A 42,606-nucleotide genomic window follows, 5' to 3' on the forward strand; every position below is an offset into this window, starting at 1 on the left:
CGTTGCCCGAATCCCCCGAGTCCCCCGAGTCGTCCGAGGAGCCGCAGGCCGTGACTCCGCCGGTCAGGGCCGCCGCGGCCGCGACCGCCAGCGCCACGCGTCGCACAGTCGTGCTGTTCATGTCGTCCCACCCCTTGCGTCCATGGAGAGCCAGCACGCTAGCGCAGCCCGCTCGTCCGCGTGTCTCCCGAATCCATCTTCCGTACGCAGCCCATGCGCGTCGCACCGCGCGCACCGGCGCCGCCCGTCCCCCGGGCACGTACCCGAAAAACGGGACGGGCCCCGCACCGGAAATGGTTGCGGGGCCCGTCACATTCGCGCCAGGCGCGGCTGCCGTCAGTTTCAGACGGCGGCCGGGTCCTCCTCGACGAGGAGGTTGCGGGTGCGGTTGGAGTCCAGCGGGATGCCGGGGCCCATCGTCGTGGTGACGGCGGCCTTCTTGATGTAGCGACCCTTGGCGGCCGACGGCTTCAGACGGAGGATCTCCTCCAGGGCCGCGGCGTAGTTCTCCACCAGCTTGGTGTCGTCGAAGGACACCTTGCCGATGATGAAGTGCAGGTTCGAGTGCTTGTCGACGCGGAACTCGATCTTGCCGCCCTTGATGTCGTTGACAGCCTTCACGACGTCGGGGGTGACGGTGCCGGTCTTCGGGTTCGGCATCAGACCACGCGGACCGAGCACGCGGCCGAGGCGGCCGACCTTGCCCATGAGGTCCGGGGTGGCGACGACGGCGTCGAAGTCCAGGCGGCCCTTCGCGACCTCGTCGATCAGCTCGTCGGCGCCGACGATGTCGGCCCCAGCGGCTTCCGCGGCCGCAGCACGGTCACCGGTCGCGAAGACCAGGACCCGGGCGGTCTTGCCGGTGCCGTGCGGGAGGTTCACGGTGCCACGGACCATCTGGTCGGCCTTGCGCGGGTCGACGCCCAGACGCATGGCGACCTCGACGGTGCCGTCGAACTTGGTCGCGGAGGTCTCCTTGGCGAGACGGACGGCCTCGAGCGGGGCGTACAGCTTCTCCCGGTCGATCTTGGCGTCCGCAGCGCGGAGAGTCTTGCTGCGCTTCACTTCTACTCCTGAGGTTCAGGTTTGGAGTTCGTGGTCCGGGCCAGCGCCTGGCCCTGCCACTTGAGGTCACGGGGTCGACTGGGCGACTCCGCCACGTAGGGCTGGGATCAGCCCTCGACCGTGATGCCCATGGAACGGGCGGTGCCGGCGATGATCTTCGACGCGGCGTCCAGGTCGTTCGCGTTGAGGTCGGGCATCTTGGTGGTGGCGATCTCGCGGACCTGCGCCTGGGTGATCTTGGCGACCTTGGTCTTGTGCGGCTCGCCGGAGCCCTTCTCCACGCCCGCGGCCTTGAGGATCATCTTGGCGGCCGGCGGCGTCTTGGTGATGAAGGTGAAGGAACGGTCCTCGTAGACCGTGATCTCCACCGGGATCACCCAGCCACGCTGCGACTCGGTCGCGGCGTTGTACGCCTTGCAGAACTCCATGATGTTCACGCCGTGCTGGCCCAGCGCGGGGCCGACCGGCGGCGCCGGGTTGGCGGCACCGGCCTGGATCTGGAGCTTGATGAGCCCCGTGACCTTCTTCTTCTTGGGAGGCATTGCTCTCTCCGGGTCCTAGTGAGAGTGTTGAGCCGCATCCGTGGCGATGATCATCGATAGTCGCGATCATCCGGATGGAGGCATACCGCACTACGATAACGGGTATCTCTGCGGGGCCCAAACCAGTACTTGCGCAGACCGTGGGCCCCACCCCTCCCGGAGTGGGGCCCACGGCCCTCCGCACCCGGCTGCGACCACCGGGCAGCGGGTGCGCTCAGCAGCGCTTGGACGTCATGGCGTGGCCCGCGAGCGGGTCGCCGGGGGCGCGCAGCTCACCGATCGCGGCGGTGCACTCCGCGGCGGTGTCGGCGGGCAGCGACCAGAACTCCTGGACGTTGGTGTCGTTCCACCAGTCCTGACCGACGACCTCGTCCCGGGCGTAGCTGTACACACCGGTGCTGACGTCGTAGTCCTTGACCTTGTCGCGGAAGCTCTTCCACACCCAGACGTAGCCGTAGTTCTTCTTGCAGCTGGGCGAGTAGAACTGCTTCACCGACGCGGCGTGCGCTCCCTTCCGGTCGATGTACGCGGTGGTGCCGATCTGGTAGGCGTCGGAACAGACCCCGGCCGCCTGGGCCTTGAGGCTCCGCGGGTTGCCGTCCGCCGAGGGCGCGGTCGACTGGGGCGCCGCCTTTCTGGCGTCGGGCGCGGGCGCGGGGCCGGTTCCGGCCAGCGCCGAGCCGGCGCCGAGCAGGACGAAGGCGCAGGCGGAAGCAGCAATCGCAGTCTTGCGGGCACGCATCAGGTGGTCCCCCTTGCTCGTCGGTGCTTGTCGATGAGTGAGCCCGGGGTGCCGTACCGCCGCAGAGCACCACAAATCGCCGCTCATGGTGACAGAGATCCCCATAAGTGTGCTGAGGTGTCGTGGAGGAAGGGACCGGGCGTTTCCGTCTACAAGTGAGACAGCCTTGGGCACCCGATGGTTGTGGCGTGGAACACATTTGTTCGCCGGTGCCCACGACAAAGCCCCTGACCAGCGGTTTCCCGCCGGTCAGGGGCTCTGCGCGAAGATCTTCGAGCTAGTTCTTCTGGATCTGGTCGAAGCTCAGCTCGACCGGGGTCTCGCGGCCGAAGATCTCGACGAGGCCCTTGACCTTCTTCGAGTCGGCGTTGATCTCGTTGATCGTGGCCTGCAGCGTCGCGAACGGGCCGTCGGTGACGGTGACCGAGTCGCCCACCTCGAAGTCCAGGACCTGGACCTCGACCTTGCGGGCCGGAGCCGGCTTGCCCTCGGCCTCGGCGGCCTCGCGGGCGGCCTTCTCCTCGGCCTCCGGGGCGAGCATCTTGACGATCTCGTCCAGCGTCAGCGGGTACGGGTCGTAGGCGTTGCCGACGAAGCCGGTGACACCGGGGGTGTTGCGGACGACGCCCCAGGACTCGTTCGTCAGGTCCATGCGCACCAGGACGTAGCCGGGGAGCTTGTTCTGACGGATGGTCTTGCGCTCGCCGTTCTTGATCTGGGCGACCTCTTCCTGCGGCACCTCGGCCTGGAAGATGAAGTCCTCGACGTTGAGCGAGACGGCGCGCTGCTCGAGGTTGGTCTTCACGCGGTTCTCGTAACCGGCGTAGGTGTGGATGACGTACCACTCGCCGGGCAGGCCGCGGAGCTCCTCGCGCAGGGCCGCGATCGGGTCGACCGGCTCGGCGTCCTCGGCGGGGGCCTCGTCCTCGTCGGAGGCGGCGTCCTCGGCGGACTCCTCGTCGGCGACGGCCTCGGCCGCTTCGGCGTCCTCGTCGGTCTCGGCGACGTCGATGCCACCGGCGGCGGCTTCCTCGTCGGACTCCACGTGCAGGGCCGCCTCCTCGGCGGGCTCGCCCGCGGCGACGTCGGCAGCCTCGGCCTGGTCCGGGTCCTCGGCGTCCGCCGCCTCGACGATGTCGAGCTGGTCCTCCACGGACTCCGCGTGCTCTGCGCGAGGCTCGACGGCGTCGTTCAGGTTCGGGTCAGACACGGTGGCTGCTTCTTCCTGGATACATGGGGGTGGAACACGCGAAAGGGGCGCCTGGTGCGGCGCCCTTCGCTCTCGGCTCAGCCGAAGATGTACTTGATGAGGTTGCTGAACCCATAGTCAATCACGGTCACAAGGCCGATCATGATGACGACGAAGACGATCACGACCGTGGTGTACGTCGTGAGCTGGCTGCGCGTCGGCCAGACGACCTTGCGGAGTTCCGCGACGATCTGGCGGTAGAAGAGCGCCAGCCTGGCCAGCGGACCCTTCTTGCCTCGCTTGCCGCCCTTGCGCGCCTTCTTCTTGGAGTCCGGCGCCTCGTCCTGGGCATCAGGCATGTCGATGGAGCCCACGGCGTCCGTCACTCGTCTCACCTGATTCCGGGTCGTGGCCGTGCCGCGCCCGGTTGAGCCGCACGGCGGTGCATTGCAGTACGTACATGCGCACACATCCTGGCGAAGGTGTGTGTAGCAGGGCCGGAGGGACTTGAACCCCCAACCGCTGGTTTTGGAGACCAGTGCTCTACCAATTGAGCTACGACCCTTTGATTTCCCCCAACCTACAGCATCCGACCATGTGCACCGAGTGCTCTTGGAAGGTGCGGCCGGTGAGGGCCAACGACCAGTGAGTGTACGTGGTCCGGGGCGCCCCGTCGAACACGATGGGATCCGGCTCCGGATCGGACGGTCCTGGAAACCCGTGTGTCGGGGCCGTTTCGGGTCTGGAACGATGGGCGCATGAGCGCTGTCACTCCTCCCACCGAGCGCCGGGTCTCCGCCCGAGTCGGCGCGATCTCCGAGTCCGCGACCCTCGCCGTCGACGCCAAGGCCAAGGCCCTCAAGGCCGCCGGGCGCCCGGTGATCGGTTTCGGCGCGGGCGAGCCGGACTTCCCGACCCCGGACTACATCGTCGAAGCGGCCGTCGAGGCCTGCAAGAACCCGAAGTACCACCGCTACACGCCCGCGGGCGGCCTGCCCGAGCTGAAGGCCGCGATCGCCGCGAAGACGCTGCGCGACTCCGGGTACGAGCCCGAGGTCTCCGAGATCCTGGTGACCAACGGCGGCAAGCAGGCCATCTACGAGGCGTTCGCCGCGATCCTCGACCCGGGCGACGAGGTCATCGTCCCGGCGCCGTACTGGACCACGTACCCGGAGTCGATCCGCCTCGCGGGCGGCGTCCCGGTCGACGTCGTCGCCGACGAGACCACCGGCTACCGCGTCTCCGTGGAGCAGCTGGAGGCCGCGCGCACCGAGAACACGAAGGTCGTGCTCTTCGTGTCCCCGTCGAACCCGACCGGCGCCGTCTACAGCCGTGAGGACGCGGAGGCCATCGGCCGCTGGGCCCTGGAGCACGGCCTGTGGGTCATGACGGACGAGATCTACGAACACCTCGTCTACGGAGACGCGGAGTTCACGTCCCTGCCCTCCCTGCTGCCCGAGCTGCGCGACAAGTGCGTGGTCGTCAACGGCGTCGCCAAGACGTACGCCATGACCGGCTGGCGCGTGGGGTGGATCATCGGCCCGAAGGACGTGGTGAAGGCCGCGACGAACCTCCAGTCGCACGCCACGTCCAACGTCTCCAACGTCGCGCAGGCCGCCGCCATCGCCGCCGTCTCGGGCGATCTGACGGCCGTCGACAAGATGCGCGAGGCCTTCGACCGGCGCCGCAAGACGATCGTGCGGATGCTCAACGAGATCGACGGCGTCATCTGCCCCGAGCCCGAGGGCGCGTTCTACGCCTACCCCTCGGTGAAGGGCCTCATCGGCAAGGAGATCCGGGGCAAGCGCCCGCAGGACAGCGTCGAGCTTGCCGCCCTGATCCTGGACGAGGTCGAGGTCGCGGTGGTCCCGGGCGAGGCCTTCGGGACGCCGGGCTATCTGCGGCTCTCGTACGCCCTGGGTGACGAGGACCTGGTCGAGGGCGTCTCGCGGATCCAGAAGCTCCTCGCGGAAGCCCGCGACTGAGGCACCCGCAGCGCGCGACGGACGGCAGTGCACCACGTGGTGCACTGCCGTCCGTTTCTTTGTTCAGACGCGTACCCCATGGGAAAAAGCGGCTACCGGGACGTGGGGTGCGTACGGCAAGATCCTGGAATGGAGCGCGTACGAGACGTAAGAGAGCTGCCGAAGGCCCATCTGCACCTGCACTTCACCGGGTCGATGCGGCCGTCGACGCTGCTTGAGCTCGCCGACAAGTACGGGGTCCATCTGCCGGAGGCCCTGACCGGGGGGACGCCGCCGAAGCTGCGGGCGACCGACGAGCGGGGCTGGTTCCGCTTCCAGCGGCTCTACGACATGGCGCGGTCCTGTCTGCGCGAGCCCGAGGACATCCAGCGTCTGGTGCGGGAAGCGGCCGAGGAGGACATCAGGGACGGGTCGGGGTGGCTGGAGATCCAGGTCGACCCGACGTCGTACGCGCCCCGGCTCGGCGGGCTCATTCCGGCTCTGGAGATCATCCTGGACGCCGTCGACACGGCCGCGCGCGAGACCGGGCTCGGGATGCGCGTCCTGGTCGCCGCGAACCGCATGAAGCACCCCCTGGACGCGCGCACGCTGGCCCGCCTTGCGGTGCGGTTCGCCGACCGCGGTGTCGTCGGCTTCGGGCTCTCCAACGACGAACGGCGCGGTATGGCACGGGACTTCGACCGCGCCTTCGCCATCGCCCGCGACGGCGGCCTGCTCGCGGCCCCGCACGGCGGCGAGCTGAACGGACCCGCGTCGGTGCGGGACTGCCTCGACGACCTGCACGCGCGGCGCATCGGGCACGGCGTGCGCGCGGCCGAGGACCCGCGGCTCCTGAAGCGGCTCGCGGAGCGCGGCGTGACCTGCGAGGTGTGCCCGGCGTCCAACGTGGCTCTCGGGGTCTACGAGAAGCCCGAGGACGTGCCCCTGCGGACGCTGTACGACGCCGGGGTGCCGATGGCGCTCGGCGCCGACGACCCGCTGCTCTTCGGCTCGCGCCTGGCCGCGCAGTACGAGATCGCGCGCCGGCACCACGGCTTCAGCGACGCCGAACTGGCCGAGCTGGCGCGGCAGTCGGTGCGGGGGTCGGCGGCGCCGGCGGACGTGCAGGAGAAGCTGCTGGCGGGGATCGAGGAGTGGCTGGCGTCCTGACGCGGCGGTCCTGGGAGCCCTGGAGGTACCTCCAGGGAGGGGCCCCTGGAGCGCGCCCTACAGGCTGACGCCCACCGTCACCGGCTCGTTGACCAGCGTGATGCCGAAGGCGTCCCGGACGCCCGCGACGACCTCGCGGGCCAGGGCGAGCAGGTCCTCAGTGGTGGCGTCGCCGCGGTTGGTGAGGGCCAGGGTGTGCTTGGTGGAGATGCGGGCGGGGCCCTGGCCGTAGCCCTTGGTGAAGCCGGCCTTGTCGATGAGCCAGGCCGCGGAGGTCTTCACGTGGCCGTCGCCCGCCGGGTACGCGGGCGGTGCGGTGTCCGGGCCGAGCCGCTCCGCCACGCGCGCGTGGAAGGCGGCGAACTGCTCGTCCGTGAGGATCGGGTTGGTGAAGAACGACCCGGCCGACCAGCTGTCGTGGTCCTCGGGGTCGAGCACCATGCCTTTGCCCGCGCGCAGCTTCAGGACGGTCTCGCGGGCCACGGCGGCGGGCACCCGGTCCCCCGCCTCGACGCCGAGCGTGCGGGCCGTCTCCGGGTAGGCGATCGGGGCGCTCATCCCGCCCGCGTCCTCCAGCTGGAAGCGCACGCGCAGGACCACGAAGCGGTCGGGGTCGGCCTTGAAACGGCTGTGGCGGTACGAGAACTCGCAGTCCGCGTTCGCGATGGTGACCGTCTCGCGAGCCGTCCGGTCGTACGCGATCACTTCGGTGATCGTCGAGGAGACCTCCTGGCCGTACGCGCCCACGTTCTGGATCGGCGTCGCGCCCGCGGAGCCGGGGATGCCGGCCAGGCACTCGATGCCCGCGAGGCCCGCTTCGACGGTGCGCGCGACGGCGTCCGTCCAGACCTCACCGGCCGCGAGCTCCAGGCGGGTGCCGTCCAGGGCGAAGCCGGTGGTGGCGATGCGCAGGGCGGTGCCGTCGAAGCCCTTGTCGCCGATGACCAGGTTCGACCCGCCGCCGACGATCAGCAGCGGGGTCCCGGAGTCGTCGGCTTCGCGGACGGCGGCGATCACCTCGGCGTCGGTCGTCGCGGTGATCAGGCGGGCGGCGGGGCCACCGAGCCGGAAGGTGGTGAGCGGGGCGAGGGGGGCGTCGTGGAGTACCTGCACGCCCCCCAGGGTACGGCCGACACAGCGGTGCCCCGCGGCGCGCCCCCGGCACACCCAAGCGCCGGACGGGGCTGCTGAAGCCCGTCCGGCGCTTGAGGACGAGGCCCGAAGGGCCAACAGGGGGGAGAGGGGCGCAGCCCCATAAGACCCCCGTCACACGGACACGGGCACCCGCTCCTCGGCCGAGTGCGCCTCGGCGACCACACCGGCGCTCCCCCGCCGGGGAAGCAGGCCCGCGGCCACGGCGGCCAGGGCGACCACGGCGGAGCCCACCCACAGCGCGGGCTCGAGCCCGTCCACGAACGCCACCGGCGACTCGTACCCGCCCTGCGAGGAGAAGACGGAGGCCATCAGGGCGACGCCGAGCGCCCCGCCCACCTCGCGCAGCGCGTTGTTCGCGCCGGAGGCGATGCCCTGCTCGGACGGCCGGACGCTGGCCATGACCAGGCTGGCGGCCGGGGCGAAGTACAGGGCCATGCCGACGCCGCTGATGATCAGGGCGGGCAGCTGGGCGGCGTACGAGACGTCGGGCGACAGGACGACCGCGAACCAGCCGAGACCGATGGCCTGGAGGGCGAGCCCGGCGGTGACGATCGGGCGGCCGCCGACGCGGTCGGAGAGGTAGCCCGCGATCGGCGCGACGATCATCGGCATGCCGGTCCAGGGCAGCAGCCGCAGGCCCGCCTCGGTCGGCGAGTACCCGAGCACTCCCTGGAGGAACTGGCTGAGCAGGAAGATCGAGCCGAACATGCCGACGAACATGAACAGGCTGGCCGCGTTGATCGCGGAGAACGCCCGGCTGCGGAAGAGCCGCATCGGCAGCATCGGGTTCTTGGCACGGATGCCGTGGTGCACGAAGCCGGCGAGCAGCACGGCACCGGCGATCAGGCCGGTCAGGACGGGGGCACTGGTCCAGCCGTCGATGTTGCCGCGGATCAGGGCGTAGACGATGCCGAAGAGGCCGCCGCTGGCGAGCAGGGTGCCGGCGAAGTCGAGCGGGGCGCCGGTGCCGTACGACTCCGAGAGGCGCATCCGGGCGAGCGGCAGCAGGGCGAGGCCCAGAGGGACGTTCAGCCAGAAGATCCACTGCCAGGAGACGTGCTCGGTGAGCGCGCCCCCGATGAGCGGCCCGCTGGCGACCGCGAGGCCGTTGACGGCGCCCCAGATCCCGAACGCCATGCCGCGCTTGGCGGCCGGTACGGCGGCCGTGAGCAGCGTCAGGGTGAGCGGCATCATGATCGCGGAGCCGACTCCCTGTATCGCGCGGGCGGCGATCAGCTCGTTGATGCCGGGCGCGAGGGCCGCCGCGGCGGAGGCGGCGGTGAAGGTCGAGAGGCCGACGCCGAAGAGCTTGCGGCGCCCGAACCTGTCCCCCAGGGCCGCGCCGAACATCAGCAGCACGGCGAAGGTGAGGGTGTAGGCGCTCACCGTCCATTCGAGGTCTTCCAGGTGGCCGCCCAGGTCCTCGCGGATGGAGGGCAGCGCGGTGGTGACGACGAGGTTGTCGAGAGCCGCCATGAATCCGGCGACGCTGGTGATGACGAGGGCCCAGACGGTTCCCCCGCGGGACCCTGCTTGCTGTGACATGTCTCCCCCGGACGGTGAGTGTCGAAGTAAGGTTAGTTATTGATGACTAACTTTCGTGGGCGCAGCGAGGCACGAGCCTCGGACCGCGTCCACGTGACTACTGGGGCCGCTACGGCCACTACGGCTGCGTGGACTTCTCCTGGGGCTGGGCCGACAGGTAGAAGCCTTCCCAGACCCGGTGGTCGGCGGGGAACTTCAGGGCGGACAGGACGTTGACGAGCATTCCGTAGGCCATGAACGTCGTCGTCTCGTTCACGTCGGCCCCGAGCGGCAGATGCGCCGCGTGCCAGATCTCCATCCAGCCGGCGCGCACCATCTCGCCGAACTCGTGGTCCCCTGCGGCCTCGGCGGCCGCCACGGCGACATACGTCTGGAGCTGCATCTGGAGCTTGTCGGGGTCGTCCGCGATGAGCTGCGAATACGCGACGGCCATGGCGTGCAGGGCCTCCTCGCCGTGCAGCCCCTCGCTCGCCTTCTCGAAGACCTTGCGGGTGTCCTCCAGGCAGCGCGACGACGCCGCCAGGAAGATCGCCTTCTTGCTGGGGAAGAGCCGGAAGAGATAGGGCTGCGAGACCCCGACACGCTTGGCGATCGCCTCGGTCGACGTCCCGTAATACCCGCCGCGGGCGAACTCGCTCATCGCCGCGCGGATGACGCTCTCGCGCCTCTCCTCCGCACTCATCCTGACCATGCGACTAAGTTAGTGGCCAATCACTAACCATGTCAAGAGGTGTCTCTCTGGAGGTACGAGTAAGGGGCGTCCGCAATGGCGGGCGCCCCTTACTCAATGACTGGTGACCTCGATGGCTGATGGCCTCACTGGCTGGTGACCGCATGGTCGGCCGAACCGTCAGGCCTCAGACTTCAGGCCTCAGGCCAGCCGCACGACCGCCCGGGACATGCCGAGCACCTTCTGGTCGCCGCTCTTGGCCAGGAGGTCGACCCGCACCTGCTGGTCGTCGAGGATCGCGGCGACCTTCGCGCTGACCTCGATCGTGGCGCCCTTGTCGTCGTTCGGGACCACGACGGGCTTGGTGAAGCGCACGCCGTACTCGACGACGGCGGCCGGGTCGCCGACCCAGTCCGTCACGACGCGGATCGCCTCGGCCATCGTGAACATGCCGTGCGCGATGACGTCGGGCAGCCCGACCTCGACCGCGAACTTCTCGTTCCAGTGGATCGGGTTGAAGTCACCGGAGGCGCCCGCGTACCGCACGAGCGTGGCGCGGGTCACCGGGAAGGTCTGGGCCGGGAGTTCGGTGCCGACCTCGACGTCGTCGTATGCGATCTTCGCGGTCATGGTCACGCCCCCTCCGCGGCGGGCTCGGCCGCGCGCGCGACGAGCTTGGTCCAGGCGGTCACGACGTGCTCCCCGGCCGCGTCGTGGACCTCGCCGCGGATGTCCAGGATGTCGTTGCCGGCGAGCGACTTGATGTTCTCGATGGTCGAGGTCACCGTGAGCCGGTCGCCCGCGTACACGGGACGCGTGTACGCGAACTTCTGGTCGCCGTGCACGACTCGGCTGTAGTCGAGGCCCAGCTGCGGGTCCTCGATGACGTTGCCCGCGGCCTTGAACGTGATCGCGAACACAAAGGTCGGCGGGGCGAGCACATCGGGGTGGCCGAGCGCCTTGGCGGCTTCCGGGTCGGCGTACGCGGGGTTGGCGTCACCCACCGCGACCGCGAATTCGCGGATCTTCTCGCGGCCGACCTCATAGGGGTCGGTGGGCGGGTAGGACCGCCCCACGAAGGACTGGTCGAGCGCCATGGCTCGGCACCTCCTGGCAGCTGGGTTCTCGGTAGGGGCCCGGACGGGCCGCCGCCGGTGCGGCGGGCGGGGTGTGTCCGGAAACGACTCGAGGCCGCCCCCGAGTGATCGGGGGCGGCCTCGAGTACTAGCCTGTTTTTATCGCGTTTCGCGGTGCGCGGTGTGCGAGTTGCAACGCGGGCAGTGCTTCTTCATCTCCAGTCGGTCCGGGTTGTTACGCCGGTTCTTCTTGGTGATGTAGTTCCGCTCCTTGCACTCCACGCAGGCCAGCGTGATCTTCGGGCGGACGTCGGTGGCAGCCACGTGAGTGCTCCTTGACGGACGGATGGACGGATGAACGCATAAAAGAGTAGCCGATCGAAGGACCGACCCCACAATCGGCTACTGAGGGTAGCGGTGACCGGACTTGAACCGGTGACACAGCGATTATGAGCCGCTTGCTCTACCGACTGAGCTACACCGCTGCGATGCGCTTCGGATCCCCGCCCGGAAGCGAGGAACCTTCACACATCAGAGCCCCAATGCGGAATCGAACCGCAGACCTTCTCCTTACCATGGAGACGCTCTACCGACTGAGCTATTGGGGCGAGCGATGAAGACATTACACGCTCGCCCGCCGATCGCCCAAATCCGTTTCGCCAGGGCCGTCCGGGGGCATGGCACCGGCCCGGAAAAGGCCTTCCCACCCGCCTCACCAGGGATCACCAAGCCCTCGCACCACAGCAGTACGACTATTGCGCTCCTCCGCGAAGCGGGCTCCCCGCCGCCCTAGGCTCGACCCGCGCTGCGTGATCTTGCGTGCCTCGCCGCCGCCGTCCACGCGCGCCCTCGGGTCGCGTCCCGGCACGTCTCGAGCCGCCCGCAGCCGCCCCCGAGCACCAGGAGCGCGATGCCCGACAGCCAGCCGCAGCAGCCCTCTTCGCCCGACTCCCCCGGCCCCCGGGAGTCCCCCGCCGCCCTGCCCTCGGCCCAGTCCTCCGCGCTGCTGCTCTGCGGGGCGCGGCTGACGGACGGCAGGACCGTGGACGTACGGCTCGGTGAGGGGCGCATCGAGGCCGTCGGCACGGCGGGCAGTCTGGCCGCGCACGCGGGGCGTGTGGACCTGAGCGGCTATCTCCTGCTGCCCGCGGCGGCCGAGCCGCACGCGCACAGCGACACGGCCCTGAGCGCGCTCACGGAGGGCCCGGTCCCCGGAGACGTCCAGGACGTGCAGCGACGCGCCACCGAGGCGGCTCTGCTGCAGCTGGGGCACGGGGCGACGGCGCTGCGCTCGCACGCGCGGATCGGCGACGTCCAGGGCCTGGACTCGCTCCAGGCGGTGCTCCAGGCGCGGCGCTCGCTGCGTGGCCTCGTCGACCTCTCCGTAGTCGCCGTGCCGCGGCTGCTCACCGGGGCGGCGGGCGCCGACGGGATGGCGATGCTGCGGGACGCGCTGAAAATGGGCGCCTCCGTAGTGGGCGGTTGCCCGGATCTGGACCCCGATCCGACGGGGTACGCGGAGGCGGTCCTCGACCTCGCGGCGGAGCACGGCTGCGCGGTCGACCTGCATACGGACGGCGGGGATCCGGCCCGTCTGGCGCGGCTCGCGGTGGCGGCCGGGGGGCTGCGGTCGGGGGTGGCGATCGGGCCGTGCGGGGGCCTGGGGCGGCTGCCGTCCGACGTGACGGCGCGGACCGCGGAGCAGTTGGCTGCGGCCGGGGTGACGGTGGTGTGCCTGCCTCAGGGCGACTGCGGGGGCGCGGGATACGGGGCGCGGGCGGCGCACACGGGGGCCGCGGACGCAGGGGCCTCGCACGCGGGGGCTCCGCACCTGGGGGTGGCGGACGGCGGGACGGTCCCGGTGCGGCTGCTGCGGGCCGCCGGGGTGCGGGTCGCGGCGGGCAGCGGGGCGCTGCGGGACGTGGCGAACCCGGTGGGCCGCGGGGATCCGCTGGAGGCGGCGTACCTCCTCGCGTCCCGGCGGGGGCTGCGCCCAGAGGAGGCCTACGACGCGGTGAGTTCGGCGGCGCGGGCGGCGATGGGGCTGCCCGAGGTCCGGGTGGAGGCGGGGTTCCCGGCGGAACTCCTCGCGGTACGCGGCGACACGCTCGCCGGGGCGCTGTCGCTGGCGTACAGCCGCATCGTGGTGCACCGGGGGCGCGTGGTGGCGCGGACCAGCGCGGTGCGGGAGTACTGCGACTCGGCGGTGGCGGTGGCGCTCGATCTGCCGCGGCAAGGGCGAGGGAAGGGGGGCGGGGCGGTTTCGTGACCCTCCGGGGGTGTGGGCCGTGCGGCATGTGGCCTGGTGCGGGACGTTCCGGCCGCGATCACGTGCGGGCTGCCGTACGGTCGGGAGCATGCGCATTGTCATCGCTGGAGGTCATGGTCAGATCGCGCTGCGGCTGGAGCGACTGCTCGCCGCGCGCGGTGACGAAGCCGCAGGGCTCATCCGCAACCCCGCGCACGAGGCCGATCTCCGGGACGCCGGCGCCGAACCGGTGCTGTGCGACCTGGAGTCGGCGTCCGTGGAGGAGGTCGCCCGGCATCTGGAGGGCGCGGACGCGGCGGTGTTCGCGGCGGGCGCGGGGCCCGGCAGCGGGGTGGACCGCAAGAACACGGTGGACCGGGACGCCGCCGTCCTGTTCGCAGACGCCGCGGAGCGGGCCGGGGCCCGCCGGTACATCGTGGTGTCGTCGATGGGCGCCGACCCCGACCACCCCGGCGACGAGATCTTCGACGCCTATCTGCGGGCCAAGGGCGAGGCCGACGCGTACGTACGCGGCCGTGCCGCCCTGGACTGGACGGTCCTGCGCCCCGGCATGCTGACGGACGACGCCGGCACGGGTCTCGTACGCCTGGAGGCGTCGACCGGGCGGGGCCCGATCCCGCGCGACGACGTGGCGGCGGTGCTCGCGGAGCTCCTGGAGACCCCGGCGACGGCGGGGCTCACCCTGGAACTCATCAGCGGCTCGACGCCGGTCTCGGTGGCGGCGAAGTCGGTCGCGGGCAACTGACGCGTCCGCTGCCTGAAGCGCCGCTGACCTGAGCGGCGAAGCGCCGCTGTCCTGAGCCTCAGAACAGCGGCAGCTGCCCCGGGAACTCCGGCACCACGTACCCGTCGAGCGCGGGCTGCGCGGCGCCGAGCTGGGCGTACTGCCGGGACCCGGGGCACGAGACGAGATCCCCGGCGCCCCGCGGCCCCGGCGGATCGTGGCGGGCGAACCTCCCGCCCACGACCGCGATTTCGCGACGGCACACGGGACAGTGTCTGCGACGGGACGAGCTGGACGACGACATACGTCCCAGTGTGCCCACGCCGGACCCGGACCTGCGGCAACCGGCCCCGGAACCTGAGGACGAGGGACCCGGAACCCGAAAACGAGAAGACCCCCTCCGCTTGCGTTTCGCAAGACGGAGAGGGTCTCCTTCATGTGGCGGCGCCAGGATTCGAACCTGGGAAGGCGAAGCCGGCAGATTTACAGTCTGCTCCCTTTGGCCGCTCGGGCACACCGCCAGGGTTTGCTGCCCGGGTCCGCTCTGCGCGGCGTTCCGTGGCAACGACGTAAACGATACCTGATGACCGGGGGTGCTTCGCCACCCGATTGATCGGCACCCGGCGGGGAGGCAGTGGCTAGGCTTTACGGATGCGGTCGGCGACTAGAAGGCCGTGTACCCGCTGAGTACGCAGACCCCGATACAAGGAGCCACAGGACATGGCCGACTCCAGTTTCGACATCGTCTCGAAGGTCGAGCGGCAGGAGGTCGACAACGCCCTCAACCAGACGGGCAAGGAGATCTCGCAGCGCTACGACTTCAAGAACGTCGGTGCTTCGATCTCCTGGTCCGGCGAGAAGATCTTGATGGAGGCCAACTCGGAGGACCGGGTCAACGCGATCCTCGACGTCTTCCAGTCCAAGCTGATCAAGCGTGGCATCTCCCTCAAGGCGCTGGACGCGGGCGAGCCGCAGCTGTCCGGCAAGGAGTACAAGATCTTCGCGACGATCCAGGAGGGCATCTCCCAGGAGAACGCGAAGAAGGTGGCGAAGATCATTCGCGATGAGGGCCCCAAGGGCGTCAAGGCACAGGTCCAGGGCGAGGAGCTGCGCGTCAGCTCCAAGAGCCGCGACGACCTGCAGGCCGTGCAGGCGCTCCTGAAGGGCCAGGACTTCGACTTCGCGCTGCAGTTTGTGAACTATCGGTAGTTCGTGGGCCGTTCGGCTCGCCGACGGACGACGGAGGGCGGGCACCCGGATCGGGTGCCCGCCCTTGCTGCTGGCTGCAGTCTGCGGTGGCCGTGTGCGTCGTCAGCGGCGGGAGTGGCCGAAGAGGATGCGGTAGGCGATCAGGAGGACGAGGGAGCCTCCGATGGCCGCGGCCCAGGTCGCGCCGTCGAAGAAGTGGTCGGCTATCGGGCGGTCGAGGAAGCGCGCGGAGATCCAGCCGCCCACGAAGGCTCCCGCGACGCCGATCAGCGTCGTACCGATGAAGCCGCCCGGATCGCGGCCCGGGAGCAGGAGCTTGGCGGTGGCACCGGCGAGCAGCCCCAGAACGATCCAGCTGATGATGCCCATGGGTGACCTGCCTTTTCGTGCGTGTGATTCTTCGTGCCTTTTCGTACGGTGTTGTCCTGGAGGACGCCGTGCGGAGAGCGCGCGGTTCCCGAACGTCCGTCGGGTGCGGCGCAGGACACAACGGTGGCGCAGGGGCGTGCGGGAGAGCGGGATGCGGCGAGTGGGGCGCGGTTACGCGGGGCCGCCCGGAGTGCCGTACGGGGACGGTCCTCCGGAGGCGGGAGACCCCATCGGGCCGGCCGTGAACGGCTCGTCCGTGGGCACGATTTCGCGGCCGAGCGGCAGCAACGAGATGGGGATCATCTTGAAGTTGGCGAGGCCCAGCGGGATGCCGATGATCGTGACGCAGAGCAGCAGGCCGGTGAAGATGTGGCCGAGGGCGAGCCACCAGCCCGCGAGGACCAGCCACAGGATGTTCCCGATCAGCGAGGGCGCGCCCGCGTCCGCGCGCTCGACCGCCTTGCGCCCGAAGGGCCACAGCGCGAACAGGCCGATACGGAACGACGCGAGGCCGAACGGGATGCCGATGATCGTGATGCACAGCAGTACACCCGCGAACAGGTAGAACAGGCACATCCACAGGCCGCACAGGATGAGCCAGATGACGTTCAGAACTGTCTTCACTGCTGACGACCTGCCATCTGCTCGAGCCGGGCGATGCGCTCCGCCATCGGCGGGTGGGTGGAGAACAGCTTCGACATGCCCTGGCCGGGCCGGAACGGATTGGCAATCATCATATGGCTCGCCGTTTCGAGCCGGGGCTCCGGCGGAAGCGGCAACTGCTTCGTACCGGCGTCGAGTTTGCGCAGGGCGCTGGCCAGAGCCAGTGGGTCGCCGGTGAGTTGCGCACCGGACGCGTCGGCCTCGTACTCCCTGGAACGGCTGATGGCGAGCTGGATGATGGACGCGGCGAGCGGGCCGAGGAGCATGATCAGCAACATGCCGAAGATGCCGGGGCCGTCGTTGTCGTTGGAGCGCCCGATCGGAATCAGCCAGGCGAAGTTGACGAGAAACATGATGACGGAGGCGAGTGCCCCGGCGACCGAGGAGATCAGGATGTCGCGGTTGTAGACATGGCTCAGTTCGTGGCCGATGACGCCGCGCAGCTCGCGCGGGGTGAGGATGCGCAGGATGCCGTCCGTGCAGCAGACGGCGGCGTTGCGCGGGTTGCGGCCGGTCGCGAAGGCGTTCGGCGCCTCGGTCGGTGAGATGTAGAGACGGGGCATGGGCTGGCGGGCCTGCGTGGAGAGCTCGCGCACCATGCGGTACAGCTCGGGGGCCTCGAACTCGCTCACCGGGCGTGCCCGCATCGCGCGCAGGGCCAGCTTGTCGCTGTTCCAGTACGCGTACGCGTTCGTGCCGACCGCCACGAAGAGCGCGACGATCAGGCCCGTACGCCCGAAGAAACTGCCGATGGCGATGATGAGCGCGGACAGTCCCCCGAGGAGTACGGCGGTCTTGAGCCCGTTGGTCCGGCGGTGCACGGTACGCCCTCCTGGTGGTGCGCGGGGGAACCCTCTGTTTGCTGGTGCTTCCACTGTTCAGTGGACCCTCCCTTACTGGTCAACGCCAGGCGGAGGGTGCTAGTTCCCTTGTGCGCTCAGGAGCGGTGTGGGCCGCGCGGGTGACGGGGCCTTCCGGCTCAGCGCACGCCGTGTTCCGCGAACTGGAGGACGAGCTGGGGTGCCCCGGAGAGGGCGACGCCGAGGACGGCGGTGACGGCGATGGCCGCGGTGAGGGGGGCCGGGACGTGGTGCTTGGCGGGCTCGCCCTCGGGGGCGCGGAACAGCAGCGCCGTCCACTGGAGGTAGTAGTAGAGCGCGATCACCACGTTGGCCGCCATGACGACGGCCAGCCAGCCCAGGCCCGCGTCGACCGCCGTGGAGAACACGGTGACCTTGGCGAAGAGGCCGATGATGCCCGGCGGCAGACCGGCGAGGCAGAGCAGGAAGAAGGCGAGGACCAGGGCCGACAGGGGGCTCTTGGCGTACAGGCCCCGGTAGTCGCTGACGCGGTTCAGCTTCTGGGCGCGGCCGACCAGGGCGGCGACGGCGAACGCTCCCAGGTTCACGGCGGCGTACATCAGGGCGTACGCGACGGTGGCGCCGGTGGTCTCCAGGACGTCGGTGTGGCGGTCGGCGTACCCGGCTGCCGCGATCGGCACCAGGAGGTAGCCCGCCTGGCCGACCGAGGACCAGGCGAGCAGCCGGACCGCGCTGTACGCGCGCGTGGACTGCTGGCGCAGGGCGGCGACGTTGCCGATGGTCATGGTGAGGGCCGCGAGCGCGGCGAGCGCGGGGCCCCAGACGTCGGCGTACTCCGGGAAGGCGACGACCGTGACGAGGATCAGGCCGGTGAAGCCGACGGCCTTGCCGACGACCGAGAGGTACGCGGCGACGGGCAACGGCGCGCCTACGTAGGTGTCGGGTACCCAGAAGTGGAAGGGCACCGCGGCCACCTTGAAGGCGAAGCCGACGAGGGTCAGGACTACGCCGGTCTGCGCGAGCGTGTCCAGCTGTCCGTCGACGTTGCCGAGCTTCTCGCCGACCTCGGTGAGGTGCATGGTGCCCGTCGCGGCGTACACGAAGCTGACGCCCAGGAGGGTCACGGCGGTCGCGGTCACCGAGGAGAGGAAGAACTTCAGGGCCGCCTCGGAGGACCGCTTGTCGCCGCGCTTGAGGCCCACCAGCGCGAAGGCGGGCAGGGAGGCGACCTCCAGGGCGACGACGAGCGTCGCGAGGTCGCGGGAGGCGGGCAGCAGCGCGGCGCCCGCGGCCGAGGACAGCAGCAGGAACCAGTACTCCCCTTCGGGGAGTTCCTTGTCGGCGTTCCGCGCGTCCTTGAGGGCGGTCATCGAGAGCAGGGCGGTGAGCAGCGCGCCGCCGATGACGAGAAGTTGGATGACGAGGGTGAACTCGTCGACCGTGTAGCTGCACGCGGTGGCCCGGGGGCCGCTGAGGCAGAACGTCGAGCGGGCGGCGCGGTGCGAGTCGGTGAGGGGCAGCAGGAACAGGCCCGCGGCGACCAGGCCCGCGAGGGAGACCCAGCCGAGCAGATGCTTGTTGCGCTCGCTCAGGAACAGGTCGGCGACGAGGACCGCGAGGCCGACGACCGCCACGATCGTGGGCGGCGCGACGGCCACCCAGTCGACGGACTGGATGAGGCTCGCGGTGGATTCGGCGGCGATCACGACTTGCCTCCTGCGAGGAGCTGCTGGACGGCCGGGTCGGTGAGGCCGAGGAGGGCCGCGGGCCAGAGGCCGGCGAGGACGGTGAGGGCGACGAGCGGGGTCCAGGCGGCGAACTCGTAGCCCTGGACGTCGGCGAGCCGCGGTGTCTCCTGGGTTTCGGCCGTCGGGCCCATGCAGACGCGGCGTACGACGATGAGCATGTACGCGGCCGTGAGCAGGGTGCCGAACGCGGCGATCGCCATGAACGTGAGGAACGCGGGGCGGCTGAGGTCGTCGGCGGGGTCGAACGCGCCGAACAGGGCGAGCATCTCGCCCCAGAACCCGGCGAGTCCCGGAAGGCCGAGCGAGGCGACGGCGCCGAAGGCGAGCAGGCCGCCGAGGCGCGGCGCCTTGCCGTACAGGGCGGCGCCGGACTCCTTGGCCAGGGTGTCGAGGTCGCTGGTGCCCGTGCGGTCCTTGAGGGCGCCGACCAGGAAGAACAGCAGGCCGGTGATGAGGCCATGGGCGATGTTGGCGAAGAGCGCGCCGTTCACGCCGGTCGGCGTCATGGTCGAGATGCCGAGGAGCACGAAGCCCATGTGGCCGACGGAGGAGTACGCGATGAGGCGCTTGAGGTCGCCCTTCGCGCCGGGCCGCGCCAGGGCCAGGCAGGCCAGCGATCCGTAGATGATCCCGACGACGGCGAACGCGGCGAGATAGGGCGCGAACGTCTCCATCCCGTCGGGCGCGATCGGCAGCAGGATCCGGACGAACCCGTACGTACCCATCTTCAGCAGGACGCCGGCCAGCAGGACCGAGCCGACGGTGGGCGCGGCGGTGTGGGCGTCGGGGAGCCAGCTGTGCAGCGGCCACATCGGCGTCTTGACCGCGAGCCCGATCCCGATCGCCAGAACGGCGATGACCTGCACGGACGTACTCAGCTGCCGGTCGTTGTCAGTGGCGAGTGCCACCATGTCGAATGTGCCCGCCCTAAGCCCGATGAGGAGCAGGCCGAGCAGCATGACGACGGAGCCGAGCAGCGTGTAGAGGATGAACTTCCAGGCGGCCTGCGTCCGTTGGGCGCCGCCCCAGCGCGCGATGAGGAAGTACATCGGGATGAGGACCATCTCGAACGCCAGGAAGAACAGCAGCAGATCGAGGACGGCGAAGGTCGCGAGGGTGCCGGACTCCAGGACGAGGATCAGTGCCACGAATGCCTTGGGGGACGGCCCAGCAGGCATTTTGAAGTAGCTGTACAGCGCGCAGAGGAAGGTCAGGAGCGCGGTCAGGACCAGAAGGGGGAGGGAGATGCCGTCGATGCCGAGATGGATGCGCACGTCGAGTGCGGGGATCCAGCTGATGTCCGTCGTGGCCTGCATCTTCGACGGATGGTCGTGGTCGAAGCCGAGCGCGAGGACGATCGCGGCGAGCAGGATCACGCCGGTCACGGTCACGCCGTGGCGCAGCACGGCCTGGTCCGGGGACTTCCCCTTCAGCCCGGGCGGGGCCGGGAGGAGAGCGGCCACGGCACCGACGAGCGGGCCGACGACGATCAACGCGAGAAGGAACTGCATCACTGACTCACTGATACCGATCACGGCTGCTCACGCTCCGGCGGTGGCGACGAGGACGGCGGCGACCGCCAGGACGACGGTGCCCGCGAGCAGCGCGCTCAGATAGGTCTGCACGTTGCCGGTCTGCGCGCGGCGGACGGCCGCGCCGAGCCAGCGGGGTGCGGTGCCCGCGCCGCGTACGTACGTGTCGACGACCTCGCGGTCGAGGAAGCGGACGAGACGGGCGCCGGCCTGGACGGGGCGGACGAACAGGGCCGCGTAGAGGGCGTCGAGGTGGAAACCCGCGGCGGCGTGGCGGTGCAGCGGGCCGAGCAGGAGACGGCCGGGGTCCGCCGGGTCGGGGGCGCTCGCGACATCGCCGTACGCCGGGGTGTGCGTGGCGATGGCTTCGGCCTCGACCTGGCCCGCGTCGGCGTCGGGGTGGGCGGCGACCGCGCCGATCGGGACGCGGGCGGCGATCGCGGTGGTGTGCCGCCACGCACCGTACGTGACCAGGGCGCCGACGAGGGCGACGCCCGTGCCGAGGACGGAGGTGGTGAGCGTCGGGGCGAGCTTGTGGCCGTCGAACCAGTCCGGGAGGACGCCGACGGTCACGCCGAAGGCGAGCGAGGGGACGGCGAGGACCCACAGTACGGCGGTCATGGCCACGGGCTGCCGACCGTGGTCGGGGGCCTCGGCTCCCCTGCCGTGGAAGGCGAGCAGCCACAGGCGGGTCGCGTACGCGGCGGTCAGGAGGGCGGCGACCAGTCCTGCGACGAGGACGATCCAGCCCGCCGCGGCGGGGGCGGACTCGGCGTGGCCGGTGGCCGTGTGCTCGGCGGCGCCGAGGACGGCCTCCTTGGAGAAGAAGCCGCTGAAGGGCGGGATCGCGGCGAGCGCGAGGAGCGCCACGGTCATCGTCCAGTAGGCGTCGGGGACGCGGTCGCGCAGGTCCTTCATGCGGGACATCGCGGCGAGCGAGTTGGTGCCCGCGGCGTGGATGATCACGCCCGCGGCGAGGAACAGGAGCGCCTTGAAGGCGCCGTGCGACAGGAGGTGGAAGACGGCGGCACCGCGGTCGCCGACGGCGAGGGCGCCGGTCATGTAGCCGAGCTGGCCGATCGTCGAGTACGCGAGGACGCGCTTGATGTCGTCCTGGGCGAGCGCGGCGAGGCCCGAGCCCGCCATGGTCACGGCGGCCATGACGGCGAGGACGACCAGGGCCGCGGCCGAGGCGGCGAAGACCGGGAGGAGCCGGGCGATGAAGTAGACACCGGCGGCGACCATCGTCGCGGCGTGGATGAGCGCGGAGACGGGGGTCGGGCCCGCCATCGCGTCGGGCAGCCAGGTGTGCAGCGGGAACTGCGCGGACTTGCCCGCGACGCCCGCGAGGAGGAGCAGGGCGATCAGCGTCGGGTGGTCGAGCCCGCCGTTCGCGACGGTGGTGAGGATCGTCGTGATGCGGAAGGACCCGGCTTCCACGGCGAGGGCGAACAGGCCGATCAGGAAGGGGACGTCGCCGAGCTTGGTGACCAGGAAGGCCTTCAGGGAGGCGGAGCGCGCCTCGGGCGTCTCCCAGTAGTGGCCGACGAGGAAGTACGAGCAGATGCCCATGATCTCCCAGCCGACCAGGAGGACCATCAGGTCGCCGGAGTAGACGACGAGCAGCATCGCGGAGGTGAAGAGGGAGACGAGGGCGGCGTACGAGGGGTAGCGGGGGTCGTCGCGCAGGTAGGCCGTCGAGTAGATCTGCACGCAGGAGGCGACGACGCCGACGAGGACGGCGACCAGGGCCGCGAAGCCGTCGACGTGCAGGGCGAGGTCGATGGGGACCGAGCCGGTGGGGGTGAGCTGGGTGGCCGCGTCCACGGCCGAGTCGCCGCCCTGGCGCACGGCCACGACGGCGGCGAGCCCGAGCGATGTCAGGGCGGGCAGCACCGCGAGCGGGCGGACGAGGCCGGGGACCGTGCGGCCGAGCAGCAGACCGGCGACGGCGCCGAGGAACGGCAGGAGGGGGACGAGGACGGCGAGGGTGGTCGTGGTCACGCGGTGGCCTCAGCCTTCTGCGACGCCCCGGGGGCGGGCTCGTCGGGTTCCTCGGCGGCGGCGCCCTCCGGGTCGGCACCGTCGTCGCCGTCGTCGCCGGGGCGTTCGGCGGTGTCGCGGAGGTCGTCGACGGCTGAGGTGCCGCGGTTGCGGTAGACGGCGAGGACGATCGCGAGGCCGATGCCGATCTCGGCGGCGGCGATGGCGATGGTGAACAGGGTCAGGGCCTGGCCGGAGTGCAGGGTGTCGCGGAGCCAGACGTCGAAGGCGACCAGGTTGAGGTTGACGGCGTTGAGCATCAGCTCGACGGACATCAGGACGAGGATCGCGTTGCGGCGGGCGAGGACGCCGTACAGGCCGACGCAGAAGAGGAGGACGGCGAGGACGGCGGGGTAGGCGAGGTGCATCAGCGGGTCCTCTCCTTCTGGTCCTTCTGGTCCTTCGGGTTCTTCTGGCCCCTCGGGTCCTTCTGGCCCTTCGGGTCCTTGGGGCCGTTTCGGGTCCGGCGGCCGTTGTCGTCCGGCTCGTCCTTGGACTTGCGGGACAGCACGATCGCGCCGACGAGGGCGGCGAGGAGCAGGACCGAGAGCGCCTCGAAGGGCAGGACCCAGTGCCGGAACAGGATCGAGCCGGTCACGTCGGTGGTGCCCTGGGGCGTGTCGAGCTCGATCCACTGGGTGCGGAAGGCGTCCACGACGACCCAGACCAGGGCGCCGGCGGCGGCGAGGGCCACGGCGAGCGCGACGGGCCGGTTGCCCGAGTCGGCGTCCGGGGAGCGGCCGATGGGCGCCTTGGTGAGCATCAGGCCGAAGAGGAGGAGGACGACGACGGAGCCGACGTAGATGAGGACCTGGACCCAGGCGATGAACTCGGCGGTCAGGAGCAGGTACTCGACGGCGAGGCCGCCGAGCGCGACGACCAGCCAGAGCGCGGCGTGCACGAGCTGGCGGGTGGTGACGGTGATGACCGCGGCGCCCAGGGTGACGAGACCGACGAGCACGAAGGCGATCTCGACGCCGGTCGGGGAGAGGAAGCCCTGGGGGGCGTCGGCGGCGATGTGGAGGTTCACGCGTCCCCCTCCGGCTCGGTCTCGGCGGCCGCCTTCTCGGTCTCGGCGGCCAGCTTCTCGGCGGCCTTGCGGGCGGCGGCGAGTTCCTTCGGCTCCTCGGCGGCCGGGTCGAGCGCGGGCGGGGCGGGGACGGTCCACATCCACTCGCGGAGCTTGTCGCGCTCGTGGGTGAGTTCGTGGATGTCGGTCTCGGCGTACTCGAACTCCGGGGACCAGAACAGCGCGTCGAAGGGGCAGACCTCGATGCAGATGCCGCAGTACATGCACAGGGAGAAGTCGATGGCGAAGCGGTCGAGGACGTTGCGGCTGCGCTCGCGGCCGCCGGGGGCCGCCGCCGGGACCGTCTCCTTGTGCGAGTCGATGTAGATGCACCAGTCCGGGCACTCGCGGGCGCACAGCATGCAGACCGTGCAGTTCTCCTCGAACAGGCCGATGACGCCCCGGGTGCGGGGCGGCAGTTCGGGCTGCACTTCGGGGTACTGCTCGGTGACGGTCTTCTTCGTCATCGTGCGGAGGGTGACGGCGAGGCCCTTGGCCAGGCCGCTTCCTGGGATCGGGGGCACTAGTTGATCGCCACCTTCACGATTCCGGTGAGCGCGATCTGCGCGAGGGCGAGCGGGACGAGGAGGACCCAGGCGAGCTTCTGGAGCTGGTCCTCACGGAGCCGGGGGTAGGTGACGCGCAGCCAGATCACGACGAACGCGAGGACTGCCGTCTTCAGGAGCGTCCACACCCAGCCGAGCCCGTCGGCGCCCCACGGGCCGTGCCAGCCGCCCAGGAACAGGACGGTGGTCAGGCCGCACAGGACGACGATCCCGGCGTACTCGGCGAGCAGGAAGAGGGCGAAGCGCAGGCCCGTGTACTCGGTGTACGCGCCGAAGATGATCTCGGAGTCGGCCACCGGCATGTCGAAGGGCGGGCGCTGGAGTTCGGCGAGCCCGGCGACGAAGAAGACGATCGCGCCGACGATCTGCCAGGGCAGCCACCACCACTCGAAGGCGTCCACGATGCCGGGCAGCGAGACCGTGCCCGCGGCCATCGCCACGGACGCGGCGGCGAGCAGCATCGGCAGCTCGTACGCGAGGAGCTGGGCCGCGGTGCGCAGGCCGCCGAGGAGGGAGAACTTGTTGGCCGACGCCCAGCCCGCCATCAGGGAGCCGAGGACGCCGACGCCCATGACGGCGAGCACGAAGAAGACGCCCGCGTCGATGACCTGCCCGACGGCGCCCTCGCCGGGGCCGATCGGGATGGCGAGCAGCACGAGCAGATACGGCAGCAGGGCCACGGCCGGGGCGAGCTGGAAGACCCGGCGGTCGGCGTCGGCCGGGACGACGTCTTCCTTCTGGGCGAACTTGACGCCGTCGGCGACGAGTTGCGCCCAGCCGTGGAAGCCGCCCGCGTACATGGGGCCGAGGCGGCCCTGCATGTGGGCCATGACCTTGTGTTCGGTCTGGCCGATGATCAGAGGGAACGTCAGGAAGACGACGAAGACGACGAGGAGCCGCAGCGTGACGTCGAGGGCGTCGTTCACTGCGGGCCTCCTGGGCGGTTGTCAGGGTCGTCGGGCTCGGTGGGGGCGGGGGGCTCGGCCGGGGCGGTGGCCTCAGCCGGGGCGTCGGGCTCGGCGGGGGCCTCGGCGGTCTCCGGAGCCTTCGGGGCCTCCGGTGCTTCCGCGGCCTTCGGCGCTTCCGGGGCTTCCGGTTTCGCCTTCGCGGCCTCCGGCGCTTCCGGTGCTTCGGCGGCCTCCGGCGCTTCCGGAGCCTCCGGTTTCGCCTTCGCGGCCTCCGGTTTGGTCTCGTCGAAGGCCGGGCGGGCGTTGTGCCAGGGGGCCTCGTCCTTCGCCTTCGGGGGCTCCGCGGCTTCCGTGGCCGGGACCGCCGGACCAGCCGGACCAGCCGGAGCCGCCGATTCGGCGGGAGTGGCCGAGTCGGCCGGAGTCGCCGGGCCAGCCGGGGTCACCGGAGCCGCCGGAGCCGCAGCCTCCGCTGCCGGAGCCGCCCCCTCCGCCCCCTCTCCCCGCTGCGAAGCCGACCCCTGCGACACACTGCGTGCCCGCCGTGCCGGAGCCGGAGCCGCCTCCGCCTGGCTGGCGGACCCCTCGCCCGCGGTCCGCGTGCGCCGGGCCGGGCGTTCGCCCGCGGCTCGCCCCGCCGCACCCGCGGCCCGCCCCGCCCCGCGCGCGGGCCGTGCGGGAGCGGCCGGAAGCTGCCCCTTCAGCGGACCCCACTCGTTGGGGTCGGGCACGCCCGGCGGCAGCATCTGCCGACGCTTGGGACCGCCGTGCTCGGATTCCCCCGGCTCCTTCGCCCCGGGCCAGGCCTTCGCGACCCGCGCCGCGAGCACGAAGTCCTTGCGCAGCGGATGGCCCTCGAAGCCCTCGGGCAGCAGCAGCGGTACGAGGTGGGGGTGGCCGTCGAAGCCGACGCCGAACATCTCGTGGGTCTCGCGCTCGTGCCAGGCCGCACCCGCGTAGACGTCGACGGCGGTCGGCAGGACGGGCGCCTCGTGCGGCACGGTCGTGCGGACGAGCAACCGCCGCACCGGGGCGAGGGCCACGACGTGGGCGGACACGCGGAACCCTGTGCCCGGTTCGTCGACGGCGCTGAGCCAGTCGAAGTAGGTGCAGCCGAGCTCGTCGCGGGCGGTGCGCAGGGCGTCGAGCCAGGAGGCCACGGGCACGTCCACCGTCAGGACCTCGTACGACTCCTCGGCGCTCGCCTCCGCGCCGAACAGCTCCTCGACGGGAGCGGGCAGCCAGCCGGTCATCCGGCGTCCTCCCCCGTCACCGGCGCGGCGCCCGGCACGGGCGGTGCGACCAGGCCGCTCTGGAGTGCCGCCGTGGACGGCCGCGCCCCGTTCGCGCCGTAGCGCTCGCCGAGCGACTCGCGGGCGATCTTCTCCTGGAGCTTGAGGATGCCCTGGAGCAGCGCCTCCGGGCGCGGCGGGCACCCGGGGACGTACACGTCGACGGGGATGATCTGGTCGACGCCCTTGGTGACGGAGTACGAGTCCCAGTACGGGCCGCCGCAGTTGGAGCAGGCGCCGAAGGAGATGACGTACTTGGGCTCGGGCATCTGCTCGTACAGACGCTTCACCGCGGGCGCCATCTTGTCGGTGACCGTGCCGGAGACGACCATCAGGTCGGCCTGGCGCGGGCCCGGCGCGAACGGGATCACGCCGAGGCGGATGAAGTCGTGCCGGGCCATGGACGCCGCGATGAACTCGATGGCGCAGCAGGCGAGGCCGAAGTTGAAGACCCACAGGCTGTAGCGGCGGCCCCAGTTGAGGACCACCTTCATCGGCTCGGGGGCGAGGCGGGACAGGACGCCAAGCCGCTTCGGCTCCGGGAGGAGCACGGGCTCCGCCGCGGGCTCCTGGTTCACGTCCATGTGAGGACGCCCTTCTTGTATGCGTACAGCAGGCCCACGGCCAGGAAGCCGAGGAAGATGAACATCTCGACGAGGGTCGCGGCGCCGTATCCGGGCGCGGCGAAGACCGTCGCCCACGGGAAGAGGAAGATCGAGTCGACGGCGAAGATGACGTAGAGGAACGCGTAGACGTAGTAGCGGACCTGGGTGTGGGCCCAGCCGTCGCCGACCGGGTCGACGCCGCATTCGTAGGTGAGCAGTTTCTCCGGGGTCGGTACGACCGGCCGCAGGAGCCGGCCCGCGCCGAAGGCCACGGCGACGAACAGCACGCCCACGACGGCGAGCAGCCCGACGACGGAGTACGACTCGAAGTAGCTCGCCGCGACGTCCGTGCGGTGCGTCGTCACTGGCACCTCAGCCCCTCACTCCCGAAACTCACGCGTGTACCGCTCACGTCTCACCCGTGTCTCGCCGAATTCGCCGTCACACCGGGTCCACGAAGCAGCTTGCCGTCACGTCTGTTCGACGATCTGTACGCACGGGAGTCTAGGGCCTGCTAAAGGGGAGGTAAGCAGACCGTCACGGCCAAGCATGGACGGGGTGGGGTTAACCACAGTGCGATCCGGCGGTCCCCCTCATGGCGCGAGCGCGGCGAGCCGGGCACCCTTTGCGGTATGACCGCAAGCACCACGCCCTCGGAAGCGCCACCACAGGGCCCGCCGCCTGCCCGTTTCGCCTATGACGTGCACACCTGGAAGGAGATCGCGCATCTCCTGGCGAACCTCCCGATCGGGATCGCCGGTTTTGTGTACGTGGTCACGGCGCTGGGCGTCGGCGGCGTGCTTTCGGTGACGGTGATCGGCCTGCCGCTGCTCGCGTTCGCGCTGTTCGGCGCGCGGCTCCTCGGCAAGGCGGAGCGCTGGCGGGCGCGGCTGCTGCTCGGCGTGCGGATCGAGGAGCCGAGCCCGATGCCGTCGCCGTCACGGCGCGGCGGCAGCTTCCTCAACTGGCTCTGGTCCACGCTCAAGGACCCGGTGGGCTGGCGGACGATGCTGTACTGCTTCATCCGGCTGCCGTGGGCCGTGGTGACGTTCACCGCGATGTCCGTCGGGGTGTTCGTGCTGTGGCCGATCCTCCCGTTCATCGCGCGGCTGCTCGCCAACGCCGACCGGGCGATGGTGCGGGGCCTGCTCTCGCGCTCCGACGAACTGGAGCGGCGCATCGCCGAACTGGAGTCGGACCGGGGGGTCGTCGTGGACACCGCCGCGGCCGACCTGCGGCGCATCGAGCGCGATCTGCACGACGGCGCGCAGGCGCGGCTCGTGGCGCTCGCGATGGGGCTCGGCCTCGCCAAGGAGAAGCTCCTCGAGGACCCGGAAGCGGCGGCGGCGATGGTCGGCGAGGCGCACGGCGAGGTGAAGCTGGCCCTCCAGGAGCTGCGGGACCTGGCCCGCGGCATCCACCCGGCCGTCCTCACCGACCGCGGTCTCGACGCGGCCCTCTCGTCGGTCGCCTCCCGGTGCACGGTGCCGGTGAAGGTGACGGCCGACCTGCCGACACGTCCGGCGGCCGCGATCGAGGGCATCGCGTACTTCACCGTCTCCGAACTCCTGCAGAACGTGAGCAAGCACAGCGGGGCGCGGACGGCGAGCGTGGAGGTGTGGCGCTCCGACCAGCGCCTGCTGATACAGGTGTGGGACGACGGCCGCGGCGGCGCGAACCTGGACGGCGGCACGGGCATGGCGGGCCTCGCGGACCGGCTCGGCGCGGTGGACGGCCTGTTCATCATCAACTCGCCCACGGGCGGACCGACGACCATCACGGCGGAGCTGCCGTGGCGCGACCGGAACGACGGCTGAGGGCCCTCCGGGTCCTGCGCACCCCCGCGGGGTAGGGAAAACCCCCCGTTCAAGACGCCGACCGACTCCATGGTCGCCACCGGGCGCCGGGGCGCACTCTGGGGGTACGACAAGGGGAAGCCCACGCGGGAGCTCGCAAGAACCCGCGCGGGGCCGAGCAGAAACGGATGACACCGATGGCCACGGATTACGGACAGGGGTACGGATACGTCATGGAAGCCGACGTCGAGGACCACCGCGGCCACGGCAGCCACGGGGGCGGCGGGCGCGGTGAGGGCCGACTGCACCGCCTGCCGGTCGCCCTGCGCGCGCCGTTGGAGGGGCGCACCTGGCGTGAGCTCCTGTACGTGCTCCTCTCGTTCCCGATCAGCATCATCGGCTTCGTCTTCGCGGTGACGATGCTGTCGGTCGGCGTGGGACTGCTGGTCACGTTCATCGGCATCCCGATCCTCGCCCTGGGGCTCATGGCCTGCCGCGGGTTCGGTGCCCTGGAGCGGGTCCGGGCCCGGACGCTGCTCGACGTGGACGTCAAGGACCCGCACCCGCTGAAGCCCAAGGACCGGGGCGTCATGGCGTGGATGGGGGCCGTCCTCAAGAGCGGCGTCTCCTGGCGGCACGTCCTGTACGCGCTGATCCACATGCCGTGGGCGCTCTTCTCGTTCGTGGTGACGGCGCTCGTCTGGACGTACGGCTGGGCGATGCTCACGTATCCGCTGTGGTTCTGGCTGTTCCCGCTCTACGGCGGGCAGGACGGGATCCAGCTCTACGGCGGCGACGACGGGCACCGGATATACCTGGACAACCCCTTTGAAATCGGCCTCACCGCCGGTACGGGCCTCCTTGTCACGCTGGCCACGCCCTGGATCGTCCGCGCCCTGACCACCGTCGACCGGCTGCTCGTCTTCGGCCTCCTCGGACCCTCGCGTCTGGTGTCACGTGTCGTCGAGCTGGAGTCGGACCGGGGGGTCGTCGTGGACACCGCCGCGGCCGACCTGCGGCGCATCGAGCGGGACCTGCACGACGGCGCGCAGGCGCGGCTCGTCGCCCTCGCCATGGACCTCGGCCTCGCCAAGGAGAAGCTGGCCGAGGACCCCGAGGCGGCGGCGCGCATGGTGGACGAGGCGCACGGCGAGGTGAAGGTCGCCCTGCAGGAGCTGCGGGACCTGGCCCGGGGCATCCACCCGGCCGTCCTCACCGACCGGGGGCTCGACGCCGCCCTGTCCGCGCTGGCGGCGCGGTGCACCGTGCCGGTGGAGGTCGAGGTGGACCTGGCCGCGCGGCCCGCCGCCGCCATCGAGGGGATCGCCTACTTCACCGTGTCCGAGCTGCTGCAGAACATCAGCAAGCACAGTGGGGCGGGGCGGGCCTCCGTGGACGTGTGGAAGGTCGAGGACCGGCTGATGCTGCAGGTCGGTGACGACGGGCGGGGTGGGGCCGATGTCTCGGCCGGGTCCGGGCTTGCGGGGCTCGCCGAGCGGCTCGACGCGGTGGACGGGATTCTGGTGGTCGAGTCGCCCGTGGGCGGGCCCACCTTGGTCACGGCTGAGCTGCCCTGGCGGGGCTGAGCCGGTCGGCGGGGCCGAGGTCTCGCGGGGGGCGCCCCAGTCCCACCCCTTCTCCGATCCCGGGGCTCTGCCCCTGGACCCCGGGGGCGGTCGTTCCCTTCGGGTGGGACGGGCCGCCCCCGATCGGCGCTCCGCGCCTCGTCCTCAAACGCCGGACGGGCTGATATCTCGCCACCCTGGGCTGAAAGGTGCCGTAGGCGCCTCCTGCACGGCGGACCCCTTCTCGGAGTCGTACGACACTCTTCACCTCAGCCCGACGCAGCCTCGTCCGAATGCTGGGATGCTGGAGCCTGTCAATGGGGCGGGGACAGGCTGTGGGGGTCCAGAACATCGTGGAGGACAAGGTGCAGGTGGTCATCGCCGAGGATTCAGTGCTGCTCAGGGAGGGCCTGACCCGGTTGTTGACCGACCGTGGGCACGACGTCGTCGCGGGGGTCGGTGACGCGGAGGCGCTGATCAAGACGATCACGGAGCTCTCGGCGCAGGGCACGCTGCCGGACGTCGTGGTCGCGGACGTGCGGATGCCGCCGACGCACACCGACGAAGGGGTGCGCGCGGCGGTGCTGCTGCGCCAGCGCCATCCGGGGCTCGGCGTGCTCGTGCTCTCGCAGTACGTGGAGGAGCAGTACGCGACGGAGCTGCTCGCCGGGTCCAGCCGGGGCGTGGGCTATCTGCTCAAGGACCGGGTCGCCGAGGTCCGGGAGTTCGTGGACGCGGTCGTGCGCGTCGCCCAGGGCGGCACCGCGCTCGACCCCGAGGTCGTGGCGCAGTTGCTCGGGCGCAGCCGCAAGCAGGACGTCCTCGCGGGCCTCACCCCGCGCGAGCGGGAGGTCCTCGGACTGATGGCGGAGGGGCGGACCAACTCGGCCATCGCGCGCCAGCTCGTCGTGAGCGACGGGGCGGTGGAGAAGCACGTGAGCAACATTTTCCTGAAGCTCGGGCTCTCGCCCAGTGACGGGGACCATCGGCGGGTACTCGCGGTGCTGACCTACCTCAACTCCTGAACCGGCTCCTGAACCGGCTCTTGATCCCAGCGTCTGGTCCCAGCTCCTGAACCGGCGGGACCTTCGTCCCGCCACCGGGACAAAGGTCCCGCACAGCGACACCGCACCACCGCACCACCGCACAGCCGGTCCTAGAACCAAAGGATGAGCGGAGAGCGTCTTCATGAAAGGCCGGGGGGCGAGTCACATCATGGCAAATCAGGGCATCCAGCCGTCTCAAAGGTGCGTCCACCATGCGAGCGGCCCTAAGAAGGTGACCCTTACAGACGTAGGGTGGGCGATGGGAGGGCAGGGCGGCCTGCCGCTCCCGCACAGCCGCCTCGAGGGAGGTCCAGTTCAGTGACCAGCCAGGTCAGTAGCCCGGCCGAGCAGGCCGACGAAGCCGTCGTGGGAGAGCAGCGCAAGGCCGCTGCGGGCGAGAAGGACGTGCGCCGCCTCGACCGGGTGATCATTCGGTTCGCGGGTGACTCCGGTGACGGCATGCAGCTCACGGGTGACCGGTTCACCTCCGAGACGGCGTCCTTCGGCAACGACCTGTCGACGCTGCCGAACTTCCCCGCCGAGATCCGCGCCCCCGCCGGGACGCTGCCCGGTGTGTCGTCGTTCCAGCTGCACTTCGCGGACCACGACATCCTCACCCCGGGCGACGCGCCGAACGTGCTGGTCGCGATGAACCCGGCGGCGCTGAAGGCGAACATCGGCGACGTGCCGCGCGGCGCCGAGGTGATCGTGAACACGGACGAGTTCACGAAGCGGGCCATGCAGAAGGTGGGGTACGAGACCTCGCCGCTGGAGGACGGCTCGCTGGACGGCTTCCAGGTGCACCCGGTGCCGCTGACCACGCTGACGGTCGAGGCGCTGAAGGAGTTCGACCTGTCCCGGAAGGACGCCGGGCGCAGCAAGAACATGTTCGCGCTCGGCCTGCTCTCGTGGATGTACCACCGGCCGACCGAGGGCACCGAGAGGTTCCTCAAGTCCAAGTTCGCCAAGAAGCCGGAGATCGCGGCCGCGAACATCGCCGCGTTCCGCGCGGGCTGGAACTTCGGCGAGACGACCGAGGACTTCGCGGTCAGCTACGAGGTGGCGCCCGCGGCCAAGGCGTTCCCCATGGGCACGTACCGCAACATCTCCGGGAACCTGGCCCTGTCGTACGGCCTGATCGCGGCCGCGCGCCAGGCGGACCTGCCGCTGTACCTGGGCTCGTACCCGATCACGCCGGCCTCGGACATCCTGCACGAGCTGAGCAAGCACAAGAACTTCGGCGTGCGGACCTTCCAGGCCGAGGACGAGATCGCGGGCATCGGCGCGGCGCTCGGCGCGGCCTTCGGCGGCTCGCTCGCCGTCACCACCACCTCCGGTCCCGGTGTGGCGCTGAAGTCGGAGACCATCGGCCTCGCGGTGTCCCTGGAGCTGCCGCTCCTGATCGTCGACATCCAGCGCGGCGGCCCCTCCACGGGCCTGCCGACCAAGACCGAGCAGGCGGACCTGCTGCAGGCGATGTACGGCCGCAACGGCGAGGCCCCGGTGCCGATCGTCGCGCCGCGCACCCCGGCGGACTGCTTCGACGCGGCCCTGGAGGCGGCCCGGATCGCGGTCACGTACCGCACGCCGGTCTTCCTGCTCTCCGACGGCTATCTGGCCAACGGCTCCGAGCCGTGGCGGATCCCGGAGACCGACGAACTGCCCGACCTGCGCACGCAGTTCGCCTCCGGCCCCAACCACACGCTGGCCGACGGCACCGACGTTTTCTGGCCGTACAAGAGGGACCCCCAGACCCTCGCCCGGCCGTGGGCGATCCCGGGCACGCCGGGCCTGGAGCACCGCATCGGCGGCATCGAGAAGCAGGACGGCACGGGCAACATCTCCTACGACCCGGCCAACCACGACTTCATGGTCCGCACCAGGCAGGCCAAGGTCGACGGCATCGAGGTGCCCGACCTGGAGGTCGACGACGCGAGCGGTGACGCCCGGCTGCTCGTCCTCGGCTGGGGCTCGACGTACGGGCCGATCACGGCGGCGGTACGCCGACTGCGCGCCGCCGGACAGAGCGTCGCACAGGCGCATCTGCGCCACCTCAACCCGTTCCCGAGGAACCTGGGCGAGGTCCTGAAGCGTTACGACAAGGTGGTGATCCCCGAGATGAACCTCGGCCAGCTCGCCACCCTGATCCGTGCCCGGTATCTGGTGGACGCGGTCTCGTACAACCAGGTCAACGGCATGCCGTTCAAGGCCGAGCAGCTCGCCACGGCTCTCAAGGAGGCCATCGATGGCTGACACCACGCTCGAGGGGCCCACAGGTTCCGAGACGCTTCTGAAGCTCGTGCCCAAGGCCGAGGGCAAGCAGTCCATGAAGGACTTCAAGTCCGACCAGGAAGTGCGCTGGTGCCCCGGCTGCGGTGACTACGCGGTCCTGGCCGCCGTGCAGGGCTTCATGCCCGAGCTCGGCCTGGCCAAGGAGAACATCGTCTTCGTCTCCGGCATCGGTTGTTCGTCCCGCTTCCCGTACTACATGAACACGTACGGGATGCACTCCATCCACGGCCGCGCCCCGGCCATCGCGACGGGCCTCGCCTCCAGCAGGCGCGACCTGTCGGTCTGGGTCGTCACCGGCGACGGCGACGCGCTGTCCATCGGCGGCAACCACCTCATCCACGCCCTGCGCCGCAATGTGAACCTGAAGATCCTGCTGTTCAACAACCGGATCTACGGCCTCACCAAGGGGCAGTACTCCCCGACCTCCGAGGTCGGCAAGATCACCAAGTCGACGCCGATGGGCTCCCTCGACGCGCCCTTCAACCCGGTGTCGCTCGCGATCGGCGCGGAGGCGTCGTTCGTGGCGCGGACGGTGGACTCCGACCGCAAGCACCTCACCGAGGTCCTCCGGCAGGCCGCCGACCACCCGGGCACGGCCCTTGTGGAGATCTACCAGAACTGCAACATCTTCAACGACGGCGCCTTCGAGGTCCTGAAGGACAAGCAGCAGGCCGAGGAGGCCGTGATCCGCCTGGAGCACGGCGCGCCGATCCTCTTCGGCACCGACAACTCCAAGGGCGTGGTCCGCGATCCGGCCACCGGCGATCTGAAGGTCGTCGCGGTGACGGAGGAGAACCAGTCGCAGATCCTGGTCCATGACGCGCACGCCGCGTCCCCGACCACGGCCTTCGCGCTGTCCCGCCTCGCCGACCCCGACACGCTGCACCACACGCCCATCGGCGTCTTCCGCAGCGTGGACCGGCCGGTGTACGACACGCTGATGGCCGACCAGCTCGACGCGGCCATCGAGCAGCGCGGCAAGGGCGACCTCGCGGCGCTGCTCGCCGGTGGCGACACGTGGACGGTCGTCGGCTGAGCCGACGCCCCCGCGGCACGACTCACGAGGCCCGGTCCTGATCCGTCAGGGCCGGGCCTCGTCGCGCCCGGGTGTGGGCCCCGTCCCGTCTCACACGTGGGCCTCGCCCTGTCTCAGGCGTCTCAGGCGTGGGCCTCGTCGTAGGCCGCGCGCGCCTTCTCCACGTCCGCCATGCGCCGGTCCGTCCAGTCGGCGAGCGCCCTGACCTGCGCGGACGCCTCATGTCCTAGCTCCGTCAGGGAGTAGTCGACGCGGGGCGGGATGACCGGCTTGGCGTCGCGGTGCACCAGGCCGTCGCGCTCCAGGGTCTGGAGGGTCTGGGACAGCATCTTCTCGCTGACGGTCCGGCTGCCCAGGGCGCCGATCGCGCGGCGCAGCTCGCTGAAGCGGTACGAGCGCTCGGCGAGGGTGATCAGGACGAGGACGCCCCAGCGGCTGGTGACGTGCTCCAGGACGAGGCGGTGGGGGCACATCCGCTCGGCGTCGAAGGTCCAGTTTGCACTTACGGCCATACCAGTACCTTACTTCAAAGTGGGTACTTACGGATAGTTAGTGCCGGAGCTAGGGTGAGTGTCATACCGATCACAACGGGCCTGAGCAGGGCTTACTGCGCAAACAGGAGATTTCACTCATGAGCATCGTCGTCACCGGAGCCACCGGCCACCTCGGCCGCCTCGTCGTCGCGGGCCTGCTGGACGCGGGCGTGCCCGCCGGGCGGATAGCGGCCGTCGTACGGAACAAGGAGAAGGCCGCGGACCTGGCCGCGCGCGGCGTGGAACTGCGCGTCGCCGACTACAGCGCGCCCGAGACGCTCGCCGGGGCCTTCGCCGCGGGCGACAAGGTGCTGCTGATCTCCGGCAGTGAGGTCGGGCAGCGGGTGCCGCAGCACCGGGCCGTGATCGACGCGGCGCGGGCCGCGGGCGTCGCGCACCTGGTGTACACGGGCGTGCTCGGCGGACCCGACGCCGACTTCGACCTGGCCGCCGAGCACAAGGTCACCGAGCAGGCGATCCTCGACTCGGGCCTGCCGTACACCTTCCTGCGCAACGGCTGGTACCACGAGAACTACACGGAGCACCTGGCCCCGGTCCTCGCCCACGACGCCGTCGTCGGCAGCGCGGGCACGGGCCGGGTCGCCTCGGCCGCCCGCGCCGACTACGCCGCGGCGGCCGTCGCGGTGCTGACCGGCGAGGGCCACGAGGGCGTCGCGTACGAGCTGAGCGGGGACACGGCGTGGAGCTTCCCCGAGTACGCCGCCGAGGTCGCCGCGCACTCCGGCAAGCCCGTCACGTACAAAGAGGTCTCCCCCGCCGAGCACCTCGCCGTGCTGACCGGCGCCGGGATGCCGGAGCCGATCGCCGCGATCCTCGTGGACGTGGACGCGGCGATCGGGCGCGGTCTGCTGGTCGGGGGCAGCGGTGATCTGGCCCGGCTGATCGGGCGGCCGACGACGCCGATGGGTGAGGCGATCACGGCAGCGCTCAAGGGCTGAATCACCTTGGGAGACGGCCTGTCATGACCGTATGGCGATACGGGCATGACAGCCGCACCCCGGGGGCGCTACCTTCGTGCTCGGCAGCGAGCGGCTGCCCCGCACGAAGGAGGAGCCGTGACCCCAGCGCAGGCGAAGGCCGAGGCACGAATAGGCCTGCTCAACGGCTTCGCCGCGTACGGCATGTGGGGCCTCGTGCCCCTGTTCTGGCCGCTGCTCAAGCCCGCGGGCGCCGGCGAGATCCTGGCCCACCGCATGGCGTGGTCCCTGATCGTGGTCGGCGTCGCGCTCCTCGTCGTCCGCCGCTGGGCCTGGGCCGGTGAACTGCTGCGCCAGCCGCGCAAGCTGGGCCTGGTGACGGTGGCCGCGGCCGTGATCACCCTCAACTGGGGCGTCTACATCTGGGCCGTGAACTCCGGCCACGTCGTCGAGGCCTCCCTCGGCTACTTCATCAACCCCCTGGTCACCATCGCGATCGGCGTCCTGCTGCTCGGCGAGCGGCTGCGCCCCGTGCAGTGGACGGCCGTCGGCGTCGGCCTCGCCGCCGTCCTGGTCCTCGGCTTCGGCTACGGCCGCCCGCCATGGATCTCCCTCTGCCTCGCCTTCTCCTTCGCCACGTACGGCCTGGTCAAGAAGAAGGTCAACCTCGGCGGCCTGGAGTCGCTCGCCGCCGAGACCGCCGTGCAGTTCCTGCCCGCGCTCGCCTTCGTGCTGTGGCTCGGCTCCCAGGGCGACGCCACGTTCGCCACCGAGGGCTTCGGGCACGCCGCGCTGCTCGCCGCCACGGGTGTGGTGACGGCCGCGCCGCTGGTCTGCTTCGGCGCCGCCGCGATCCGGGTGCCGCTGTCCACGCTCGGGCTGCTCCAGTACCTCGCGCCCGTCTTCCAGTTCCTGCTCGGCATCCTGTACTTCCACGAGGCGATGCCGCCCGAGCGGTGGGCCGGGTTCGCGCTGGTGTGGCTGGCGCTCGTCCTGCTGACCTTCGACGGGCTGCGCACCGCGCGCCGGAACGCGGTGCGGGCGGCCGCGCTGGCCGCCCAGGTCGGCGCGACCACCGCGACCGCTCCGGCCGACGCGACCACTCCGGCCGACGCGACCGACGCGCCCGGCTCGACCGCTTCGGCCGCCTCCCGCTAGCTCCAGGCCCCCGCTGCGGCAGCCGACTTCACGTACGCGCTGAAGTCCTTCGGCTCACGGCCGAGCACGTCCGGTACGCCGGTCGCCACCGAGGAGAGATGGCCCTCGGCGACGAACGTGAAGAGGTCGGTGAGCTCCTGGGCGGCGGCCTCGGGCACGCCGTCCGTGGTCAGCTCCGCCCGGAACTGCTCCGGTGTGACGGCCTCGAAGCGCATCGGGCGGCCCGACGCCTCCGCGATCTCCGCGACGGCCGCGCCGTAGGTGAGCGCGCGCGGACCCGAGAGCTCGTACACGCGGTGCGTGTGGCCGTCCTCGGTGAGCAGCGCGACCACGACGTCCGCGATGTCCTCCACGTCGACGAACGGCTCCACCGTCTCGCCGACCGGCAGGGCCAGGCGGCCCGAGAGGACCGCCGCGTGGAAGAAGTCCTCGGAGAAGTTCTGCGCGAAGTTGTTGGCCCGGACCACCGTCCAGTCGACGCGCGCGTCCGCGACGGCGCGCTCGGCCCGCGCCATGCCCGGCAGGAAGGACTCGCCGGACACGTCGGCGCCGCGCCCGGACAGGACCACGAAGCGGCGCACGCCCGCCGCCGCGGCCTGCGCCACGAAGTCGACGACGGGCTCCGGGTCCTCCGGCGCGATCAGGTAGAGGCCGGTCACGCCGGACAGGACGGGGGCCCAGGTGGTCCGGTCGTGCCAGTCGAAGCGGGTCTCGCCGGAGCGGGACGCGGCCCGCACGGTGTGGCCCGCGGCGCGCAGCCGGGGCACGACGCGGCGGCCGGTCTTGCCGGTGGCGCCGAGGACGAGGAGAAGGGGGTCGGTGCTGTCGGAGCGGGGGTGGTCGGAGCCGGGTGTCGTTGTCGTCATGCGCCAAGCCAACCTCCGTACCGCGCCTGGTGACATGGGCGTGCGTCTTGGCCCCATAGGCGTCCGTCTCACGACCGCGGGAGCCCGTCCGTCGGGCCCGGCGGTCCGTCCCGCCGCCGCGGGACTCCGTTTACGGTGGAGCGCATGGACGCTCTGGGGGATCTGCTGCGTGGCATCCGCGCCGACGGCGCACGGTTCAGTCGTACGGTCCTGCGCGGGCCGTGGGAGTCGGAGCCACCGGAGTCGACCGCGCTGACGCTGATGATGGTGTTCCGGGGCGCGGCCCGGGTGACACCGGGAGCCGGTGTCACCGGGGGCGGCGGCCCCCGAACGCTCACGGCCGGGTCCGCCGCCGTCAGCACGTCCGCGTCGTACCGCGTCGCCGCCGCCGACAGCACCGAGACCGAGGTGGTCACCGGCGCCTACCAGTGGGACGGGGCCGGCGGGCGGCGGCTGCTCACCGCGCTGCCGCCGCTGCTCGTCGTGCCGGGCGGCGAGGAGTGCCTGACGATCATCGAGCTGATCGCCGAGGAGGTGGCCGCCGACCGGCCGGGCCGCCAGTACGTGATGGACCGGATGCTCGACTGGCTGCTCGCCTGCACCCTGCGGGAGTGGTTCGACCTGCCCGAGGCGAGCCCGCCCGCCTGGTACCGGGCGCTCGGCGACGACGTGGTGGGCCCGGCCCTGCGCGCCATGCACGACGAGCCGGGCCGGGCCTGGACGGTGGCGTCCCTCGCCGGGTGCGCCCAGGTGTCCCGCGCGGCGTTCGCCCGGAACTTCGCCGATCTGGTGGGGCGGCCCCCGATGGCGTACCTCACCGAGTGGCGCATGGCCCTCGCCGCCGACCTCCTCGCGGAGCCGGGCGCCACGGTGGCGGCGGTGGCCGCGCGGGTGGGGTACGCCGACGGGTTCGGATTCAGCGACGCCTTCAAGCGGATCCGCGGGGTCACGCCGAGCGGCTACCGCGCCTCCCTGACGGCGCGCCGTGCGGACTCCGGGGCGCTCAGGGCGGCGGGCTGAGCGCTGCCCGCGACCGTGCGGCCCCCGCCTCCGACCCCGCCTCCATCCACGCCTCCGCCCACGCCTCCGCCCTTGCCCCGCCCGGCACTTGGCCCCGCGCCGGTCCGGGCGCCGAGCCCTCCGCCCCGGCTCCGGCGCACCCCGACCAGCGCGACGACCGCGCCCAGGACCGCCATGACCACCGGCACGACCAGCGCCCAGCGGAACGCCGCGAGGTCCGCCCCGGCGTCCCCGCCCCCGCCCCCGTGCGAGCCCGCGTACGAGCCCCCGGAGACCAGGCCGTAGACGGCTGTCACGGCCGAGATGCCGATCGCCGCGCCGAACTGCGTGGCGGTCTGGAGGAGTCCGCTCGCGAGCCCCTGCTCCCGCTCGGCCACCCCGTCCGTCGCCGCGATCATCTGCGGGCCGAGGGTGAGCGCGAAGCCGGTGCCCGCGAGCAGCAGGGTCGGGAACATCGCGAGGTACGGCCAGTCCGCGCCGATCGGCAGGAAGAGTCCGTATCCCACGGCGGCCATGAGGAAGCCGCCGAGGATCACGCGCGCGTTGCCGAACCGCCGGACCAGGCGCGGGGTGAGCGTCGGCGAGAGGATCACGTCGCAGCCGAGGACGATCATCGCGACGGCGGTCTGCCAGGACGACCAGCCGCGCAGGTCCTGGAGGTAGAGCGTCAGGACGAACTGGAAGCCCATGAAGGCCCCCAGGTAGAGCAGCGCCCCGAGTCCGGCCCGCAGCACGGACCCCGTACGGAAGATCCCGAGCCGCACCAGCGGGTCCGCCGTGCGCCGCTCGATCCGTGCGAAGACCCCGATGAGCAGCAGCCCCGCGACCGCCGCGGCGACCGTCGACGGCCAGTCCGCCAGGCCGTGTTCGAGCCGCACGATGCCGAAGGCGAGCAGCAGCATGGCCCCGGCCGCCGCCGCGGCCCCCGGCAGGTCGAAGCGGCGCGCGGGGCCGGTGTCGGCGCGGGGCGGCTCCGCCGGGATGAGCCGGAGCGCCGCGACGAGGATCGCCGCCGCGAAGAACACGGGCGTGAAGAACACCCACTGCCAGCCGAATTCGGTGAGCAGCCCGCCGACGACGAGGCCGAGCGAGAAGCCGCCGGCCGAGGTCCCGGCGAAGACCAGGAGCGCCTTGTTCCGGTCGGGGCCCTCCGCGTACGAGGTGGTGATGATCGACATCGCGGCGGGCGTCATGAACGCCGCGGCCACGCCGGTGACGAAGCGCGCGACGACCAGCATCCAGCCCTCGGTCGCGAAGCCGCCGAGCCCCGAGAAGAGCAGGAAGATCCCGAGCCAGCAGAGGAACATCCGCCGCCTGCCGAGGAGATCGGCCGCCCTGCCGCCGAGCAGGGTGAAGCCCGCGTACCCGAGCACGTAGGCGCTGACGACCCAGGCCGCCATGCCGGTGGAGAGGCCCAGGTCGGACCGGATCGAGGGGATCGCGATCGCGACCATCGCGATGTCGATGCCCTCCAGAAAGATCGTTCCGCAGAGCACGAGCAGCAGTGCCCAGGCGCGGGCGCCCATGAGGACTCCTTGGTCTCGGGGTCGGAACCCGGGGTTGGTCCCGGGGTGTCGGTTACTCGACCGACGGCCGGTTCCTTCTTGTAACCAAGGGAATCGTGGGGCAGCATCGACAGGTATGGAAGAAGGCACTTTGAAGTCACCGAGTAACTCCAAAGGCACCGTGGACGCCCCCGTGGACTACGGGGACGCCGACCCCTTCCAGTGGGACACCCGCGAGGACTGCCAGGTGCGGCAGATCCTCGACCGGGTCGCCGACAAGTGGTCGCTCCTCGTCATCGCGCTCCTGGACCGCCGCCGCCTGCGCTTCACCGAGCTGCGGCGCGAGATCGACGGCATCAGCCAGCGCATGCTGACGGTCACCCTGCGGCAGCTGGAGCGCGACGGCCTGGTGCTCCGCACGGTGCATCCGGTGGTCCCGCCGCGCGTCGAGTACGAACTCACGCCCCTCGGCGGCACGTTGCACCACACGATCCGGTCACTGGTGACATGGACGGAGGAGCACCAGGGGGAGATCGCGGCGGCGCGGACGGCGTACGACGAGCGGGCCGCCGCGGAGGAGACGGCGGCGGGGCTCCCCTAGGGCTTGTCCGGGTCCGTCGCGGCGGCGCCGGGCTCCTCCGGGTCCGTCGCGGCGGCGCGCCGATCCGTCGTGGCGGCGCGCGTCGCCCGGTGCGTGCGCGCCTTCGCCCTGTTCCCGCAGCGTTCCATCGCGCACCAGCGGCGGCGCCCCGGGCGTGAGGTGTCCACGAAGAGCAGGAAGCAGTCGTGGGCGGCGCATTCGCGTACCCGCGGGGCGTACGGGCCGGTGAAGAGGTCGACGGCGTCGCGGGCGACCGTCGCGAGGAGCTGGGTTCCGGTGCCGCCGGGGGCCCAGGCGCGGGTGCCGTCCGGCTCAATGCGGGCGGTGAGCGGGGGCTCGGCCGCGGCGGCGTTGAGCGCCGCGAGGTGGCGGGGGTTCCAGGGGCGGCCGTGGGCATGGTCGGCCGTGAACAGGAACAGCGCGTCGCGCAGGTCCCTGACCGCCGCCAACTCCGCCTCCGTGACGGTCAGTTCCGGGCACCCCCCGAGGCGGCTCGCGGCCGCCCACGCGGTCAGGTCCGACGGCTCGCGCAGCGTCTCGAAGCGCGCGAACTCGCCGGGGCCGCCCGTCGCGAGCAGTTCCAGGCAGAGCACCCCCGGGTCGAAGCGGTAGACCTGCCCGTCCGGCGGACGCATGATCACGCCCGGCGCCCGCACCGCCGCACCCGTCTGCGCGCTCGCCCGTTCCGCGCCTCCTCTCTGCCCGTCTTCCCGCTTCTCGCTTTCTCGCTTCTCGTCCACCACCTAACCAGTATAAGTGGTTACCATGAAGGCATGACCCTGCACTGGAAACTCGTGATCGACGCGCAGGACCCGCACGCCCAGGCCGCCTTCTGGGGCGAGACGCTGGGGTACGAGGTCGAGGACAACAGCGCCCTGATCGAGCGACTGCTCGGTTTCGGCGCCGTGCCGGAGGAGGAGACCGTCGTCTTCCGGGGGCGCCGCAGCTTCCGCGATCTCATCGGCGTACGGCATCCGGACGATCCGTACGACGAGGGCACCGGCACGGGCCTCGGGCGGCGGCTGCTCTTCCAGCGCGTCCCGGAGGCGAAGTCCGGCAAGAACCGCCTGCACGTGGACGTGCACGCCGCGCCCGGCACCCGGGAGAAGGAGCAGGTCCGCCTGGAGCAGCTCGGCGCGACCGCGCTGCGGCACGTGCGGGAACACGGGAGCGAGTGGGTGGTGATGACCGACCCGGAGGGCAATGAGTTCTGCCTGCACTAGGGCCTGTCCGATGGGTCGGCGTGGAGCAAGGAGCGGCGTCTGGTGCGTGCGATCGCAAGGCGCCGGAGAGTCCTCGGGTGGGGTCTCCCCT

At 71.2% G+C, this 42,606-nt stretch carries 45 protein-coding genes and 4 tRNA genes (1 of these 49 only partly in view); 15 read left to right on the forward strand and 34 right to left on the reverse strand.

Annotation, left to right across the window (positions count from 1 at the left end):
- The 7 genes from ACFVHO_RS10160 to ACFVHO_RS10190 form a co-directional block, all read right to left on the reverse strand.
- A protein-coding gene (locus ACFVHO_RS10160) for a hypothetical protein (protein WP_385712055.1) crosses the window boundary here: on the reverse strand, positions 1–121 show its start. Its footprint begins 788 nt before the window's first position; 121 of the gene's 909 nt are visible here — the first part of the coding sequence; its start codon is at positions 119–121; the stop codon falls past the left edge of the window.
- 221 nt (positions 122–342) lie between these two features.
- Positions 343–1,065, reverse strand: coding sequence for a 50S ribosomal protein L1 (rplA, locus tag ACFVHO_RS10165; protein WP_030359032.1), 723 nt, complete (start codon positions 1,063–1,065; stop codon positions 343–345).
- Between the two features lie 107 nt (positions 1,066–1,172).
- Positions 1,173–1,607: a 50S ribosomal protein L11 gene (rplK, locus tag ACFVHO_RS10170; RefSeq protein ID WP_030359033.1), complete on the reverse strand. Its 435-nt coding sequence runs from the start codon at positions 1,605–1,607 to the stop codon at positions 1,173–1,175.
- A 214-nt stretch (positions 1,608–1,821) separates the two neighbouring features.
- Positions 1,822–2,349 carry a hypothetical protein gene (locus ACFVHO_RS10175; protein ID WP_385712057.1) on the reverse strand — a complete coding sequence of 176 codons (528 nt, stop codon included), beginning with the start codon at positions 2,347–2,349 and terminating at the stop codon, positions 1,822–1,824.
- Between the two features lie 277 nt (positions 2,350–2,626).
- Positions 2,627–3,559 carry a transcription termination/antitermination protein NusG gene (gene nusG / locus ACFVHO_RS10180; RefSeq protein ID WP_385712059.1) on the reverse strand — a complete coding sequence of 311 codons (933 nt, stop codon included), beginning with the start codon at positions 3,557–3,559 and terminating at the stop codon, positions 2,627–2,629.
- 77 nt (positions 3,560–3,636) lie between these two features.
- Positions 3,637–3,924, reverse strand: coding sequence for a preprotein translocase subunit SecE (gene secE / locus ACFVHO_RS10185; protein ID WP_030359036.1), 288 nt, complete (start codon positions 3,922–3,924; stop codon positions 3,637–3,639).
- A gap of 106 nt (positions 3,925–4,030) precedes the next feature.
- Positions 4,031–4,103: transfer RNA gene (locus ACFVHO_RS10190), tRNA-Trp, on the reverse strand.
- 193 nt (positions 4,104–4,296) lie between these two features.
- Here ACFVHO_RS10190 and ACFVHO_RS10195 point away from each other — a divergent pair.
- Together ACFVHO_RS10195 and ACFVHO_RS10200 are read left to right on the forward strand one after the other, a co-directional pair.
- The gene (locus ACFVHO_RS10195) at positions 4,297–5,523 is read left to right on the forward strand and encodes a pyridoxal phosphate-dependent aminotransferase (RefSeq protein ID WP_385712061.1); all 1,227 of its coding nucleotides are present in this window, start codon (positions 4,297–4,299) and stop codon (positions 5,521–5,523) included.
- A 129-nt stretch (positions 5,524–5,652) separates the two neighbouring features.
- Positions 5,653–6,672, forward strand: coding sequence for an adenosine deaminase (locus ACFVHO_RS10200; RefSeq protein ID WP_385712063.1), 1,020 nt, complete (start codon positions 5,653–5,655; stop codon positions 6,670–6,672).
- A gap of 57 nt (positions 6,673–6,729) precedes the next feature.
- Here ACFVHO_RS10200 and ACFVHO_RS10205 read toward each other — a convergent pair whose 3' ends face one another.
- The 8 genes from ACFVHO_RS10205 to ACFVHO_RS10240 form a co-directional block, all read right to left on the reverse strand.
- Complete coding sequence (locus tag ACFVHO_RS10205; RefSeq protein WP_385712065.1) at positions 6,730–7,785, reverse strand: UDP-N-acetylmuramate dehydrogenase; 1,056 nt, start codon at positions 7,783–7,785, stop codon at positions 6,730–6,732.
- Between the two features lie 153 nt (positions 7,786–7,938).
- Positions 7,939–9,372: a DHA2 family efflux MFS transporter permease subunit gene (locus ACFVHO_RS10210; protein WP_385712067.1), complete on the reverse strand. Its 1,434-nt coding sequence runs from the start codon at positions 9,370–9,372 to the stop codon at positions 7,939–7,941.
- 118 nt (positions 9,373–9,490) lie between these two features.
- A complete protein-coding gene (locus tag ACFVHO_RS10215) occupies positions 9,491–10,063 on the reverse strand; it encodes a TetR/AcrR family transcriptional regulator (protein WP_385712069.1) in 573 nt (190 codons plus the stop codon).
- Positions 10,064–10,243: 180 nt separating this feature from the next.
- Positions 10,244–10,672, reverse strand: coding sequence for a MaoC family dehydratase (locus ACFVHO_RS10220; RefSeq protein ID WP_380854220.1), 429 nt, complete (start codon positions 10,670–10,672; stop codon positions 10,244–10,246).
- A gap of 2 nt (positions 10,673–10,674) precedes the next feature.
- Complete coding sequence (locus ACFVHO_RS10225; RefSeq protein WP_385712071.1) at positions 10,675–11,139, reverse strand: MaoC family dehydratase N-terminal domain-containing protein; 465 nt, start codon at positions 11,137–11,139, stop codon at positions 10,675–10,677.
- A gap of 138 nt (positions 11,140–11,277) precedes the next feature.
- A complete protein-coding gene (gene rpmG, locus ACFVHO_RS10230; RefSeq protein ID WP_003956487.1) occupies positions 11,278–11,442 on the reverse strand; it encodes a 50S ribosomal protein L33 in 165 nt (54 codons plus the stop codon).
- An 88-nt stretch (positions 11,443–11,530) separates the two neighbouring features.
- A tRNA-Met gene (locus ACFVHO_RS10235) sits at positions 11,531–11,603 on the reverse strand.
- A gap of 50 nt (positions 11,604–11,653) precedes the next feature.
- A tRNA-Thr gene (locus tag ACFVHO_RS10240) sits at positions 11,654–11,726 on the reverse strand.
- A gap of 302 nt (positions 11,727–12,028) precedes the next feature.
- Between ACFVHO_RS10240 and ACFVHO_RS10245 the strand changes: the two genes are divergently transcribed.
- Positions 12,029–13,387, forward strand: a complete 1,359-nt coding sequence (locus ACFVHO_RS10245; RefSeq protein ID WP_385712073.1) for an amidohydrolase family protein — start codon at positions 12,029–12,031, stop codon at positions 13,385–13,387.
- A gap of 88 nt (positions 13,388–13,475) precedes the next feature.
- Positions 13,476–14,132, forward strand: coding sequence for an SDR family oxidoreductase (locus ACFVHO_RS10250; protein WP_385712075.1), 657 nt, complete (start codon positions 13,476–13,478; stop codon positions 14,130–14,132).
- Between the two features lie 58 nt (positions 14,133–14,190).
- Here ACFVHO_RS10250 and ACFVHO_RS10255 read toward each other — a convergent pair whose 3' ends face one another.
- Together ACFVHO_RS10255 and ACFVHO_RS10260 are read right to left on the reverse strand one after the other, a co-directional pair.
- Positions 14,191–14,415, reverse strand: coding sequence for a hypothetical protein (locus ACFVHO_RS10255; RefSeq protein WP_385712077.1), 225 nt, complete (start codon positions 14,413–14,415; stop codon positions 14,191–14,193).
- A 135-nt stretch (positions 14,416–14,550) separates the two neighbouring features.
- A tRNA-Tyr gene (locus tag ACFVHO_RS10260) sits at positions 14,551–14,632 on the reverse strand.
- A gap of 199 nt (positions 14,633–14,831) precedes the next feature.
- On the opposite strand from ACFVHO_RS10260, the gene ACFVHO_RS10265 reads away from it, so the two are divergent.
- The gene (locus tag ACFVHO_RS10265; RefSeq protein ID WP_030359047.1) at positions 14,832–15,320 is read left to right on the forward strand and encodes a YajQ family cyclic di-GMP-binding protein; all 489 of its coding nucleotides are present in this window, start codon (positions 14,832–14,834) and stop codon (positions 15,318–15,320) included.
- Between the two features lie 102 nt (positions 15,321–15,422).
- On the opposite strand, the gene ACFVHO_RS10270 is transcribed toward ACFVHO_RS10265, so the two are convergent.
- From ACFVHO_RS10270 to ACFVHO_RS10330, 13 genes are all read right to left on the reverse strand, one after another.
- Positions 15,423–15,689 (reverse strand): GlsB/YeaQ/YmgE family stress response membrane protein, encoded by a 267-nt coding sequence (locus tag ACFVHO_RS10270; protein WP_030359052.1) that lies wholly within the window; start codon positions 15,687–15,689, stop codon positions 15,423–15,425.
- 171 nt (positions 15,690–15,860) lie between these two features.
- Complete coding sequence (locus ACFVHO_RS10275; RefSeq protein ID WP_385712079.1) at positions 15,861–16,313, reverse strand: YccF domain-containing protein; 453 nt, start codon at positions 16,311–16,313, stop codon at positions 15,861–15,863.
- Positions 16,310–17,173, reverse strand: coding sequence for a zinc metalloprotease HtpX (gene htpX, locus ACFVHO_RS10280; RefSeq protein WP_385712080.1), 864 nt, complete (start codon positions 17,171–17,173; stop codon positions 16,310–16,312). Before htpX ends, ACFVHO_RS10275 begins: the two co-directional genes overlap by 4 nt.
- A 158-nt stretch (positions 17,174–17,331) precedes the next feature.
- Positions 17,332–18,879, reverse strand: coding sequence for an NADH-quinone oxidoreductase subunit N (locus tag ACFVHO_RS10285; protein WP_385712082.1), 1,548 nt, complete (start codon positions 18,877–18,879; stop codon positions 17,332–17,334).
- The gene (locus ACFVHO_RS10290) at positions 18,876–20,456 is read right to left on the reverse strand and encodes an NADH-quinone oxidoreductase subunit M (RefSeq protein ID WP_385712084.1); all 1,581 of its coding nucleotides are present in this window, start codon (positions 20,454–20,456) and stop codon (positions 18,876–18,878) included. The genes ACFVHO_RS10285 and ACFVHO_RS10290 overlap by 4 nt, the downstream gene beginning before the upstream one ends.
- Before the next feature lie 6 nt (positions 20,457–20,462).
- The gene (locus tag ACFVHO_RS10295) at positions 20,463–22,457 is read right to left on the reverse strand and encodes an NADH-quinone oxidoreductase subunit L (RefSeq protein WP_385712086.1); all 1,995 of its coding nucleotides are present in this window, start codon (positions 22,455–22,457) and stop codon (positions 20,463–20,465) included.
- Positions 22,454–22,864 (reverse strand): NADH-quinone oxidoreductase subunit NuoK, encoded by a 411-nt coding sequence (gene nuoK / locus ACFVHO_RS10300; RefSeq protein ID WP_385712088.1) that lies wholly within the window; start codon positions 22,862–22,864, stop codon positions 22,454–22,456. Before nuoK ends, ACFVHO_RS10295 begins: the two co-directional genes overlap by 4 nt.
- Positions 22,864–23,526, reverse strand: coding sequence for an NADH-quinone oxidoreductase subunit J (locus ACFVHO_RS10305; RefSeq protein WP_385712089.1), 663 nt, complete (start codon positions 23,524–23,526; stop codon positions 22,864–22,866). The genes nuoK and ACFVHO_RS10305 overlap by 1 nt, the downstream gene beginning before the upstream one ends.
- Complete coding sequence (locus tag ACFVHO_RS10310; RefSeq protein WP_385712091.1) at positions 23,523–24,089, reverse strand: NuoI/complex I 23 kDa subunit family protein; 567 nt, start codon at positions 24,087–24,089, stop codon at positions 23,523–23,525. The genes ACFVHO_RS10305 and ACFVHO_RS10310 overlap by 4 nt, the downstream gene beginning before the upstream one ends.
- Positions 24,089–25,057 (reverse strand): complex I subunit 1 family protein, encoded by a 969-nt coding sequence (locus tag ACFVHO_RS10315; protein WP_289947073.1) that lies wholly within the window; start codon positions 25,055–25,057, stop codon positions 24,089–24,091. Before ACFVHO_RS10315 ends, ACFVHO_RS10310 begins: the two co-directional genes overlap by 1 nt.
- The gene (locus ACFVHO_RS10320) at positions 25,054–26,292 is read right to left on the reverse strand and encodes an NADH-quinone oxidoreductase subunit C (RefSeq protein WP_385712093.1); all 1,239 of its coding nucleotides are present in this window, start codon (positions 26,290–26,292) and stop codon (positions 25,054–25,056) included. The genes ACFVHO_RS10315 and ACFVHO_RS10320 overlap by 4 nt, the downstream gene beginning before the upstream one ends.
- Positions 26,289–26,915, reverse strand: coding sequence for an NADH-quinone oxidoreductase subunit B (locus tag ACFVHO_RS10325; protein ID WP_385712094.1), 627 nt, complete (start codon positions 26,913–26,915; stop codon positions 26,289–26,291). Before ACFVHO_RS10325 ends, ACFVHO_RS10320 begins: the two co-directional genes overlap by 4 nt.
- The gene (locus ACFVHO_RS10330; RefSeq protein ID WP_030359076.1) at positions 26,906–27,307 is read right to left on the reverse strand and encodes an NADH-quinone oxidoreductase subunit A; all 402 of its coding nucleotides are present in this window, start codon (positions 27,305–27,307) and stop codon (positions 26,906–26,908) included. Before ACFVHO_RS10330 ends, ACFVHO_RS10325 begins: the two co-directional genes overlap by 10 nt.
- A gap of 261 nt (positions 27,308–27,568) precedes the next feature.
- On the opposite strand from ACFVHO_RS10330, the gene ACFVHO_RS10335 reads away from it, so the two are divergent.
- The 5 genes from ACFVHO_RS10335 (at position 27,569) to ACFVHO_RS10355 (ending at position 34,671) form a co-directional block, all read left to right on the forward strand.
- Entirely contained in the window at positions 27,569–28,753 is a 1,185-nt protein-coding gene (locus ACFVHO_RS10335) for a sensor histidine kinase (protein ID WP_385712096.1), read from the forward strand.
- Between the two features lie 176 nt (positions 28,754–28,929).
- The gene (locus ACFVHO_RS10340) at positions 28,930–30,318 is read left to right on the forward strand and encodes a sensor histidine kinase (RefSeq protein WP_385712098.1); all 1,389 of its coding nucleotides are present in this window, start codon (positions 28,930–28,932) and stop codon (positions 30,316–30,318) included.
- A 344-nt stretch (positions 30,319–30,662) separates the two neighbouring features.
- Entirely contained in the window at positions 30,663–31,322 is a 660-nt protein-coding gene (locus ACFVHO_RS10345) for a LuxR C-terminal-related transcriptional regulator (protein WP_385712128.1), read from the forward strand.
- Positions 31,323–31,661: 339 nt separating this feature from the next.
- Positions 31,662–33,596, forward strand: a complete 1,935-nt coding sequence (locus tag ACFVHO_RS10350; RefSeq protein WP_385712100.1) for a 2-oxoacid:acceptor oxidoreductase subunit alpha — start codon at positions 31,662–31,664, stop codon at positions 33,594–33,596.
- Complete coding sequence (locus ACFVHO_RS10355; RefSeq protein WP_385712102.1) at positions 33,589–34,671, forward strand: 2-oxoacid:ferredoxin oxidoreductase subunit beta; 1,083 nt, start codon at positions 33,589–33,591, stop codon at positions 34,669–34,671. Before ACFVHO_RS10350 ends, ACFVHO_RS10355 begins: the two co-directional genes overlap by 8 nt.
- 122 nt (positions 34,672–34,793) lie before the next feature.
- On the opposite strand, the gene ACFVHO_RS10360 is transcribed toward ACFVHO_RS10355, so the two are convergent.
- Positions 34,794–35,183 (reverse strand): winged helix-turn-helix transcriptional regulator, encoded by a 390-nt coding sequence (locus ACFVHO_RS10360; protein ID WP_385712104.1) that lies wholly within the window; start codon positions 35,181–35,183, stop codon positions 34,794–34,796.
- A gap of 119 nt (positions 35,184–35,302) precedes the next feature.
- Here ACFVHO_RS10360 and ACFVHO_RS10365 point away from each other — a divergent pair, with 119 nt between their 5' ends.
- The gene (locus tag ACFVHO_RS10365; protein WP_385712105.1) at positions 35,303–36,163 is read left to right on the forward strand and encodes an SDR family oxidoreductase; all 861 of its coding nucleotides are present in this window, start codon (positions 35,303–35,305) and stop codon (positions 36,161–36,163) included.
- A 117-nt stretch (positions 36,164–36,280) separates the two neighbouring features.
- Positions 36,281–37,300: an EamA family transporter RarD gene (rarD, locus tag ACFVHO_RS10370; protein WP_385712107.1), complete on the forward strand. Its 1,020-nt coding sequence runs from the start codon at positions 36,281–36,283 to the stop codon at positions 37,298–37,300.
- On the opposite strand, the gene ACFVHO_RS10375 is transcribed toward rarD, so the two are convergent.
- Positions 37,297–38,166 (reverse strand): NAD(P)H-binding protein, encoded by an 870-nt coding sequence (locus ACFVHO_RS10375; RefSeq protein ID WP_385712109.1) that lies wholly within the window; start codon positions 38,164–38,166, stop codon positions 37,297–37,299. The two genes, rarD and ACFVHO_RS10375, sit on opposite strands and share 4 nt — an antisense overlap.
- Positions 38,167–38,310: 144 nt before the next feature.
- Here ACFVHO_RS10375 and ACFVHO_RS10380 point away from each other — a divergent pair, with 144 nt between their 5' ends.
- Positions 38,311–39,186 (forward strand): AraC family transcriptional regulator, encoded by an 876-nt coding sequence (locus ACFVHO_RS10380; RefSeq protein ID WP_385712110.1) that lies wholly within the window; start codon positions 38,311–38,313, stop codon positions 39,184–39,186.
- On the opposite strand, the gene ACFVHO_RS10385 is transcribed toward ACFVHO_RS10380, so the two are convergent.
- Complete coding sequence (locus tag ACFVHO_RS10385) at positions 39,126–40,712, reverse strand: MFS transporter (protein WP_385712112.1); 1,587 nt, start codon at positions 40,710–40,712, stop codon at positions 39,126–39,128. The two genes, ACFVHO_RS10380 and ACFVHO_RS10385, sit on opposite strands and share 61 nt — an antisense overlap.
- A gap of 115 nt (positions 40,713–40,827) precedes the next feature.
- On the opposite strand from ACFVHO_RS10385, the gene ACFVHO_RS10390 reads away from it, so the two are divergent.
- Positions 40,828–41,292, forward strand: a complete 465-nt coding sequence (locus ACFVHO_RS10390; protein ID WP_385712114.1) for a winged helix-turn-helix transcriptional regulator — start codon at positions 40,828–40,830, stop codon at positions 41,290–41,292.
- On the opposite strand, the gene ACFVHO_RS10395 is transcribed toward ACFVHO_RS10390, so the two are convergent.
- Positions 41,289–41,927, reverse strand: a complete 639-nt coding sequence (locus tag ACFVHO_RS10395; RefSeq protein ID WP_385712130.1) for a CGNR zinc finger domain-containing protein — start codon at positions 41,925–41,927, stop codon at positions 41,289–41,291. The genes ACFVHO_RS10390 and ACFVHO_RS10395 overlap by 4 nt on opposite strands.
- 138 nt (positions 41,928–42,065) lie before the next feature.
- Between ACFVHO_RS10395 and ACFVHO_RS10400 the strand changes: the two genes are divergently transcribed.
- Positions 42,066–42,515, forward strand: a complete 450-nt coding sequence (locus ACFVHO_RS10400; RefSeq protein ID WP_385712115.1) for a VOC family protein — start codon at positions 42,066–42,068, stop codon at positions 42,513–42,515.
- The last annotated feature ends 91 nt before the right edge of the window (positions 42,516–42,606 follow it).

Source organism: Streptomyces sp. NPDC127108 (genome assembly GCF_042677545.1).
Taxonomy (GTDB): domain Bacteria; phylum Actinomycetota; class Actinomycetes; order Streptomycetales; family Streptomycetaceae; genus Streptomyces.

Bases quoted from the DNA above. Each gene is read 5' to 3' on its own strand.
- ACFVHO_RS10380 (WP_385712110.1), top strand. From the start codon at position 38,311: ATGGACGCTCTGGGGGATCTGCTGCGTGGCATCCGCGCCGACGGCGCA.
- ACFVHO_RS10385 (WP_385712112.1), bottom strand. From the start codon at position 40,712: ATGGGCGCCCGCGCCTGGGCACTGCTGCTCGTGCTCTGCGGAACGATC.
- ACFVHO_RS10220 (WP_380854220.1), bottom strand. From the start codon at position 10,672: ATGACCGCGAAGATCGCATACGACGACGTCGAGGTCGGCACCGAACTC.
- ACFVHO_RS10175 (WP_385712057.1), bottom strand. From the start codon at position 2,349: ATGCGTGCCCGCAAGACTGCGATTGCTGCTTCCGCCTGCGCCTTCGTC.
- ACFVHO_RS10195 (WP_385712061.1), top strand. From the start codon at position 4,297: ATGAGCGCTGTCACTCCTCCCACCGAGCGCCGGGTCTCCGCCCGAGTC.
- ACFVHO_RS10340 (WP_385712098.1), top strand. From the start codon at position 28,930: ATGGCCACGGATTACGGACAGGGGTACGGATACGTCATGGAAGCCGAC.
- ACFVHO_RS10200 (WP_385712063.1), top strand. From the start codon at position 5,653: ATGGAGCGCGTACGAGACGTAAGAGAGCTGCCGAAGGCCCATCTGCAC.
- ACFVHO_RS10400 (WP_385712115.1), top strand. From the start codon at position 42,066: ATGACCCTGCACTGGAAACTCGTGATCGACGCGCAGGACCCGCACGCC.
- nuoK (WP_385712088.1), bottom strand. From the start codon at position 22,864: ATGCACCTCGCCTACCCCGCCGTCCTCGCCGTCCTCCTCTTCTGCGTC.
- ACFVHO_RS10270 (WP_030359052.1), bottom strand. From the start codon at position 15,689: ATGGGCATCATCAGCTGGATCGTTCTGGGGCTGCTCGCCGGTGCCACC.
- ACFVHO_RS10325 (WP_385712094.1), bottom strand. From the start codon at position 26,915: ATGGACGTGAACCAGGAGCCCGCGGCGGAGCCCGTGCTCCTCCCGGAG.
- ACFVHO_RS10375 (WP_385712109.1), bottom strand. From the start codon at position 38,166: ATGACGACAACGACACCCGGCTCCGACCACCCCCGCTCCGACAGCACC.
- ACFVHO_RS10265 (WP_030359047.1), top strand. From the start codon at position 14,832: ATGGCCGACTCCAGTTTCGACATCGTCTCGAAGGTCGAGCGGCAGGAG.
- ACFVHO_RS10215 (WP_385712069.1), bottom strand. From the start codon at position 10,063: ATGGTCAGGATGAGTGCGGAGGAGAGGCGCGAGAGCGTCATCCGCGCG.
- ACFVHO_RS10255 (WP_385712077.1), bottom strand. From the start codon at position 14,415: ATGTCGTCGTCCAGCTCGTCCCGTCGCAGACACTGTCCCGTGTGCCGT.
- ACFVHO_RS10245 (WP_385712073.1), top strand. From the start codon at position 12,029: ATGCCCGACAGCCAGCCGCAGCAGCCCTCTTCGCCCGACTCCCCCGGC.
- ACFVHO_RS10250 (WP_385712075.1), top strand. From the start codon at position 13,476: ATGCGCATTGTCATCGCTGGAGGTCATGGTCAGATCGCGCTGCGGCTG.
- ACFVHO_RS10320 (WP_385712093.1), bottom strand. From the start codon at position 26,292: ATGACCGGCTGGCTGCCCGCTCCCGTCGAGGAGCTGTTCGGCGCGGAG.
- ACFVHO_RS10225 (WP_385712071.1), bottom strand. From the start codon at position 11,139: ATGGCGCTCGACCAGTCCTTCGTGGGGCGGTCCTACCCGCCCACCGAC.
- ACFVHO_RS10355 (WP_385712102.1), top strand. From the start codon at position 33,589: ATGGCTGACACCACGCTCGAGGGGCCCACAGGTTCCGAGACGCTTCTG.
- ACFVHO_RS10365 (WP_385712105.1), top strand. From the start codon at position 35,303: ATGAGCATCGTCGTCACCGGAGCCACCGGCCACCTCGGCCGCCTCGTC.
- ACFVHO_RS10360 (WP_385712104.1), bottom strand. From the start codon at position 35,183: ATGGCCGTAAGTGCAAACTGGACCTTCGACGCCGAGCGGATGTGCCCC.
- ACFVHO_RS10210 (WP_385712067.1), bottom strand. From the start codon at position 9,372: ATGTCACAGCAAGCAGGGTCCCGCGGGGGAACCGTCTGGGCCCTCGTC.
- ACFVHO_RS10335 (WP_385712096.1), top strand. From the start codon at position 27,569: ATGACCGCAAGCACCACGCCCTCGGAAGCGCCACCACAGGGCCCGCCG.
- rplK (WP_030359033.1), bottom strand. From the start codon at position 1,607: ATGCCTCCCAAGAAGAAGAAGGTCACGGGGCTCATCAAGCTCCAGATC.
- ACFVHO_RS10395 (WP_385712130.1), bottom strand. From the start codon at position 41,927: ATGCGTCCGCCGGACGGGCAGGTCTACCGCTTCGACCCGGGGGTGCTC.
- ACFVHO_RS10390 (WP_385712114.1), top strand. From the start codon at position 40,828: ATGGAAGAAGGCACTTTGAAGTCACCGAGTAACTCCAAAGGCACCGTG.